At 57.3% G+C, this 57,671-nt stretch carries 45 protein-coding genes and 2 pseudogenes (1 of these 47 running past the window's edge); 31 read left to right on the forward strand and 16 right to left on the reverse strand.

Going from position 1 to position 57,671, the window contains the following annotated elements:
- A pseudogene (locus AC13EY_RS05800) lies at positions 1-138 on the forward strand (IS110 family transposase); the annotation flags it as partial.
- A 396-nt stretch (positions 139-534) separates the two neighbouring features.
- On the opposite strand, the gene AC13EY_RS05805 reads toward AC13EY_RS05800, so the two are convergent.
- Genes AC13EY_RS05805 through AC13EY_RS05825 form a run of 5 tightly spaced genes read right to left on the reverse strand, consistent with a single transcriptional unit; the run spans position 535 to position 4,887 of the window.
- Positions 535-903: a Mov34/MPN/PAD-1 family protein gene (locus tag AC13EY_RS05805; RefSeq protein ID WP_323133565.1), complete on the reverse strand. Its 369-nt coding sequence runs from the start codon at positions 901-903 to the stop codon at positions 535-537.
- The gene (locus AC13EY_RS05810) at positions 891-2,522 is read right to left on the reverse strand and encodes a ThiF family adenylyltransferase (protein ID WP_228246928.1); all 1,632 of its coding nucleotides are present in this window, start codon (positions 2,520-2,522) and stop codon (positions 891-893) included. Before AC13EY_RS05810 ends, AC13EY_RS05805 begins: the two co-directional genes overlap by 13 nt.
- A complete protein-coding gene (locus tag AC13EY_RS05815) occupies positions 2,519-3,661 on the reverse strand; it encodes a CBASS cGAMP synthase (RefSeq protein WP_228246929.1) in 1,143 nt (380 codons plus the stop codon). The genes AC13EY_RS05810 and AC13EY_RS05815 overlap by 4 nt, the downstream gene beginning before the upstream one ends.
- The gene (locus AC13EY_RS05820) at positions 3,655-4,656 is read right to left on the reverse strand and encodes a CBASS cGAMP-activated phospholipase (RefSeq protein WP_228246930.1); all 1,002 of its coding nucleotides are present in this window, start codon (positions 4,654-4,656) and stop codon (positions 3,655-3,657) included. The genes AC13EY_RS05815 and AC13EY_RS05820 overlap by 7 nt, the downstream gene beginning before the upstream one ends.
- Positions 4,657-4,662: 6 nt before the next feature.
- The gene (locus AC13EY_RS05825; protein ID WP_079381570.1) at positions 4,663-4,887 is read right to left on the reverse strand and encodes a DUF2188 domain-containing protein; all 225 of its coding nucleotides are present in this window, start codon (positions 4,885-4,887) and stop codon (positions 4,663-4,665) included.
- Positions 4,888-5,176: 289 nt separating this feature from the next.
- On the opposite strand from AC13EY_RS05825, the gene AC13EY_RS05830 reads away from it, so the two are divergent.
- The 5 genes from AC13EY_RS05830 to AC13EY_RS05850 all read left to right on the forward strand — a co-directional run bounded on the left by AC13EY_RS05830 (position 5,177) and on the right by AC13EY_RS05850 (position 9,795).
- Complete coding sequence (locus AC13EY_RS05830) at positions 5,177-5,563, forward strand: helix-turn-helix domain-containing protein (RefSeq protein WP_022963354.1); 387 nt, start codon at positions 5,177-5,179, stop codon at positions 5,561-5,563.
- 2 nt (positions 5,564-5,565) lie between these two features.
- On the forward strand, positions 5,566-6,435 hold the full coding sequence (locus AC13EY_RS05835; RefSeq protein WP_482875929.1) for an ImmA/IrrE family metallo-endopeptidase: 870 nt from the start codon (positions 5,566-5,568) through the stop codon (positions 6,433-6,435).
- Positions 6,436-7,508: 1,073 nt separating this feature from the next.
- Positions 7,509-8,219, forward strand: a complete 711-nt coding sequence (locus AC13EY_RS05840; RefSeq protein ID WP_228246931.1) for a secretin and TonB N-terminal domain-containing protein — start codon at positions 7,509-7,511, stop codon at positions 8,217-8,219.
- Positions 8,216-8,761, forward strand: a complete 546-nt coding sequence (locus AC13EY_RS05845) for an RNA polymerase sigma factor (protein ID WP_022963349.1) — start codon at positions 8,216-8,218, stop codon at positions 8,759-8,761. The genes AC13EY_RS05840 and AC13EY_RS05845 overlap by 4 nt, the downstream gene beginning before the upstream one ends.
- 65 nt (positions 8,762-8,826) lie before the next feature.
- Complete coding sequence (locus AC13EY_RS05850) at positions 8,827-9,795, forward strand: FecR family protein (RefSeq protein WP_228246932.1); 969 nt, start codon at positions 8,827-8,829, stop codon at positions 9,793-9,795.
- A gap of 36 nt (positions 9,796-9,831) precedes the next feature.
- Here AC13EY_RS05850 and AC13EY_RS05855 read toward each other — a convergent pair whose 3' ends face one another.
- Positions 9,832-10,182: a CHAD domain-containing protein gene (locus AC13EY_RS05855; protein WP_228246933.1), complete on the reverse strand. Its 351-nt coding sequence runs from the start codon at positions 10,180-10,182 to the stop codon at positions 9,832-9,834.
- Between the two features lie 57 nt (positions 10,183-10,239).
- Between AC13EY_RS05855 and AC13EY_RS05860 the strand changes: the two genes are divergently transcribed.
- Both AC13EY_RS05860 and AC13EY_RS05865 read left to right on the forward strand, forming a co-directional pair.
- The gene (locus AC13EY_RS05860; RefSeq protein ID WP_022963346.1) at positions 10,240-10,911 is read left to right on the forward strand and encodes a hypothetical protein; all 672 of its coding nucleotides are present in this window, start codon (positions 10,240-10,242) and stop codon (positions 10,909-10,911) included.
- A 12-nt stretch (positions 10,912-10,923) separates the two neighbouring features.
- Entirely contained in the window at positions 10,924-12,141 is a 1,218-nt protein-coding gene (locus AC13EY_RS05865; protein WP_022963345.1) for a helix-turn-helix domain-containing protein, read from the forward strand.
- 31 nt (positions 12,142-12,172) lie between these two features.
- Here AC13EY_RS05865 and AC13EY_RS05870 read toward each other — a convergent pair whose 3' ends face one another.
- Positions 12,173-12,793, reverse strand: a complete 621-nt coding sequence (locus AC13EY_RS05870; RefSeq protein WP_482875933.1) for a type II secretion system protein GspJ — start codon at positions 12,791-12,793, stop codon at positions 12,173-12,175.
- Entirely contained in the window at positions 12,790-13,236 is a 447-nt protein-coding gene (locus AC13EY_RS05875) for a prepilin-type N-terminal cleavage/methylation domain-containing protein (RefSeq protein ID WP_228246935.1), read from the reverse strand. Before AC13EY_RS05875 ends, AC13EY_RS05870 begins: the two co-directional genes overlap by 4 nt.
- A gap of 106 nt (positions 13,237-13,342) precedes the next feature.
- Between AC13EY_RS05875 and AC13EY_RS05880 the strand changes: the two genes are divergently transcribed.
- The gene (locus tag AC13EY_RS05880; RefSeq protein WP_228246936.1) at positions 13,343-13,783 is read left to right on the forward strand and encodes a type II secretion system protein N; all 441 of its coding nucleotides are present in this window, start codon (positions 13,343-13,345) and stop codon (positions 13,781-13,783) included.
- A gap of 4 nt (positions 13,784-13,787) precedes the next feature.
- Here the strand turns inward: AC13EY_RS05880 and gspI are convergent, their stop codons facing one another.
- Positions 13,788-14,165 carry a type II secretion system minor pseudopilin GspI gene (gspI, locus tag AC13EY_RS05885; protein ID WP_228246937.1) on the reverse strand — a complete coding sequence of 126 codons (378 nt, stop codon included), beginning with the start codon at positions 14,163-14,165 and terminating at the stop codon, positions 13,788-13,790.
- Between the two features lie 241 nt (positions 14,166-14,406).
- Here gspI and gspG point away from each other — a divergent pair, with 241 nt between their 5' ends.
- From gspG to AC13EY_RS05940, 11 genes and pseudogenes are all read left to right on the forward strand, one after another.
- Positions 14,407-14,826 (forward strand): type II secretion system major pseudopilin GspG, encoded by a 420-nt coding sequence (gene gspG / locus AC13EY_RS05890; protein ID WP_228246938.1) that lies wholly within the window; start codon positions 14,407-14,409, stop codon positions 14,824-14,826.
- Between the two features lie 6 nt (positions 14,827-14,832).
- On the forward strand, positions 14,833-15,813 hold the full coding sequence (gene gspK / locus AC13EY_RS05895) for a type II secretion system minor pseudopilin GspK (RefSeq protein WP_228246939.1): 981 nt from the start codon (positions 14,833-14,835) through the stop codon (positions 15,811-15,813).
- Entirely contained in the window at positions 15,810-17,003 is a 1,194-nt protein-coding gene (gene gspL / locus AC13EY_RS05900) for a type II secretion system protein GspL (RefSeq protein WP_482875936.1), read from the forward strand. Before gspK ends, gspL begins: the two co-directional genes overlap by 4 nt.
- Positions 16,996-17,577, forward strand: coding sequence for a type II secretion system protein GspM (gspM, locus tag AC13EY_RS05905; RefSeq protein WP_228246941.1), 582 nt, complete (start codon positions 16,996-16,998; stop codon positions 17,575-17,577). The genes gspL and gspM overlap by 8 nt, the downstream gene beginning before the upstream one ends.
- The gene (gene gspD, locus AC13EY_RS05910) at positions 17,574-19,910 is read left to right on the forward strand and encodes a type II secretion system secretin GspD (protein ID WP_482875938.1); all 2,337 of its coding nucleotides are present in this window, start codon (positions 17,574-17,576) and stop codon (positions 19,908-19,910) included. Before gspM ends, gspD begins: the two co-directional genes overlap by 4 nt.
- On the forward strand, positions 19,907-21,322 hold the full coding sequence (gspE, locus tag AC13EY_RS05915) for a type II secretion system ATPase GspE (protein ID WP_482875939.1): 1,416 nt from the start codon (positions 19,907-19,909) through the stop codon (positions 21,320-21,322). The genes gspD and gspE overlap by 4 nt, the downstream gene beginning before the upstream one ends.
- Positions 21,322-22,530: a type II secretion system inner membrane protein GspF gene (gspF, locus tag AC13EY_RS05920; protein ID WP_482875941.1), complete on the forward strand. Its 1,209-nt coding sequence runs from the start codon at positions 21,322-21,324 to the stop codon at positions 22,528-22,530. Before gspE ends, gspF begins: the two co-directional genes overlap by 1 nt.
- Before the next feature lie 493 nt (positions 22,531-23,023).
- Complete coding sequence (locus AC13EY_RS05925) at positions 23,024-24,139, forward strand: substrate-binding domain-containing protein (protein ID WP_482875943.1); 1,116 nt, start codon at positions 23,024-23,026, stop codon at positions 24,137-24,139.
- A 202-nt stretch (positions 24,140-24,341) separates the two neighbouring features.
- On the forward strand, positions 24,342-36,953 hold the full coding sequence (locus AC13EY_RS05930) for a filamentous haemagglutinin family protein (RefSeq protein WP_482875944.1): 12,612 nt from the start codon (positions 24,342-24,344) through the stop codon (positions 36,951-36,953).
- A 58-nt stretch (positions 36,954-37,011) separates the two neighbouring features.
- Positions 37,012-37,387: pseudogene (locus tag AC13EY_RS05935) on the forward strand (transposase); the annotation flags it as partial.
- Positions 37,388-37,823: 436 nt separating this feature from the next.
- Entirely contained in the window at positions 37,824-38,831 is a 1,008-nt protein-coding gene (locus tag AC13EY_RS05940) for a DUF4917 family protein (RefSeq protein ID WP_482875946.1), read from the forward strand.
- 4 nt (positions 38,832-38,835) lie between these two features.
- On the opposite strand, the gene istB is transcribed toward AC13EY_RS05940, so the two are convergent.
- Both istB and istA read right to left on the reverse strand, forming a co-directional pair.
- Positions 38,836-39,591, reverse strand: coding sequence for an IS21-like element helper ATPase IstB (gene istB, locus AC13EY_RS05945; protein ID WP_065335626.1), 756 nt, complete (start codon positions 39,589-39,591; stop codon positions 38,836-38,838).
- Between the two features lie 14 nt (positions 39,592-39,605).
- Positions 39,606-41,150 (reverse strand): IS21 family transposase, encoded by a 1,545-nt coding sequence (gene istA / locus AC13EY_RS05950; RefSeq protein WP_165771327.1) that lies wholly within the window; start codon positions 41,148-41,150, stop codon positions 39,606-39,608.
- Between the two features lie 511 nt (positions 41,151-41,661).
- Between istA and AC13EY_RS05955 the strand changes: the two genes are divergently transcribed.
- Positions 41,662-42,498, forward strand: coding sequence for an abortive infection family protein (locus tag AC13EY_RS05955; RefSeq protein ID WP_022963329.1), 837 nt, complete (start codon positions 41,662-41,664; stop codon positions 42,496-42,498).
- 14 nt (positions 42,499-42,512) lie between these two features.
- Positions 42,513-43,493 (forward strand): hypothetical protein, encoded by a 981-nt coding sequence (locus tag AC13EY_RS05960; protein ID WP_482876072.1) that lies wholly within the window; start codon positions 42,513-42,515, stop codon positions 43,491-43,493.
- Between the two features lie 321 nt (positions 43,494-43,814).
- On the opposite strand, the gene darG is transcribed toward AC13EY_RS05960, so the two are convergent.
- The 5 genes from darG to AC13EY_RS05985 all read right to left on the reverse strand — a co-directional run bounded on the left by darG (position 43,815) and on the right by AC13EY_RS05985 (position 47,848).
- Positions 43,815-44,882, reverse strand: a complete 1,068-nt coding sequence (gene darG / locus AC13EY_RS05965; RefSeq protein WP_022963327.1) for a type II toxin-antitoxin system antitoxin DNA ADP-ribosyl glycohydrolase DarG — start codon at positions 44,880-44,882, stop codon at positions 43,815-43,817.
- The gene (gene darT / locus AC13EY_RS05970; protein ID WP_022963326.1) at positions 44,879-45,526 is read right to left on the reverse strand and encodes a type II toxin-antitoxin system toxin DNA ADP-ribosyl transferase DarT; all 648 of its coding nucleotides are present in this window, start codon (positions 45,524-45,526) and stop codon (positions 44,879-44,881) included. Before darT ends, darG begins: the two co-directional genes overlap by 4 nt.
- A gap of 4 nt (positions 45,527-45,530) precedes the next feature.
- Entirely contained in the window at positions 45,531-46,121 is a 591-nt protein-coding gene (locus tag AC13EY_RS05975; protein WP_022963325.1) for a DarT ssDNA thymidine ADP-ribosyltransferase family protein, read from the reverse strand.
- Positions 46,122-46,278: 157 nt separating this feature from the next.
- The gene (locus tag AC13EY_RS05980) at positions 46,279-47,541 is read right to left on the reverse strand and encodes a type II toxin-antitoxin system HipA family toxin (protein ID WP_482876070.1); all 1,263 of its coding nucleotides are present in this window, start codon (positions 47,539-47,541) and stop codon (positions 46,279-46,281) included.
- Positions 47,534-47,848, reverse strand: a complete 315-nt coding sequence (locus AC13EY_RS05985; RefSeq protein WP_022963323.1) for a helix-turn-helix domain-containing protein — start codon at positions 47,846-47,848, stop codon at positions 47,534-47,536. Before AC13EY_RS05985 ends, AC13EY_RS05980 begins: the two co-directional genes overlap by 8 nt.
- Before the next feature lie 503 nt (positions 47,849-48,351).
- Here AC13EY_RS05985 and AC13EY_RS05990 point away from each other — a divergent pair.
- The 9 genes from AC13EY_RS05990 to AC13EY_RS06030 form a co-directional block, all read left to right on the forward strand.
- A complete protein-coding gene (locus AC13EY_RS05990; RefSeq protein WP_482876068.1) occupies positions 48,352-50,001 on the forward strand; it encodes a ShlB/FhaC/HecB family hemolysin secretion/activation protein in 1,650 nt (549 codons plus the stop codon).
- A 36-nt stretch (positions 50,002-50,037) separates the two neighbouring features.
- A complete protein-coding gene (locus AC13EY_RS05995; protein WP_228247704.1) occupies positions 50,038-51,927 on the forward strand; it encodes a DUF2341 domain-containing protein in 1,890 nt (629 codons plus the stop codon).
- Positions 51,928-51,939: 12 nt separating this feature from the next.
- A complete protein-coding gene (locus tag AC13EY_RS06000; protein ID WP_022963320.1) occupies positions 51,940-52,362 on the forward strand; it encodes an ExbD/TolR family protein in 423 nt (140 codons plus the stop codon).
- Positions 52,359-53,084: an energy transducer TonB family protein gene (locus AC13EY_RS06005; RefSeq protein ID WP_028614924.1), complete on the forward strand. Its 726-nt coding sequence runs from the start codon at positions 52,359-52,361 to the stop codon at positions 53,082-53,084. Before AC13EY_RS06000 ends, AC13EY_RS06005 begins: the two co-directional genes overlap by 4 nt.
- Before the next feature lie 42 nt (positions 53,085-53,126).
- Positions 53,127-54,821, forward strand: a complete 1,695-nt coding sequence (locus AC13EY_RS06010) for a putative porin (RefSeq protein WP_482876066.1) — start codon at positions 53,127-53,129, stop codon at positions 54,819-54,821.
- 27 nt (positions 54,822-54,848) lie between these two features.
- Positions 54,849-55,499: a DNA repair protein gene (locus AC13EY_RS06015; RefSeq protein WP_482876065.1), complete on the forward strand. Its 651-nt coding sequence runs from the start codon at positions 54,849-54,851 to the stop codon at positions 55,497-55,499.
- A gap of 66 nt (positions 55,500-55,565) precedes the next feature.
- Positions 55,566-56,087 (forward strand): YbjN domain-containing protein, encoded by a 522-nt coding sequence (locus tag AC13EY_RS06020; protein WP_228247706.1) that lies wholly within the window; start codon positions 55,566-55,568, stop codon positions 56,085-56,087.
- Positions 56,088-56,091: 4 nt separating this feature from the next.
- Positions 56,092-57,039, forward strand: a complete 948-nt coding sequence (locus AC13EY_RS06025) for a peptidylprolyl isomerase (RefSeq protein ID WP_228247707.1) — start codon at positions 56,092-56,094, stop codon at positions 57,037-57,039.
- Positions 57,036-57,671, forward strand: the 5' portion of a protein-coding gene (locus AC13EY_RS06030; protein ID WP_482876062.1) for a LysR family transcriptional regulator. 282 nt of this gene lie beyond the right edge of the window; only the first 636 of its 918 coding nucleotides appear in the window; its start codon is at positions 57,036-57,038; its stop codon lies beyond the right edge, outside the window. Before AC13EY_RS06025 ends, AC13EY_RS06030 begins: the two co-directional genes overlap by 4 nt.

A 57,671-nucleotide genomic window follows, 5' to 3' on the forward strand; every position in this document is an offset into this window, starting at 1 on the left:
ATGCGCTTCGGCATGGACTACAAGGATCCTGGCGCTGATCACTATGAACAAAAATATCGGGAGCGCGTGGTGAAAGGGCTGCATCGACGTGCAGCAGAGTTTGGATTCACATTGCAGGCTGTCGAAGGTGTTTCTTAGGAAAGCCCGGCAAGGATGCCGGGCTTTCGACGGGGATGCTGATCCTTCAGCGAGCACTGATCCTTTAGTGGTGGGGAGCATACACCTTTGTGTATGACACTCTGGTGACGTGCTGTTCATGTGGTGGAAAGGGTTGGCGCGGAGACCTGGGCCGGCCTCGTTGCCACAGTCTTTCCTTAGTTCATTGCCCGTGACGACAGGGAGTCCGTGGCTAGGGGGCAAGAAGCGAGCGCCGGGTTGGTGGGGCCCGCGAGTCCGACGACGGAACGGTCTTGGTTTTATTGCCCGCTATTCCACAGAGGTAAATACCGAACCTCGGCCTGATTCTGGGACCAACTCGGCATATAAAGATTTTCTCCCGACGATGACAGCAAGCATTGGCCGCTTGTCTCGACGCTACGCTGATAAGTGGTTCCATTCCGATCTATCGAGACTAGAAGGTTGAGGATGGTCTTCTGGATGTGTGTGCCATTCGCCCAAATAGCGGACGGTTCCTTGACTCGCCCTCCATCGAGCCAGAGCAATGACTTCGTGACCAAATGGCATTCGCTCGAAAAGGTAGTGGAATCGCTTGTCCCATATTGTAGGAACCGTTGCTTGTTCGATAAGCATGTGGGCTCCATGAACCGAACCAAGCAGCAGTCCGCCAGCCTCGCAGTCGGTATCACTGGCTTGGACATGCTGATAGAAAATTTCCAGCGTAGACTCCGAGAAATGCAGCAGCGTCCTCTTGTCGCTGGTTGCCCAGGAACTCATGAGCCGCATAGAGGGCACTCGCGATCCAGCGGTGGATCGCAATCAGGCGTGGCAAGCTGCTGGACGCGGTCGATCAGCCTGGTTCGCAGCGCAGGAGAATAGACGCCGTTGACCCAGTCGAGTGTCATTTCAGCACCCAGGCTGGCAGCATGCACCGACACCGAGGCGGGAAACGGCACGTACAAGCCCTCACATCCATGCCCCGCCAAGATGGTAGGAAGAGGATCAAGGGTGGAGCGTAGTTCACCTCTTTTGTTGCTATGCCAAAGGCATCTGTAGCAAGCACCAGATGCGTTCGTTCTCAAGAGTGCACGGACAGCCGTACCCGGCCCTTCTACCCAGACCGAAAGCATGGGTGTAGGTGGTGGATAGTGGCCGCACAGCCAATGCCCGAGGGACTCTTCCCCAGTGGCATCTATGAGCAAGTCCAGCTCTCCCAATTGGACCTGCCTGACATCCACAGGGAGTGCACGAATCTCGGCCCCTGGCGCCAAGTGCTTGAGTTCTTTCGCCATGGCCTCGGCCTTGTTCGACAGCAAGTCCGGAAATCCCAGGCGATGACGCCCGATGTTTTGCGGGAGAAGGTAGTCGAAATCCACCAACGTGAGCTTTCCGCCGCATGTCCCCGCCCCAGCCTTGACCAGCATGTCCGACAGATATCCGCCGATCGTGCCGCATCCAACAACGGCTAGGTTCTTACCTGCAAGCGTCTTTGACTTAGGTATGTTTCGCTGGGCAAGATATCGATCATCGATTCTGACCACCGAGACGGGTATCGCCTTTAACCCATAGCTCGAATCCCGGCGATCTGCGAGCTTGCCCTTTTGGACTTGGCATTGACGATCATAGAGAACCGCAAAGCCATACGTCATCAACAGAGACTCGATAACGATCAGAACGCCGTTGGCCTTCTTCCTTTCTCCTTCCTTGATGCGCGCGTGAATCTTGCGCCGGCACCGGGGGTCAAGAGTGCTTTGCCACGCCAAGATATCCGCAACTGTTTCGGGAGGCCAATGGCTGGTCAGCGGGCGAGGTTGAGCGCTGGTTTTGATCCGGTAAGTCAGCACCGTTTGATCGGTGATCTGGTAGCCGAGCGACTTCAACTTCTTCGTTGTTCGGTCTTTGTTATCGGTGATGAACCACAAAGAATTACCATTGGCCTGCGCGATTATGCAGCTCTGTCGCCCTAGGTCTTCGCCCTGCATGTCCACAAAGCAAAGCCATCCATCCCAATAGGCGAAAAACTCTTCCGTAAGATCTTCAATCATCCCCCCCTTCAAGATCTGCCCGAGCACGACGGCAGCGCGCTGCAAGCATGCCAGCGACTGTCCGACAGGATCGTAGATATCCAGAACGACCGTTCCCTTGGAGAGGTAGCAAAGTCCACCACCTGCACCCAGATGAGGAACCGCTGCGGGTAGCTCAGGAGGAATATCCAGCAGCCGGATGCGAGGTAAGTCAAAGAACGTAGGATCGAGCTGAACTTCGCACGGACAGCCCTTGTCTGCTTGGGGTGGCGTCAACTGCCCGTGCAGCCTGAACCAGCCGTCATCCGTCTTGCCAACAAACTCGAAGCCTCGCTGCTTGAAAACCTCGATGACGTCTGCGACCGCTGCGGAGCTGCTCATCCTGCCTTCGTTCGCCCGACAAGCTCGCTAGGGCCAGCCGTGGCGGGAGCCGCAGCAATGGTGGCAGCAACGGATACCACCTTGACCCGATCCGGCTCGTTCGGAAAGCGAAGGCCGAATTCACCCTGCATCCAAATGCAGGCCTGTGAAGGGCTGCCGGCATCGGTGGCTCCGCGAAGCACTTTCTCAAATTCTTCAAACGCTTTTGCTGCTTCTTCGACACCCGCTTTGCCAAGCCGCTCCGTGAGAGACTCGGACTCATCCACGGGGTTGTTCACACCTGCCCGCAACTGGGCCGGCAGTGACGTGACGACATCCAGCAACGCGAGGTCATCACGCCGATCACGTTTCTCAAAGAGTGGGGCTGCGGCGGCCATCAGCAGAATCGAAGCGGGCCCGCCGCTAGACCACCTCCAATCGCGGAACGCCTTCAAGTAACGAACCACGCGGCGGAACTGCTCCCCCTTGATCTCCACTTCGCTCAGGAACCATTCCTTCACAGGTCTGGGGTCAGAGGGCATCCAGTTGCATTCACGATGGGCCAGGAGCACCTTGTCAGCGGGCAGTGCTGTCCAAACATCCCGCTCTGCCATGTTCACCGCGTCCGTCAACGAGTCGTAGCCATATCGCTCCATCGAAGCCTTTGCGAGCAAGACAAATTCTTCGTCAGGAATGGCGTACAGAGGAATATCAATGTGGGCATACGCTGAAATGACGATGCGGATGCACGTAGGCTTGTCGGTGACAAGCTTCCAGTGCTTTTCCTCGACCAGCGGCTTCAAGGCTTCTTCCGCAGCGGCAAAGAACACTGTCGTTGCCGTGCTGGGGCGTTTCGTTTGGGAGACGAAGCTCAATGGCAGATAGCATCCATCATCGACATCTGCCTGCTGAGGGCGTTGGGCCGGAGAGTTCAGCGTCTTGTATGCCCACGATCCTTGCGTGAAAAAGCGCGGCTGTGGCACGTTCTCCGTGTATCCGTTTGCCCTCAACACGCGAGGGATGCCTGTACGAAGGCAGGCCCTGACATCAGTACGGGCGCTCGCGATCCAAGCGCGTTGCTCAGGCGTCAGATCCAGCTCGTCATGCATGCAGGATTCGTCGTCAACGGTGGTAAAGAAAAGCGGGCTCAGGTTCAGCATGCAGCCTCCGGAACATTCTTGTTGGGACCGTGGTAGAAGATGGGGGCGCCGGCCTGGTGCGCTCGAAAAGGTTGGAAAAGTGGATCGCCCAGCGCACGCTGCGCCGCATGGCTTCCACGATCCTTGAGCGTATTCGTGGCACCAATTGAAACCCGATCCAGCGCCTTCACGTCCTTGCTCTGATCCGGCGTTGCCTTGTCGTCGATCTGGAAGTAGTTGTTCCCCAACAACTGCCGCAGCATATAGTCCACGGACGATTCCTGAGCGGAGATCACCAGATCGAAGAGTCCACCACGCCACTTTCCGAATCCGCGGTCAAGGCTGGCACCGCCACGAACGGTTGCACCGATCGTCATCGTGCCGATGGATAGAACTCGAATTAGCGGATCCTGTTTCGGCGCGAGGAACGTCTTGACCTCGTGCAACCCGAACAGGCCGGGGGCATTGCCTACCAACCCACCATCCGCGAAGACACCACGGTCGTTGCGCGCCAGCGGGAAGTAGACGGGGGCGGCGGCAGTCGCCAACGCGACATCGACGATCTTCATGCGGTGATCCAGCTCAAAGAAAGGATGGTGAGGCGTCTTGAAGAATTGTCCGCGACCCGTCGAGTAGTTGACTGCGGGCACAAGAACACGATGCTTTAAGTCGCCTATCGTGGTTCCCTGGAAGCGTTCGGTCAGCACATCTCGCAATCCCGTCGAGTCATGCTTTGCAGTCAGCCAGAATCCCAAAAGCCGCCTTGGGAGGCTGCGGCAACCAAAGATGCGGCTACCTTCGTCTTCGAACAATGCCTTGAGTTCGCTAGCTGGAATCTCCGCTGCCAGCCCCAAAGCCAACATCCCTCCTGCCGATGTGCCACAAATCAGGTCAAAGTGGGAAGCGATAGGGCGACCCAGCACTGCTTCAAGTTCGGCGAGAACCGTAGCCGTATAGAGGCCGCGATAACCTCCACCCGACAGGGCGAGCACATGGTAGGCAGGGATGTCAGTCATGACGTCTTAACCTCTCGGAGGAAAGGGGTCGTTGCCGTGGCTATCCTTGTCACGGATACGGCCATCTGGACGATGGATGACGAGTTCGGACTTCTGGTTGCGTGCAATATCCCGCCCCGCATCTATTGCTTGCTGCTGCGTGTCATGCACAGAGGTCGCCCGCTGGTTTCCAGCACCTTTAACGGCCCAACCGTCTTGATGAGGAACAACATGCTGATTTTTGCCGGCCATGATGGCTCTCCTACAATGGAACTATGGTAGTCCCAGCCAGCCGGCTGGGTTGTCAACGGCCGCCCGCTGTAGCACAATGTGTTGCTTGCACAGACAACAGGAAGGCCAAGCCAATCTAACCTGGGGCAAGCTTAAAGCCTGCCCCTGTTGTCTGACTAGACAACAATGTATCAGGGCATGTGTGCCGGTGCAACACCCGCGCAACATGCGCATTTGAACTCGACTGTATGTGGGGTTGATGTAACACAGGGCTGTAGCCTTCTCCCCACAACCGTAAGGATCTTAACTCATGCCGCAAACAGGCTTGGGCGTCGCTATCAAGACGCTACGCGAACGCAGAACCCTTTCACTGCGTGAAATCGGTCAGCTCTCTTCGGTGGATCATGCCTATGTCCATCGCTTGGAATCAGGCGAGAAGACGAATCCGTCGCCGGATCTGGTTGAGAAGCTGTTGAGGGCTCTCAAGCCTGGAGAGAGGGATGCAGCACTCGTTATGTGGCTTGTTGACCATGCGGAGGCCGACCCTCGTCTTGTTGAGTTCGTATTACAAGACCCCTCTATCAGCATCGACATCTTTTCGGCTGCGGCGGGAGTGAGGCATCGCGGAAATACGAGGCCTGACCCTGCAACATTGATCGCTCGGATACAGAGGGCATTCGAGGACGAGGACGATTGAACATGGATGAGGTGGATGTCAGGCAGAGAGCGCGAGCCTTTATTGCGAAAGTCGATACGTCGGACATCCGAACAGACCTGACGCCCTATGTCGTTGCGGCCAACGCCAAGGTCAAGAGGGAAGAACTTGCTGAAGGAGAGTCCGGCTACACAATCACTAAGCCGAACGGGAAGCATGTCATTACGGTGAACTCGCTGGAAACGGAAGAGCGCCAGCGTTTCACCATCTGCCATGAGGTAGCTCACATCGTGCTCGAGCTGGAGTCGAGTCACGAAGAAGTACCGTCTTGGTCTTATGCCAAGCGGCACCCGAACGAGATCGCCTGTGACACGTTCGCCGCTGAGCTGCTGATGCCATATCAGCAATGGCTGTCACTCGTACCCAAGGAAGAGCCATCGCTGGAGCTGATCCAGCACATGGCTGACTTGTTTGGCACCTCATTCCCTGCTGCCGCATCTCGGTTCGCTTGCCTCAGTGACATGCCGTGCGCTTTCGTCACAATGGAGCGTGGCGCAGTACGTTACGCAGCACGCTCCACTAGCTTGCGACAGACTGGAGCTTGGATATCTCCCAAATCCATAATCCCTGTCGGCTCTGTGGCCCACCGTCTCCGCTCTTCGGGCAACAGTGCTACCGACACGGGAGATGTTTCACAGGACATCTGGTTCGACAACTGGGAACAGGGACTCGACCTCTGGGAACTCTCCAGGCACTACGCACGTACCGACACCACCACCTCGCTGTTATGGTTCGACAGCGACGACTTGCCTGGGGTCGAAGTGAACCGCTTCGGTGCGCGCGTCGAGGATGATGGAGGCTTAGCTGAACTTACAGGACAACTGCCGTGGCCAGGACGCAGCAAACGCCGTTAACAACGACCGCTGACTGTATATGTCCCAACAACACGTGGAATCCGTTCGAGTACGCAGGCCTTCAAGGGCTGGAGAGCGTGAAATTCCGAGACACTGTCTGGGATTTCTCGAATGCCTCAAACTGGACTGACTAGGAAAGTTCGCTGACGTCCGAGATAGAGCTTCGCCATCAGGATGCTGTCGTCTGTGTCGCAGCGATCCACCAGCCCCTGTAGCTTGCTCATCGAGTTGATCTTGTGGGTCATACCGCCGTCTATACACTTGGAGCAAATGGTTTTACAAAAACAGAGCAGCGAGATCGTGAGAAGCCCAGCGCAGAACAGTTAGAAAGATTGCTTGGGGCAAAGCCAACAAAAGAGTTGCTGTTGCAGTACGTAAGGGAATAACAGTGGACTCGATCCGACGTAGGAAAAGTGGGTTCCATAACGTATCGCTTTCCTCGCATCGTCAGACACATTTATTTTACTGAACCTTGCTTTGTGATCATCCGAGTGAGGGCTGGTTAGCAGATTGGTTCTGCGCAATAAACCCTTAACGCCCAATAATCAGTGGCGAGCGTGGGCTGCTGGCGGGTGGTCGCTGGGGGAATGCCGACGTGCCGAAGTTGGTACCCATGCGTGTGCGGGTAGCCGCCTGATTATACAAACCCATTCGGGTCGGCGCCTGGCGGGTGATAGGCGATGTCATAGCTTCCAGGTTTTTGCGAGCGGCGGTATTGCCTTGTGGGTTGGTCATTTGTAGGCCAAGGCACTCATACGATAAGGTCTTATAGCCACCGACGGTTACGTCAACACAGGCGGGCCCATCGGTTCTCGACCCCTTCGCGTGTGTCTGTGCTGAAACCATGAGCAGGGCGGTGAGGAGTGGTAAAAGTAAAAACAGAAAACGCATCAGAACCTCCAGAAGCTGGTCAGGCGATTTCGCTTTTGGCCTGAGATGGGAGCTTACACTGTAAGCCAAATAGGCTTGGGTGGGACGTGATTCACTAAAATGTCATGATTTCGATGCAGGATGGTGGCTCTATAACATGCCCCAACATTGCATCAGAGGCAGTAGCCGGGGAGCTCACCTCTATGTTGCCGGGTGTAGTAAAAAAATATCTGGCTGCAGTGCTGTTGTTGATCCTGGCATCATATTGCCCGATCAGCTCACACGCTGCGGGTAGCGACCTGTCAGAAAATGCCACAACGCTGATTGAGTTTGATATCCCGGCGCAATCGCTGGCAGACGCATTGAATCTCTATAGCGAATCAGCCGGAGTGGCGATCCTAGTTGACCGTGAGCTGACCAACGCAAGACGTTCGGCCAGCTTGAAAGGGCAGTTCTCTGTAAGAGAAGCCCTTGGTTTGTTGCTGTCCGGGACGGGTTTGATGGCGATCTACAGCCATGAGGATGCATTTACTCTCAGGCGGGCGGAGGTGAGCAATTCCACGGACGATATCGCACAGCCTATAAAAAGAAGCCAAGGGGGAGGGAGCTATGCCAGCGTTGTTCAGCTTGCTCTGGAAAAAGCGCTCTGCAGCTCAGAAGTGACAAGGCCAGGGAACTATCGGATTGTGTTCCAGCTGTGGATTGGCGTCCATGGAGAGGTGCAGCATAGTCGCCTATTGAGCTCAAGCGGTGACGTACGGCGAGATGATCACCTGATCGATGCGTTGAGGGTTCTCAGGGTGCCGCAGGCACCACCCACGTCTTTGTCGCAACCTCTCACAATTCTAATACTGCCAGAGGCAGAGGACAGTGGCAGTGGTATCAATTGCCAGCGGTTCGAAGGAATTTCATGACTACATTGCAGAGTGAAATGGTTCGGCTGTTCTTGGTTTCTTACGATGAATTCAAGATGCGCCTGCAGCGACGACTAGGGTCAGAGCACCTTGCCAGCGATGTTCTGCAGGAAACCTATCTGCGGGTTTATGGCCTGTCCCAAGGCATCACAGAGGTTAAAAATCCCAAGGCATACCTGTTCCGCATAGCATTAAATATTGCAGCGGACCAACGCAGTGCAGGTGCTCGATTGTTGACCGGTGAGGAAGTAGAAGAGCTTCTGAATCCCGCTGATGAGCGGTTGGACCCTGCGCGTGTCGTTGCAGGCCAGAATGATATCCGCACGTTGATTGAAGCTTTATGCGAGTTGCCGCCTCGACGCCGGCAAATCCTGGTTGCCGCAAGACTTGAACACATCCCCCACGTTGATATTGCCGAGCGGCACAACGTCTCTACTCGTACTGTTGAAAAGGAATTGAAGGTGGCGTTGGCTTATTGCGCCGAACGACTGGAAAAAAAATCACTCCAACAGTTCGGTTTAGGGGCGGTCAAGCCGTCTTAACTAATAGGCGCCCTGGTTATCGGTGTAGCCAACAACCCGTACCATCATCAGATACAAACGAATCCATGACTGAAACTGAAGACCAGCTGCAACGCGAAGCTCAACAATGGCTGATACGCCTGACATCGGGGCAGGCAACGACGTCGGATGCGGCCGAGTTTCGTCGTTGGTGCGCGCTTAGCACCGACCATGCGCAGGCTTTTGCGAACGCCAGGCAGCTGTGGCAAGCCTTGGGCCCGGCTGCCCAACAGATCGAGAAAACGGAATCATCTGAATCACAGGGCGCCGCGCACAGCGCTAGTGAGATAGTTCCGCTTCCACAGCGCCGCATGGGTAGACGTGCGTTTCTCACCGGTGCGGTAGCAGCCTCAGCAGCTTTCGTATTTGTACGCCCCTCTTTTATGGGCGAGATTGCCGGCTTGTTAGCTGACTACCACACTGGCGTGGGTGAGCAGCGGAGCGTAACGCTATCCAACACCACAGCTCTGGAACTGAATACCCAGACCCGTATCAATCAGCAGGTATTCAATGACGGTAGCCAAGGGGTGGAACTCCTCAGTGGTGAGGTTGAGGTGCTGACCCAGGCCCCCTTCAAAATGCGTGCAGGAACGGGATGGGTCGGTAGTGATGACGGCAAATTTGTTGTGCGCTCCACTGGTCCAGAAGTGATGGTTACCTGCGTAGCCGGCCATTTGACGGTTTTTCATCAGGGCAGCAACTTTCAGTTAAGTAGCAATCAGCAGATCAGCTACAGCGAGCAATCGCATAGCGAACCAGTCGAGGTCAATACCCAAGTGGTTACCGCTTGGCGACAGCGTTTGCTGATTTTTGAAAATGAAACACTGGCGCATGTCATCAATGAACTCAACCGCTACCATTCCGGCAGAATTATGTTGATGAATGAAAAGCTGGGCCAGCGCAGAGTACAGGCCCGTTTCAAGCTCGACCAGCTCTCCGACGTCGCCGAGCTGATTCGCGATGCCTATGGCGCAAAAGTCAGACAGCTGCCGGCAGGTGTGGTGTTGGTTGGTTGAGGGCGATTCAGAGCAGATCCAACCCTGGTGCTATGCTTACTCGCTTGGTAGCAAACGAGCCAGCTTTTTCAACGCCGTTTCGGCCACCTCAAGCTCTTGCTCCGCCGCATCGGCCCATTTCTGGGCCAGTGACTCCAGTTCGTCTTCCTGCTGCACTCGAAGGCACCATTGAAAGTGATCATGCCATGCGCCGAGCGCAGCTTGGGCCTTCTTCAGTGACGCAGCTGCATCATTCGGCAGTGGCGATAATGAGGGGAAAGCGTCGGTAAGATAGCGGGTGCGTTTTACCAGTATGCGCAACTGATGTCGGTCGAACTCAGCATCATGCACCCCCGCATGCAGCTTCCTGATTTGCCCGTTCATCGTCATGAGCAGTTTGTGCTTCAAAAGGAAGGATAATCCAGATAAAATCCGCTAAAGGAAGAATATTTTTGGAGACGCTTCATGGCGACCACGCAAGAGCAGGTGCTGAATTATCTGAGGTATCACATCCCTCGTTCTCGTTTCGAGGAGGCTAAAAGTGCTATCTTGGTCGGGTTCAATACCGCATATGAGGAAGCAAACAAGCTTGTTTATGTACCTAAGGATCGCAAGCGTGGGCAGGATAGGTATACCTATGTGCAGGAAAGCCTTGCTGCGCTGCTAAGCAGCTGGAATGCTCAGGTTACGCCGACGGCTCCTATGGGTGAGTTTTATACGCTTCTGTCTTCTGCGAATATAAAAATTACCGCAGCGGTAAAGCCGTGGAATAAAAAAGTCAGGCCAGCTCAGTACAGGAAAAAGAACTCCCAGCTTAATAGTTTTTTATCTTCTCCACAGTTGGATCTATTGGGTGGGGCAGAAAGTCAGATGCTCAGCCCTGGGGAGATGCTGAATGCCATTATAATCCCGCTTGCTCCGCCACGGCATCAGGATCAGTCAAAGCCTTTGGATATCATTCTGGCTGTGCCTTACTTTAACAGCTGCTCTGATTATCATGTCTGGTGCAAGTTTGATGATCTTTTTTATGGGTACGAGTCCATGACTTCGGTTGCTCCTGACTTGGGCTGGCCGACGATCAAGCGAAAAATGCGGGATGATGAAGATGCTTCGTCTTCTGATGAAGCTCCAGAGTGAGGAATTAGAGCAATGAGGACAGGAATTGTTGATTTCCAGTCTGACAGGCTCAGGCAGCTTAGAATAGCGCAGGGGCTGACTCAAGCAGTGCTTGCTGAAAAGCTATCGTGCTCTGCGGGTAATATCTCGAAATGGGAAAATGGTCTCAGCTACCCGGAGATAGCCAGCTTTAAGCGTATTTGTGACTATTTCAAAGTCCCGGAAGATTGGTTGCTGGAGTCGCCTATCAAGGATCAGGGTGACACACCCAGCTTTTTCCGGTCTCAGGTTTCTACTCCAAAGATTGCCTGGGACATTGCCGAGACTCGGCTGGAGTGGCTTGAGGAACTGTCTTTTAAATTGCAGGAAAGCCTGGATTTTCCTGAACTCCGCATCCCTTTCTACAGTGGTGATGAGGTCGGACTTATTGATGATGCAGATATCGAATCCCTTGCTGAGCAGTGTCGGCAGGAGTGGGGTATTGGCACTGGTCCTATAGCGAATGTCATTCAAACAATGGAAAGCTTTGGGGTCGTTGCCTCAAGAACTGAGCTTGGCTATGTGAAAATGGATGGTGTATCGCGCTGGTCGATGCTGGATGACAGGCCTTATGTCTTGCTTGCCGCCGATAAAGCGAGCCCGATACGGAATAGGTTTGATGCTGCACACGAGCTGGGTCATCTGGTTCTTCATAGGAAGATAAGCAAGGAACAGTATCAGCAGCATTACAATCTTATCGAAAATCAGGCCCATCGATTTGCCAGTGCGTTTCTCATGCCTGCAGAGAGCTTTTCATTTGAGGTGAAGTGGCCAACACTTGATGGGCTGCTCTCCCTGAAGCCGCGCTGGAAGGTCTCTGTCGCTGCGATGATAAAACGCTGTCAGGATTTGGAGTTGATCGATAGTGACGCTACAGCAAGACTGTGGAAAGGGCGCTCTGCCAGAGGCTGGGTAAAAAAAGAGCCTTTGGATGACTCATTCGAATTCGAGCAACCAAAACTATTAAAACGAAGCGTCATGATGCTTATAGAGAATAAGATACTGACGAAGGCCTCCCTGCGTAAGCATCTTGGTATGCCAGAGCCGTTATTGGAAGAGCTAGTCAACCTTCCAACCGGCTACTTCTCCGACGAGCAGAGAAACACCGTAATTGATATCAGACTGAAACCAAGGCCGAGCAAAGCAAGACCTGCAGATCTATACGGCACGGGTTCCGTTGTGAGTTTTCACCAGAAACATATGAGTGAATAGAGGTTTTCGGCAGGCCGCGAGGCCTGCCGAATTATCGCTCACCATCCACTCCAACCACCACCCGATAATGCTCCACCCCCTGCACCCCACGCCGCGATAGCCTGATCTCCAGCCCGACCGGATTATCCTGCCCTGCTGACGTCACATCCCGCCAGCCCTTGCCTGGCTGCCAAGTGCGGATGTTGAAGTCGGTCACCTGTTCCAGCACGGCCACGGCGTTGCGGGGGGCGGGGAGGGGGTATTGGTTGCTGGGTGATGCGGTGGCGCGGTAGAGGGTGTTGCTTGCCACCCACCAGCGCACCCGTTGCAGGCTGCCGGGCTGGTTGGCTGGATTGCGGATGATCTCCAGTTGCAGTGCCCCCGGTTTGCCACCTTTGACCTGCACAGCAGCGGGTAGGGCAAGACGCTTGTTGGATGGGGCCGCTTGATTCTCGACCGGGTCCCATAGTTCGGTTGTGGCGCGCATGTCGAGGTCGCGTTTGAGTTGATTCACGGCACGTAGCAGTTGCGCTGTGTGTTCGGTACTTTCTTCCAGATGGGACTGGGCTCGGCTTACGCTGTCCAGGCCGCGCCAGGAGATCATGCTGACGATGGCCATCAACATGATTGCGATCATCACTTCCAGCAGGGTGAAGCCGGCCTGGCTCTTCATGGCAGGAATATCCGCCCGGCTGCGTTGCGTTCGACGAGCAGACGGTTAGCGCCATCGGAAAGTTGAATACGCATGGGCTCTTCGATCCACTCGGCATTGAAAACCAACCGATCCATGGGCGAGAGGTGGACGGTGACGGGCGCAGCGCGCCACTCGCGGGGCTTCAATAGATCGTCCTCGATAACCCTGCCGCTCCGCCAGTGGACGAAGCGATAGCCCTGTTCATCGGCTTGCCACAGGATCGGCTGGCCGATGATCTGCGCCTCGCTTTGTGCTGCCGCCAGCACCAGTTGCAACCGTGCGGCATCCTCGCGGAGTAACTGCGCAGGGTCGCTACGCATGCTCAGGCTGAGCGCGGCACTGGCGATGCCGACAATCACTATGACCACCATCAGCTCAATCAAGGTGAATCCTGACGTATTACAGCGCTTGCGCGGCGTCATTGCGGCACCCCCCCGGGCAGGAAAGGGAAATATAACTCCCAGTGAAATAAAAGTGTGTGAATTGGCTCGTAGGATGGTGAGAAGGTAACAGGGGAGGATCGAACCTATGCCACATCTGAATTGGATGAATTGGACATACCTACCGCGCATTCTCCAGTGGCTTGCACTGGTGGGGGCACTGATCGGGGCGGTTTTCTGGACCAGGCTGCTTGCTATGCCGGCCGCGCCCGTCACACTTGAAGCGCCGATAGCGCAGGCCGCACCTGTGGAAACAAGCGCCGCAGCCGCATGGTTTGACAGCCTTGCACCCCGGCTGGATATCGCGATATCGGGGTTGATGGCGACGGATGAAGGTGCTGTCGCTATTTTGTCGGTCAACGACGGGCCAGCCAAAGCATATCTGGTTGGCGAACAGCTTGGGCGGGAAGCCAGGCTGACAGCGATCGAGCAGAATGCTGTAGTAGTGGAGCAGGCCGGAGAGTCGCAGCGGGTGGTTATTGCGGCGCTGCCGAACAGCCTGCACATGCCTGACCTCACGCGCCGTTGAGCATTCATTGACCGACCTGACTCAGCAGGCTGTCCAGTCGTGCCAGCGCTGGACCACTGCCTGAGCGGTCATGCACGCGAATCATGATGCGAAACACCGCCGGTGTTTCCGTCGGCGTGATGACTTCCTCGCACACCATCTCGACCCGTCCCTGACTGCATCGTGCCGTATTGGCCCCGCCCCGCCTGACCCCTTCCAGCTTGATCTCTGCCATCCGGCTTTCTGCTGCCAACAGCGCGATGGACTTGTCCCGTAGCACCCCGTTGCTGGTGGTCATCAGGCTGACCGCGCGTACTGCTGCCGCCATCGCAACGGCCACGATGGCAAGCGCAACCAGCACTTCGATGAGGGTGAAGCCTGACTGCCGAGTTCGTGCATTCATGAGTATTATCACCGTCCACATGGAGGGAAAAGCCTGTCTTCCAAGGGTATCCAGCGACTCTGACTATACGCTGACAAATCCTCCATAGGATGCTCATCACTCGATTGGTTTTTGCGTTTTTTTAGTGCTTTTGGCGCCCATTTTCAGCCTTGTTTGCTTACATCCTATAGAGGATTTTCCACATCGGTGACATATCTTCTTGCCACAATCCCCTCAGACCCAACAGCCAAGGAGAGTAGAGATGGTGCGTACAGCACAACGGGGTTTCACCCTTATCGAAATCATGGTGGTAGTCGTTATCCTCGGCATTCTTGCTGCTGTGGTTGCCCCCAAGGTACTGGATCGCCCGGATCAGGCGCGGGCCACAGCTGCCCGGCAGGATATAGGCGGGTTGATGCAGGCACTGGGGCTGTACCGTCTTGATCATGGCCAGTACCCGAGCATGAATCAGGGCCTCAACGCGCTGGTTGAGCGACCGGCCGATGTTTCGGCGGACAACTGGCGTTCCTATGTCGAACGCGTACCGGATGACCCTTGGGGCAGGAAGTATCAATACCTCAACCCTGGTGTTAACGGCGAAATTGATGTGTTTACCTTGGGTGCCGATGGCGTGCCCAATGGTGAAGGTGTCAATGCCGATATTGGTTCCTGGCAGCTGTAGCCGACCATGAACACGCCGATAAGCCGATCATGTCAGTCCGGTATGGCCGTCATCAGCGCCTTACTGATCGTCACCGTAGTCGCCGTGATTGCCGCGCAGATTATCGCCAGCCAGACACAGTTCACACGAACGGTGCAGGCTGACCAGAACCGAGTACAGGGTACCTGGTTGTTGCGCGGCGCCCTGGAACAGGCGGAGCAGTTACTGTGGCACAGCCGACTGCAAGATCCACTGACACGGCTTGATCAGCAGTGGGCGCATGGCATCCTGGTTGCTGGAGCCAGTGAAAGCCAACCCGCCATCGAACTCAGAATCGAAGACGAACAGGGCAAATTCAACCTGCGTAACCTGGTGCGTGACGGTCAGGTGGATATGACCGAGTACGCCAGTTTCGAGCGGCTGTGTCTGTCGCTCGGGCTGAACCTCTCCATCGCCCAGCGCATCAGCCAGCGGGTCATCGAAAGCTACCCCCGGCGAACGGAACCGGTTGCCGAGGAGCCCACAACAGCCAACACCTTCGACAGTGGCAGACTCACCTCGCCCAATACCAAGCGCGAACCGGAACCGGCCAAGCGGCCCATGTTGCGAGTGATCGATGATCTGTACGACATCAAAGGCGTTGATCGCCACATCATTGAACTACTGCGCACCCACGTCACCATCTTACCGGTCAACACCTGGATCAACGGCAATACCGCCCGGCCCGAAGCCATCGCAGCCCACATACCAGACCTGTCATTACGCCAGGCGCAAAGCCTGCTCGCCGAGCGTGACCAGGGCCGCTGGTTCATCAACCGGGGTGACTTCGTCAACCGCTTGCAGCGGCCGGATCTTGACGTCTCCAGTGTAAAGGTCGGCATCACCAGCAACTGGTTCCGAGTGCATGGCCAGACCCGCATAGGTGAACGACTGATCACCATGCAAGCGCTGTTGCTGCGCAACGAACAGCAGAAGCCCGAAGTGATCTGGACGAGGGTAGGGGCATGAGTCGATTGCTGCGTATTGCCCTGGCCCCCCTTGCCGAGCTGCAACCTGACAGCCAACTGCACTACGCCTGGCTGAATCAGGACGGCAGCGTCGCGCAGACGGCGCAGGCGACCTTGCAAGAACTGGCTGAACAGGTGAACAGCACCCCGGTTGAAGTCACCCTGCATCCCAGCGACAGCTTGCTGGCCGAGCTGCCCTTTCCCCCCTTGCCAGTCGCCCGTTTGGCGGCGGCAGTGCAGTGTGCGGCGGAACCACTAATGCTGGGTAGCAGTGCAGAACAACACATCGTCCACAGTCAGCGCTCGAACGCCGGATTGACATCTATCGGATGGCTGGCGCAGCAAGCGCTGGATGACCTGTTTCAATTACTGGCGCGGCACAACATTAAAATCAAAGCCCTTTACGCTGCGCCTTTTTTTCTTCCGGCCAATGAACACAGTTGGTCTGCATGTCTGGTCGACGGCTATCTGGTCGTACGTAAGGATCGTGACGCCGGTTGGGTGCATCCATTACCCGAAGTTGGGCAGATGCAACTGCAGGCCGCTACCGTCGAGGGTGTTGAGCTGAATTGGGTAGGAGACGTACCTGATCAGACCGGCCTGGTCATTGACCAGTTGCTTCCCGATGCCGAGCGCTGGACTGGCCCCGGGCCGTCCTGGGGTTGGAAAGCCAAGCGCTCACCGAGCGGGGACACCCGCCCCCAATGGACCAAACCACTGGTTTGCTGCGCCCTTGCAGTATTGGTCTGGGTAACCGGCCTCAATCTGTATGCGAACCAACTGGCGGAGGAGGGCAGGCAACTGCAGACTGCAATGAGCGAACGGGTCAAGCAGGCCTTCCCGGAGATCCCGATCATTCTCAACCCGGTACAGCAAGCCAGACAGCAGAGCGCGGCGCGGCTGGCGGGGACAGCCGACAGCACAGCCGACATGGGCTTCAGCCAACTGGTCCAGCAGGCAGCCAGCGCCATGCCGTTCATGGTTGGCGGAGTCGATGAGCTGACCTTCACCGACACCTCCCTGCAACTGACGCTGCTGGCAGATGCAGGCCAGCCCCCCGCCGATCCGGATTGGCAAACAGCACTGGCCGAGGCAGGTCTGCAAGCCGAGGCCACCGCGAGTGGTTGGCACCTGCAACCCCACGGCGATCCCTCCGTGACCAGCAAGCCACAGGCAGGCAGCGATGATTGACCGCCTCAAGCAATCCGGCTTTCTGCACGTGCAAACCGCCCAGCTGCGCAGCAAGCGCCAACAGTACTTGAGCCACTGGCGAGGGCTGGCCGACCGTGAACGGCTGGCAGTGACAGTCGCCGCGCTGGCTTTGTTGGCAACGGTCTTGTGGTTCGGCTTCATCAAACCGCCGCTGCAACGCATAGGGCATTGGCAGGCCGAGTTGCCGCGCCTGCATAACGAATCGCTGGCCCTGGACGAAATACTGCAGGGCATATCACCAGCCCACTCATCAACCGGTATAACAGAGGCTGCCTCAACACAGCAGATCAGCCAGAGCCTGGATGCCCAGTCTCTGACAGGCCACTACCAGTTGCACCAGCAACAGGGGCAAGCAGTCTTTGAGCTTGAACTCAGCGCTGCCCCGGCAGGACCGCTCATGGCCTGGCTGCAGTACACGGCGCCCAGACTGTCATTGCACATCAGCGAAGCGCGCTTACAGCGCACACCCACGTCAGACCCCGCCGCATCCGGCGTCACCCTATCCGGCGGAGTCCGTCTGGAGCCAACGTCCAATTCAGGGGATTCCCGATGAGGTGTATGGATACTCAGCCCGGCCTCGCTCACTTACCCAACGCCGGCGCACTCATGCTGGTGCTGTTGCTCGTCGGTTGCAGCACCACCGGGCCAGAGGCACCTGAGATCAGCGAGATAGGGCGCCCGATGGCGACCATTATCCCCAGCAGCAACCTCGAACGCCCACGCCAGGATACCCAGCGCCCCCGGCAACGCCCGGCACTGCGTTCACCGGCATCGGCAGCAAGCCCTGACACAGCCAGCATCGCATCAGACCTGGGCGATCAGCCGGTACAACTCAACTTTGTAGATGCCGACCTGCAAGCCGTAGTGCGCGCCCTGTCCCGTGCCACCGGACGCCAGTTTCTGATCGACCCGCGGGTCACGGGGCAATTGACACTGGTGTCTGAAGGCGAAGTGCCGGCATACCAGGCCTTCAACATGCTGCTCGGCGCGCTGCGCATGCAAGGCTTCAGCATCGTCGATGTGAATGGCGTCAGCCATGTGGTACCGGAAGCCGACGCCAAACTGCTCGGCGGATCGGTCTACAGCCCCGATCAACCCGCCGCAGACGGCATGGTCACCCGTACCTTCCGCCTGCGCTACGAAAATGCCGTCAACCTGATCCCGGTGTTGCGCCCACTGGTAGCCACCAACAACCCAATCAACGCCTACCCTGGCAACAACACCATCGTCGTCACCGACTACGCCGACAACCTCGAACGTATCGCCCAGGTCATCGCCGGCATAGACAACCCCAGCGCCATCGACACCGATGTCGTCCCGGTTCACAACGGCATTGCCGTGGACATCGCCGCCATCGTCTCTGAACTGCTGGATGCCCAGGGCAACGACCCAACACAGAAAATCACCGTATTGGGTGAACCGCGCTCCAACAGCGTCATCATTCGCGCTGGCAGCCCCGAACGCACCCAGATTGCCCGCGAGCTGATCCACAAACTTGACCGCGCCCAGGACAGCGCCGGCAACCTGCATGTGGTCCACCTGCGCAACGCCCAGGCCATCACCCTGGCACAGGCATTGCGCGGGCTGCTCACCGGCGAAACCGACAACGCCTACTTGGAAGGGGACGGCGCTCGAGCACTGCTCAGCGGCAGTGGCAGTGGCATGCAGGGCACAGGCAGCACAGCCAGCACCAGCAGCAGTACCTCCAACAGCCAGACCGGCAGCGCCGGGGCAGGAGCAGGAGCCGCCACCGCCAGCCCGCTGCGCGGCGGCCTGCTCGACGACCAGGGCGCAGCCTTTTCCGCAGGTGGCGTCACCGTGCAGGCCGACGCCACTACCAACACCCTGCTTATCTCCGCACCTGATCCGCTCTACCGCAGCCTGCGTGAAGTCATCGATCAACTGGACCAGCGCCGTGCCCAGGTCGTGATTGAAAGCCTGATAGTTGAAGTCAGCGAAGACGATGCCAGCGAATTCGGCATCCAGTGGCAGGCTGGCAACCTCGGCGGTGACGGTTGGGTCGGCGGCGCCAACCTCGGCGGCAGCGCCCTTGGTCGTGGCGCCACCAGTGTCGATGTACTACCAGCGGGGCTCAGCGTCGGCCTGGTGGATGGCACCGTCAGCATTCCCGGCATAGGCGAGATTCTTGACCTCAAGGTGCTCGCCCGCGCCCTGAAGAGTAAAGGTGGCACCAACGTCCTGTCCACGCCCAACCTGCTGACCCTGGATAACGAGTTGGCCAGCATCTTCGTTGGCCAGACTATCCCCTTCGTCAGCGGCCAATATGTCACCGATGGCGGCGGTAATAGCAACAACCCATTCCAGACCATCCAGCGTGAAGAGGTCGGTCTCAAACTCAACGTCCGACCACAGATATCCGAAGGCGGCACCGTCAAGCTGGATATCTACCAGGAAGTCAGCAGCGTCGATGAGCGCGCCTCCAGCGCCGCCGGCACCGTCACCAGCAAACGCGCCATCGACACCAGCATACTGCTCGACGACGGCCAGATCATGGTGCTCGGCGGCCTGTTACAAGACGGCTTCACCCAAGGCACCGAATCCGTTCCCGGGCTGTCGAGCATCCCCGGCATCGGCGCACTGTTTCGCCACGAGCGCCGCCAGCGCAACAAGACCAACCTCATGGTATTCCTGCGCCCTTACATCATTCGCGACCGCGGCGTCGGGCGAGACATCACTCTCAACCGCTACGACTTTATGCGCCGCGCACAAGACAGCCTGCACCCCGAGTCCAGCTGGGCGCTGCCGGACATGAGCGCCCCGCGGCTGCCACCCGCGGCCCAGGCCATCCCTGACGTTCCCGCGGCCGACAGCGTGCGTGCGCCCATCCGCGCTGTTCCGGTGCAACCGGACGAGCCGCAGCCATGACGCCGCTGCCATACAACTGGGCCAAGAGCCAGCGGCTGCTCCTGCGAACAGAAGAACAGGGGAGCGCGCTGGTAGTCAGCCCTACAACGCCGGGCTGGGCCATCCTCGAAGCCATGCGCCGCACTGGTCAGCTAGCACTGGAACAGGTCACAGACGAAGAACTCGACTTGCTGCTGGCCACCAGTTACTCCGACACCGGCAGCGCCGCCGCCGTGGTAGGCGAAGTGCAGAACGAAGTCGATCTCGACCGTCTCATGCAGGACATTCCCGAAGTCACCGACCTGCTCGACGCTCAGGACGGCGCGCCGGTCATCCGCATGATCAACGCCCTGCTGACCCAGGCCGCCCGGGATAACGCCAGTGATATCCACATCGAACCCTTTGAAACGCACTCCGTCGTGCGTTACCGCGTCGATGGTGCCCTGCGTGATGTTGTCTCACCCCGTAAGGCCCTGCACGCCGCGCTGGTCTCGCGGATCAAGATCATGGCCCAGCTCGACATCGCCGAAAAACGCCTGCCCCAGGATGGGCGCATCGCCCTGCGGGTCGCCGGGCGGCCCATCGACATCCGCGTCTCCACCATCCCCACCGGGCATGGCGAACGCATCGTCATGCGCCTGCTCGACAAACAGGCTGGGCGCCTGCAACTGGAAACCCTCGGCATGGATACCGAGATACTCCGCCAACTGGATCAATTGATCCGCCAGCCCCACGGCATCGTCCTGGTCACCGGGCCGACCGGCAGCGGCAAGACCACCACCTTGTACGCCGCCCTGGCCCGGCTGGATGCCAGCACCAGCAACATCCTCACCGTCGAAGACCCGGTCGAGTACGACTTGCCTGGCATCGGCCAGGTTCAGGTCAATGCCAGGATCAACATGAGCTTTGCGACCGCCCTGCGCGCCATCCTCCGGCAAGACCCGGACATCATCATGATTGGTGAAATCCGCGACCTGGAAACCGCCCAGATCGCCGTGCAAGCCTCGCTCACCGGCCATCTGGTACTCGCCACCTTACATACCAACGACTCGGTTTCCGCCATCACCCGGCTGGTGGACATGGGTGTCGAACCCTTCCTGCTGGCATCCTCCATGCTCGGCGTACTCGCCCAGCGCCTCGTGCGTCGACTGTGCAAGGACTGTCGCCAATGGGATGACAGCATTGGTAGCTGGCGCCCGCAGGGCTGCGCCGCCTGTAACCACACCGGCTACAGTGGCCGTACCGGTATCCATGAACTGTTCTGCATCGATGACGATACCCGCCGCCTGATCCACCAGGGTGAAGCCGAACAGGCCATCCGCCTGGCCGCCCGCACCGCCGGCATGCGCAACATGCGTGAGGACGGAGACCGCTGGGTAACCAGCGGCACCAGTTCGGTGGAAGAAATCCTGCGCGTCACCCGGGACGCCTGATGAACAGCTTCCGTTACCAGGCCGCCGACAGCACCGGCAAGATCGTCACCGGCCAGCTCGAAGCCGACAGCAGCCAAGCGGCCATGGCCCAACTGCGTGGTAATGGTCTCACCCCACTGGAAATCAAGGCCCAGGCCAGCACCAACAGCACATCCGGCGGCCTGTTCGCCGCCAAGCTGTCCAGCAGCGATCTGGCATGGGCCACCCGCCAACTGGCCAGCATGCTCGGCGCCAGCCTGCCATTGGAAGAGGCGCTCAGCGCCACCGTCGACCAAGCCGAACGCCCGCATATTGCTCGCACCCTCAGCGCCGTGCGTACCGACGTGCGCAGCGGTATGCGCCTGGCCGACGCACTGGCCCAGCGCCCGAAAGACTTCCCCGAAATCTACCGCGCACTTATCGCCGCCGGCGAAGAGTCCGGCGACCTCGCGCAGATCATGGACCGGCTGGCGGATTACATAGAAGAACGCAATACCCTGCAGGGCAAGATACTCACCGCCTTCATCTACCCTGGGGTGGTTGGTCTGGTCTCGGTCGCCATCGTCATCTTCCTGCTCAGCTATGTCGTGCCCCAGGTGGTCAACGCCTTCTCCCAGGCCCGCCAGGATCTGCCCGGCCTGACCCTGGTGATGATCGCCGCCAGCGAATTTGTGCGCGCCTGGGGCGGGCTGTGTTTTATCGGCATCGTCGGCCTGTTCACTGGCTGGCGCCTGTATCTGCGCGACCCCGCCGCACGCCTGACCTGGCATAGCCGCATCCTGCGCATGCCGCTGGTGGGGCGTTTTGTGCTGGGCGTCAACACCGCCCGTTTTGCTTCCACGCTGGCAATTCTCGGCAGCGCCGGCGTGCCCCTGTTGCGCGGGCTGGATGCCGCCCGCCAAACCCTGGCCAACGACCGGCTCGACCTCAGCGTCGCCAACGCCACTGCCCAGGTGCGCGAAGGCATCTCTCTGGCAACGGCACTCAAGGCCGAAAAGCAATTTCCCCCGGTGCTCATTCACCTGATCGCCAGCGGCGAAAAGACCGGCTCACTGCCCCCACTGCTGGAACGCGCCGCACAGACCCTCTCCCGCGATATCGAGCGCCGTGCCCTGAGCATGACAGCCCTGCTCGAGCCCCTGATGATCGTCGTCATGGGCGGCGTAGTGCTGCTGATTGTCATGGCCGTACTGCTGCCCATCATCGAAATCAACCAGCTGGTGCAATGAGTTCCCTGCGAAACACGACCGTTCGTCGGGCTTTTCATCCCGCGCCCTCCACAAAACAGCTCTATTGCGCCGATGTACCAGTGCTTTTCTCAGGAAGCTCCCGCGCATTTGTAATCAATGGTTCGCCATTTTGTAAGCAAAGCCGGTTGGTGAACGCAGCAGGACACCAACAGAACGGCGCGGAACCCGGCAAACCATCACTCCGCAGTCGCCATCAATCGTGGCCTGGCAACCAGAGAGGTGCAGACTGCCATCATGCTCTCAATAGCAAATATCAACTGCCGTATATTGCAGCGATTGTTCAGGAAAATGACAAAAGCACCATGGAATATGCTGCGAATGACGGAAAATGTTACGTAGGATTTTTAGCCTGATTGTCATCCCCGCTTGCGAGTCTGAATACGTGGCCTCACCCAACTCAGCGCCCCGATGCGTCAAGTCGAGAGTCACAAATACACGCAGTTCAAATTCGGTTGATAACGAGGGATGTAGAATGTTCAAGCGCAATCTGATAGCTGTATCACTGGCCTTCGCCGCTCTGGCCTCGGCTCAAGTTTCTGCTGATGTTGTTGGTGGCGGTGCTACTCTGCCGCAGGGCGTTTACCAGACTTCGGGCGTATTCCCGGCTGGCTTCGCTCCTTATGTGGGTACTGGCAGCGGTACTGGCAAGTCTGCTTTCTTCTCCAACAACGGCGCGCCATTTGGTCAGCCTGTAGGCAGCACTGTCCATTACGCTGGTAGTGACTCGGTAGTGAGTGACAGCGAGCTGGATGGTTACAATGCCGCTCTGTACGGTCCGCTGGTTCAGACCCCTTCGGCTGCCACTTCAGTGACTGTACCGTTCAACGTGCCTGGCTTGTCGTCGCTGGATCTGACCAGCCAGCAGTTGGCAGCTGTTTTTGCTGGAGAGTACACCAACTGGAATCAGATTCCTGGTCTTAATGGTCCCAATCTGCCGATTCGTGTGGTCTATCGTGCGGATGGCAGTGGCACTACCGAAATCTTCCTGCGTCACCTGAAGGCAGCGGCCCCCACTGTTATTACTAAGGCTCTCGATAACGACTTTGTCGACGTCATTACACCGATCAGTGGTCTTCATATTCCCGCTAGCGGTAGCGGTGGGGTAGTTGCTGAAGTTTATGGCGCTGGCAATGAAGGCTCTATCGGCTATGTCAGCCCTGACTATACCGAGTTTGGTGATGCAGCCAAGGTTGCCAGAATCAATGGTAAGTTGCCTACTGAAGCCGAAGTTCAAGCTGCGCTGGCCACTACTCCTCCTCCGAGTGGATCAGCTACAGAGGATCCGCGTAACTGGGCACCGACCTTCGCCAATCCTTCCGCTGGTTATCCCATTGTTGGTCTGACCAACCTGATCTTCAGTCAGTGCTATCAGGACTCGAATGATCTCAGCAGTATCCAAACCTTCTTGGCCAAGCATTACAACGCTGTGCCTGCAAACAGCAATGATGCGGTTATTTCAGCCCATAAGCTGATCCCACTGCCTCCTGTTTGGAAAGCCGCTGTTCGTAACAACTTTGTTTCCAATGTGAGCGGTAATGGCTTGGATATTGGCAACACCAGCGTTTGTAACGCTGGCGTTGGTCGGTAATACCCTTAGGGTATATAGAAAAACCGGCAACAGCTCAGGCTGTTGTCGGTTTTTTCATTTCTGACTTTTGATCTGCTTTATGAAGATTTCGTGACAAAAGTTCGGTCTAGGCCTCCTGTAATCGACTTATAAATATAAAGCAGGGCAGGCGGGGAATTCCCGGTAGGCCCCACCGCGAATCAGGAAAAGGAACTCAGCACCAATGCGCCTCCGTCACCCCAAGTTCTCTCCCCAGACCAGCACTCGGCTACGTTTGAAGCCCCTGGCCAGCGCCATTGCTCTGTTGATGGTCGCCGGCAGTGCGCAAGCTGCTCCCGCTGCCTTCAGTGCCGGCTGGATGGCAGCCAAGGGTGCCGCACAGCAGCAGGGCGGCACCATGCCCGGGGCCGGTGGTGGTATGCAACTGCCCGGCACCCCTCCGCCACTGGCTCAACAGGCCAAGGTCAACCAGCAACTGCAACACTCGCTGACAAACATGAACAACACCGTCGCCGCCATCGCCGCCCAGCAGGCCGCCCAGGCCGCCGGTCGCTCCGCCGCCCTGGCCCGCCCACAAACCATCCCTGACGGTCTGGGTGAAGGTGGTTTGCAGATCGACGGCAGTATCCCTTTCGAGCAAGCCTGGCACAACGCCAAGGGCCCGGTGCAGACCGAACAGGGCGGCAAGGTACACGTTGGTATCGAGCAGACGGCGGACAAGGCCATTCTTAACTGGGAAACCTTCAACGTCGGCCGTAACACCACTGTCGAGTTCCAGCAGCAGGCTGATTGGGCAGTACTCAACCGCGTCAATGACCCCAACGCCCGCCCCAGCCAGATCCAGGGCCAGATCAAGGCTGATGGCACGGTGATGATCGCCAACGCCAATGGCGTGATCTTTACCGGCAGCAGCCAGGTCAACGTGCGTAACCTGGCCACCGCCGCCGCCAATATCACCGATCAGCAGTTCACCGATAATGGCCTGTACGGCACCAACAACGCGGCCACCTTCACGGCTGCCGGTGGCAACGTGGTGGTAGAGCAGGGCGCTCAGATCACTACTGCCCAACCGGAAAGCTCCACCACCGGTGGCGGTTATGTGCTGCTGTTGGGCAAAGGCGTGGACAATGCCGGCAGCATCACCACCGCCAACGGCCAGACCCTGCTGGCGGGAGGTGATAGTTTTATCATCAGGAAGGGCCAGGGCACTGACGGCAACCAGGCCTCCACCACCCGAGGTAATGAAGTTACTGCCACCGGTACTGGCACAGTCACTAACAGCGGCCTGATCCAGGCTGCTACCGGTGACATCACCCTCACCGGCAACATTGTTACCCAGGCCGGCGTCGTCTTGGCCAGCACCTCGGTCCATAACCGTGGCACTGTGCATCTGAACGCGACTGGTGTCGATGCCAACGTGACGTTGGCCGAAGGTGCGGCTACCGCCATCCTGCTGGAAGACACTGACGCCACCGCCCTCGACGGCCAGCGTGATGGCTTGCAGGCACCGGCAGTCGATAACCTGCCTGACCAGAATATTGTCCCCGGTGATAAATACCGCCGCGACCAGTCGCTGGTCGAGATCAACAGCGCCGGCACCGTGGACTTCCAGGCCGACTCCATTACCCTCGCCACTGGCGGCCAGGTGGCCGTTGAGGCGGCTGGCCGCACCCTGGTACGCGACGGCGCGACTATCGATGTCTCCGGAGCCACCGGCGTCAAGGTGGCCATGGAAAACAACACCGTCAAGGTCAATATTCAGGGCAACGAGCAACGCGACTCCTCGGTGAACCGCGACAGCGGCAACCTCAACAGCACCGATGTGTGGATCGACACCCGCGAGCTGGTATTCGTACCCGCCGGCACCAATGGTTACGAGAGTGACCGCTGGTATACCGCCGGTGGCCTGCTGGAAGTCGGCGGCTACCTCGGCACCGCTGGCCACAGCGTCGGCGAGTGGATGGCTCAGGGTGGCACCGTCAGCTTTACTGGTAATGACCTGGTTACTCAGCAAAACTCACAGATCAACCTGTCCGGTGGCACCCTGGATGTGCAGAGCGGCACCATCAAGCAGACCTGGCTCAAGGGTGCCGATGGCCGCCTCTATGAGCTCTCCAGAGCCCCCGGCGACTTGTTGTATACCGGGGTTTACCAAGGCTATGAAGACCGCAGCGAACGCTGGGGGCAGACCGATTACTACTACAACCCGTTGCTCGCCCCCCGTGAGCGTGCCGAGCTGGGATACACCGTGGGCCGCGATGCCGGTAAGTTGATTATCGGCACTGCCAACGCCGTATTGGAAGGTCAACTGGTGGGTGACACCTATCAGGGCGAGCGCCAGACCGAGGCTGCACAAGCAGGACTGGACGGCTACCACCAGTCACAGAACGCCGTGGCCCGTGGCGCCCAACTGATTGTCGGTACCTACACTCCCTATTACGTGAAAGACAGTGGCACCCTGCAATATGCCTTGGGTGCCAACGCCAATACTGTCAAGAATGTGATCCTCGGCACCGCGCACGAAAGTATCGCCAACGCCCTGGAGCTGGACACTGCCCTGCCCGAAGACCGCCAGGGTACGTTGTATCTGGACAACGACCAGCTCAATGGCTTTGAGTTGGGTGCGCTCAAGGTCGCCGCTACAGAGGGCATTTCTGTTGATAGTGCACTGCAGGTAGCCCCCGCCGGGGATATTACCCTGTACGGTACTGATGTGGCAGTTAATGCTGATCTGACCGCGCATGCTGGCAATATCCATGTAGGTAACGCGTTGACTCAGGTAACTACCAATGGCATGCAGTCTGTTGTACTGAACGGCAATCAATCGGTAGGTAGCGTGCAGGTGGCCGAAGGCGTCACCCTGGATGCGAGTGGCCTGTGGAGCAATCTGTCACTTGATCCGGCCAGCACCAGCAACCTGCCGTATCTGGACGGTGGCAATATTGCAGTACAGGCCACAGGTGATATTACCCTGACGCAGGGCAGCCTGATGGATGTGTCCTCCGGTGCTGCTTTGCATGCCGATGACAATGTGCAGGGCGGGCAGGGTGGTGACCTGCTGCTGGCTTCACTGTCCAGCCTGAATACCAGCGCTCCCACCGGTTCCCTGATGCTGGACGGCGAGCTGCGCGGCCAGGGTGTTGAAGGGGGCGGCAGCCTGAGCTTGCAGGTCAACAAGGTACTGATCAGTGACACCGCCACCCAGAGTCCTGAAGTAGGCACCTTGCTGCTTGACGGGGGCTTCTTCGACAAGGGCTTCAGCAACTATGAGGTGGTTGGTAAACAGGGTGTTGCCGTGGCTGAAGGCACCGAGGTCAACGTCAGCATGCCGGTTCTGCATCTGACGGAGCAGGCCCGGGGCTTGGCCACTGGTGGCAGCTCGACCACCGCACTGCAATCCTGGATGCCACCGTTGCATCTGGATGATCCGGCCAATAACCGCATCACTCAGCGCGCCGGTGCCAGCCTGGCGCTGCAAGCTGGTACGACTCAATCGTCGGCCAGCGATATGGCCGCGGTGGGAGTCTATATCGGCAAGGACGCGGTGCTTAATGTCGACAGCGGCCAATCCATCGATCTGCGCAGTATCGGCCAGTTGACCGTGGACGGTACCCTCAATGCTTGGGCCGGTCGCATCGAGTTGAGCAGTGTAAATGTGCCGGGTACGGTTAGTGAGGCGGTGGAAGGGGCAGGCCATGGCCGTTCCATCTGGATTGGCGAAGATGCTGTGCTGGATGTGGCGGGCCGTGCTATTACTGGGCTGGGCGCAGGGGGGCAGCGTTATGGCCAGGCACACAATGGCGGTAGCATCACAATTGGTGGGGAGTTTGACCATGCCACCGGCGAGGCCACGGCCTCCAACTTGTTTGTGGTGGTGCGCGAAGGTGCGCTGCTGGATGCCTCGGGGGCTAGTGCGGTACTGGATCTGCCGGGTCAGGGCACCACACCAGTGGCCAGCCATGCTGGTAGTATCTCGTTGGCCTCCAGTAGTGGCCTCTATCTGGATGGCACTTTGCAGGCCAATGCCGGTGGAGAAGGCGCCGCTGGCGGCAGCCTGACCGTAGCACTGGATACGCCTTTCTACCGCACCAATAGTGCCGGTGAGCGAGTACGCCAAGTACGTGAATTGGTATTGAACCAGACAAAGGGCGAGAGTGAACTGGCTGCGGGCAGTACTGCCGCTGAGGTAGCAGATGGACTGATCTACGGTCATGCTCGCGTTGGCGTGGACCAGATCGAAGCCGGTGGTTTCGATAGTCTGACTCTGGCCAGTGATGGTTTGCTCAGTTTTGATGGTGATACCTCCCTGTCCATCGGTCAGTCGCTGAATCTCTATGCCCGCGTACTGGCCTTGACCGATAACGCACCGGAAACCAGCAAAGTTGAACTGGCCGCCCCTTATATGCGTCTGGCCGGCTACGGTGGCTCTACTGGTCGGGACTTCTATATTCATCCCACGGTGCAAGGAGGCTCGCTTGGGAATGTTTCCAGCCAGGAGTTGGCCGGTAGTCTCCGGATGAACGCCAGCCAATTGCTGGAAATCCGTGATGTTCTGAGTGTTGGTGTGGGCGGTGTAAGCGAGGGCCTGTCGGCACCGTTGGATCGGCGTGGGTTTGATGAGATTGAGCTTCTCAGCGGCGGTGACATGCGCTTCCTCTTAGAAACGGGGTCCGCTGGCACTCAAATTTACGTTCCAGGTGATCTCACCCTGGCAGCAGCGCAAATATATCCCGGTACGGGTGCCGTTGCGGCGATACATGCTGGCTGGCAAGGGCAAGCCAATAGCTATGACCCCGACCGCCGTCTGGTTATTAGTCGTACCACCGACAATCTGCCAACCATGCCTTATTCGGTATTTGGCAGCTTGACCCTGGGGGCGTCCGTCATTGATCAAGGAGGTGTTCTACGTGCGCCCTTGGGGGCGATAAATATCGGGTACACGGCAGCCAATCAGCTCACCCATGCTATCAATCTGCTGCCTGGTAGCAACACTTCGGTCAGCGCTGGCGGGTTGGTCATGCCCTACGGTGGCACTGTCGATGGTCAGACTTGGCAGTACGATGGCGAGACGGTCGCTCTCTACGCTGCAGGTGGTACTCAGGGCGATAATGTAAACGCTGCTCGGGAGCTTCAGGTGGGTATGACCCTGCTTGGCGAGGCGGTGGATATCCAGCAGGATGCAGTAGTGGATCTGTCCGGCGGTGGCGAGTTGCTTGGCGCATCCTTTATCTCCGGTCGTGGTGGTTCCACCGATGCCCGCTTCCATCCGCTGGTGCAGAACGACGCGAATGGCTTCAGCTTGCCTGGTCTGGCGACCAACCCGGTCTATGCCATCGTACCCGGTGTACAGTCGCTGGGCGCAAGCGGTGGCGAGGCAGGAGCCAGCGACCCTATACTGGGCCAGCAGGTGACTATTGGTGCTGGGGTGCCTGGTCTGGCGGCGGGTACCTATACCTTGATGCCTTCCACTTATGCGCTGCTGCCCGGCGCCTTCCGGGTCGAGGTCAATGGCCTGGCCGGGCAGGGTGCGGTTACCCCGGCCCAAGCCATGCGGAATGGCTCCTGGACTGCTTCGGGTACCCTGTCCGTCGCTGGTGCCGGCATTCGTGACAGCCTGGCCAGTCAGTTGATTCTGACCCCCGCCGATGTGCTGCGCAGCTACTCGCAATATAACGAAATGAGCTATGCCGATTTTGTGCATGCTGATGCGGCGCGCCGGGGCATTCCACGGGGCATGCTGGAGGCCGATGCCAAGACGCTGGAACTGTCGTTGCGGCAGAACGCGGAGGGGGCAAGTTTCAACTTTGATGGAACCGTGTCGGGTGAAGCCGCCGAAGGCGGCTTCGGCAGCACCCTGTCCGTCGTTGTGCCCAATAACAATAGAATCGAGTTGCTGGCTGATGATGGCCAGGCAGCTGAAGGTTATATCTCTCTTTATGCCTCGGACCTGAGCGCCATGGATGTCAATCGCCTTGTGATTGGTGGTCGACCGGTGGTTCTTTATGGCCAAGGGGGGAACTATGTTGACTTCGGCACTGCTATCAACTCTCCGGCTGCTGCAATTGTATTGCGTTCCGGGGCTGAGCTGACTGCTCCCGAAGTAATGTTGGTCAGCCAGCAAAGCCACTCCAATCCAAGCGCTATCGAGATCGAGCAGGGGGCCTCCATTAACACCTTAGACCAGGGCGCTGCGGCCTACGACTCGGACGACGGTTTTATCTACCAGGCTGGTAACAAGAGCGTGCTGGCCGTTTCCAACGGTCGCCTGCAATGGTTAGCACCGGAAAGAGACCAGTACGTAGGCCCCGGCTCTATCTTAGTCGGCACCTGTACGGTGGGCGGTTGCACAGGTGAAACCCAACTGTACTCCGAGGGTAGTATTGCCTTTGCCACCGACAACACCTTCGAGCTGGATGATGCCGTGCGTTATGGCACCCGCCACCTGACTCTGGCGGTGGGCAGCTTCAATATCGGCAGTGCCGAGGCGCTGGCCGCTGCCAGCACCCGTGATGCGCTGACGCCCGGCCTGACCCTTAACCAGCAACTGATCGAGCGCCTGTTGCAGGGCGATACCAGCACCGGTGCCCCGGCGCTGGAAACCCTGGAACTGGTGGCCGGCGATGCGCTGAACTTCTTTGATTCGGTCACTCTTTCCACCCTGGACGACCAAGGCCAGTCGCTGCTGGATAACCTGCTGCTGACCACCCCGGCAATTTATGGCTACGGCGACGCCAGCGACGTGGCGCTGATCCAGACCAGCAATCTGATTTGGAACGGTTCCGCCGAGCGCCCCGGTGCGGTGGCTGCCAATGGTGCCGGTACTGGCAGCGGCAGCCTGACCATTGATGCCGAGCGCATCGAGTTCGGCTATGGCCCCTTTAGCCAGCCCAGTGGTGTGGATGACCTGGGTCGGTTGGCGCTGGGCTTTGCCAACGTCAACCTGAATGCCAGCGAGCGCATAACTGCCAATAACAAGGGCAGCTTGGCGGTGTACCAGAGCCAGGGGGCCTATGTGCCGGGTGAAGGTGTCAGCTATAGCGGTGGCAATCTGAATATTCTTACCCCGTTGCTGACTGGCACTGCTGGCTCGGTCAATCATATTACTGCCGGTGGTGCCGTCACCGTGACCGCACCCGAGGGCGCAACCGTTGCGGCCGTTGATAGCGAGGCTCTGGGCGCCAAGCTGGCCATTACGGGCCATAGCCTGTTGCTGGATACCGCCGTGGTACTGCCCAGCGGCAAGCTGGTATTGACTGCCGAGAATGATCTGACCCTCGCCGCTGGCGCACAGATCGATATGGCCGGGCGCAGTATTGAATTCCATGATGACGAAGATGCCACCCAATACAGCTGGGGTGGCGATGTAACCCTGCAGAGCCACACCGGTGATATTCACCAGGCGGCGGGCTCCAGCATTGACCTCTCTGCCGAGTACAACCAGGGTGGCCGCTTGTCGGCCATTGCCCTGAATGACAACGCCGGTCTGGTTGACTTGCAGGGGCAGATTCTTGGTAGCGCCAGCGGTTACTACGAAGCTGGCGGTACCTGGGTACCCTATGCAGCGGGCGGCGTGGATATCCGTGCCCAGCAGTTGGGCGGCAGTGGCAGCCTGAGCGATCAGTTTGCCGCACTCAACCAGCGCCTGAATGACGGCGAGGTGCTGGGCATGCGCCACTTCCAGCTCAAACAGGGCGACCTGGCCATTGGTGATGAACTTAAAGCCAGTGATGTCAGTGTCTCGGTGGACGGCGGCCACCTGACCGTGGCCGGCACCATTGATGCCAGTGGCGAACGGGTCGGCAGTATCCGCCTGGCCGGTAAGCAGGGACTGACCCTCGCCGGCAATGCGCTGCTGGATGCCCACGGCGAGATGCTGCGCCTGGACAGCTACGGCAAAATTATAGATTCCCCCAACCGGGCTGTGGTTGAACTGAGTTCCGGCGATGGCCAATTGCTGCTGGCCGATGGTGCCCGTATTGACCTGCGCCACGGCACCGCTGATGCGCGGGTGCAGACCAACCCGAGCCTGCATGACAACCGTGATCGTGGCACGCTGGAGCTGAATGCACCGCGCCTGGGTGGCGCTACCGCAGGTGATATTGATATCGACGCCAGTGGCAGTCTGAACATTCAAGGTGCCCGCTCGATTGCGGTGAATGCCGTGCAGCGCTATGACGATGCCGCCTACGGCAGCGACGAGGCCGCGAGTGGCCGGCCCTACCAGATCATCGACCAGGCTTATCTGGACGCCAAGCATGCGGACAGCGAGGCCTTTATCAATGCTGCGCTGAGCAATGACCAACTGCTGAGCAATAAGCTGGCAGGGCTGAATAACACCACCTACGCCGATGCCTTCCGCCTGCGCCCCGGCGTTGAAATCGTCAGCGCCACGGCCGATGGCGATATGATCGTCAGTGGTGATCTGGACCTGTCCGGTCATCGCTACGCCAGCCTCAACCCGCATACCCCGCACACCAGTGTGATTGGCTCCGGTGAGGTGGGTAACCTGGTGATTCGCGCCGGTGGCGACCTGGATATCTACGGCAGCATCAACGATGGCTTTGCCCCGCCGCCGGAGACCCCGGACGATAATGGCTGGGTGCTGACCCCAGGCTATATCGCCTATGGCGGTGATGTGGTGGTACCTGGCCCCGGCGTGACCCTGGCCGCCGGCACCGAGTTTGCTGCGGGCAAGACCCTGAACTATGACCTGCCGATTGGCGCTACCCAGTTTGCTGCGGGCACCCAGCTGCCGGTGGACGGTGTGCTGGATGCTCCTCTGACCCTGCCGGCCGATACCGTGCTGCATGCGCCGATCTTTGATGCCGCCGGCGAGCTGCTGTATGCCGCCGGTACTATTCTGGACAGCGCCGTTACCCTACCGGCCAATACCCGGCTGGGCGCTGGTACCCTGTTGACCGGCAATACCCGCCTGCAAACCATGCTCTGGCCCAAAGGGGCAGCACTACCGAGCACCCTGATTCTTGCCAGCAACCTTGCGTTGCCACGCGGCGCTCTGATTCCCTCGGAAACCCTGGTCATGCTGCCGGAGGGTGCCATCTCCATGCCCCTGCGCCCGGCCAATGGCGACCGTCAAGGGAAAAACTGGGCGGTGGCGGCCATGCTGCCGGAAGGCTCGCAATCCTGGTCCATGCGGGCAGTGGCGGGGGCGGATACCGAGGCGGCGGATAGTCGTTTGACACGCAAAGAAGCGGCGGGATCGATGATCCTGGCAGATACGCATTACTCCCATCTCAGGGAGACTGGCGGCGGAGGAGTCTGGTATTGGGCAACAGGTAACTGGTATATGCCCGCTGGTACGCCAGTTGAAGACTGGGCTCTGGACCCTGGCTATAACATTTGTGAGCAAGAACCAGGCCAATGTGTGCAAGTATCCTGGTTGTGGGCAGAAGGCAACTGGTATATGCCCCCCAACACACCGGTAGATGATTGGGCTCTGGACCCTGGCTATAACATTTGTGAGCAGGAGCCTGGCCAGTGCATCAATATTGGTGGCAGTGGTGAGGTGATTGCCCTTCATCCTGTAACCCAAGCTTTCAGCGTACTGCGTACCGGCACAGGTGATCTTGATCTGATTGCTGGTGGTGATCTGAATATGCAGTCGTTATATGGAGTTTATACGGCGGGCACGTCCACTGCCGCACTGGCGGATGGTCAGGCTGCGGACTTCAACCAGCCGCGGGCTAAGGCCAGCGATGGCTCTTACCTGGGAACCAGTGGGGGCAGTGATGAAGATATCAATGCTGGTTACGAGAAGCTGGTCGAGGGTGGAGTAAACAGCACCTATGCCGCCTGGTATCCGGCTGGTGGTGGCAACCTGCTGTTGCGCACTGGCGGTGATTTGACCGGCGATATATTGGCCGACCATCGGTTGTCGGGCGCAGACCGGCACCTGCGTGGCCAATCGACCAGCGCCAATTTGAGCAACTGGTTGTGGCGTCAGGGCACCGGCGATACTCACAGGGTAGAGCCTCTTTCGACCAGTTGGTGGGTCAACTTTGGTACCTATATTCCGGGCGGCGCCAAAGTCAATGGATCGCACTCGATGGGTGGTGTGCAGTCTGTACCTGAGCTGGTCGGTTTTACCGGGTTCGGTACCCTCGGTGGGGGCAACCTGAGTGTGGAAGTTGCCGGGGATGCTGGCTTGTTGGTCAAGCGCGGTGGGGCTACTGCCCTCGATCCCAATGCGGCACCGCGCAGCCAAGGGCTGGTGTTGGCGGTGGGCAGCACTGGCCGAGTTACGGCTGATGGGGAGCTGTTGCTGACCGGTGGTGGCGATATGGACGTGAGGATTGGTGGTGACCTTAACCCCGGCCTGGCAGCACGTGCGGATGTTTTTAATCTGGACCTGAACGGTGTGTTGGCGAACCTGCGTGGCAATCTGCAGATGCAAACCGGCAACCTGGGCGGTATTGCTTTGACCTATGGCAGCACGGGTGTCTACAACGATGCGAAGGAAACCCGCGCCTATGATCCGTTCAGAACCACTCTGGGCAGTGCCAGTGGCGGTCCAGTATTGTTGCTCGGTGATGCGGTGGCCAATCTGCAGACTCGTGGCGATCTGGTCATGTCTGGCACAGGTGACCCAGGGCGCGTCGCTACTCCAGCCAGCTCGGCTTTTACCCTGTCCAATGGCACTTCATACACCTCTGGAGGTTACAGCTGGTTCTCGCTGTGGACGGACAATACGGCCATCAACCTGCTGTCCGCCGGTGGTAACCTGACCCCGAGTACCCAGCTCGGGGATATTGGCACCACATCCGCCCGTACACCCAATGCTGAGCATAACTATTCCACTACCGATGGGCGCTTTGTCTATCCTTCGCAGTTGGGTGCGGTTGCCGCTAATGGCAGTGTCTATATGGGCACCTCCGCGATATTCGGCGATGGTAGCTATAACGATACTTTCTCGCTGTTGCTGGCGCCGTCCGCTAACGGCAGCCTGCAGATACTGGCGGGCGACTCCATCTATGCTGGTGGCTATGCAGTGAACCAATCCGGGGCCAGCCTCGCGGCTATCCCCACGCCGTTCAATCCCGGTTTTACCGGCATGAATGCGAATGAGCAGATTATCGTCAGTAATCACCATGCTGAAAGTCTGCGCCCCACCTTCACCATGTTCCCGCTGTTTGCCTTCGGTTCCAATACCACTGTCGGCACCGAGTGGGGCAGTTCCACACCGGCGCGTTTCTATGCCGGTCAGGATATCGTCGGCCTGCGTACCGGGGAGATATTGCAGTTCACCGGCGGCACACGCTTGGGTCAGACCTGGTACGAGTCGGCTGGCCCGGTGTGGATGATGGCTGGGCAGGATATTGTCAGTTCGGGTACTGCACTGGGGCAGCCAACCGCGATACATTCGGTTATCGGCACCGGTAACAGCACCGGCAACCTGTTCGTCCACAACGATCCCAACGATGTCTCCATCGTTTCCGCTGGCCGCGACATTCTCTACAGCAGCTTCAATGTGGCAGGCCCCGGCACCCTGGAAATCACTGCCGGGCGCAATATCCTGATGGAAGACCGCGCGGCGGTCACCAGTCTGGGGCCGTTGGTGCCGGGTGATTCGCGTTCCGGTGCGGGCATTGTCATGCAGGCCGGTTATGGTGCTCAGGGTGCGGATTATCTGGGCTTTGCCAAGCGCTACCTTGATCCGGCCAATCTGGCCGATCCGGAGCTGGCGCTGGCCGAGCAGGAAGGCAAGGTGGCCCGGACCTATGAGGCGGAGCTGGCCGAGTGGCTGGGCGAGCGTTACGGTTTTGAGGGCGATGCTGAGCAAGCGCTGGCGGTGTACGCCGGTTTGTCGGCCGAGCAGCAGCGCATCTTTGCTCGCGATGTCTACTTTGCTGAACTGCGCGCTGCTGGTCGTGAGTACAACGAGGTGGATGGTCTGCGCCAGGGCAGTTACCTGCGCGGCCGTAACGCTATCGCGGCGCTGTTCCCGACCCATGATGTGGCCGGTAACGAGATTGCCTACGGCGGCGATATTCTGATGTACGGCGGGGCAGGGGTGCATACCAACGTTGGCGGTGATATCCAGATGCTGACGCCGGGTGGGCAGCAGGTGTTCGGTGTCGAGGGTGAGGCACCTCCGGGTACGGCGGGTGTGATTACCCGTGGCCAGGGCGATATTCAACTCTATTCGCTGGACAACATTCTGCTCGGCCAGAGCCGGATCATGACCACCTTTGGTGGCGATATCCTGGCCTGGTCGGCGGAGGGCGATATCAACGCCGGTCGGGGTTCCAAGACCACCGTGATCTATACCCCGCCGCGCCGTGAATACGATAACTGGGGCAACGTCAGCCTGGCACCGGTGGTGCCCAGCAGTGGCGCCGGTATCGCGACCCTCAACCCGATTGCCGAGGTGCCGCCAGGCGATATCGACCTGCTGGCGCCGCTGGGTACCATCGATGCCGGTGAGGCAGGGATTCGGGTATCGGGCAACGTGAATATCGCTGCGTTGCAAGTAATCAACGCAGCCAATATTCAGGTGCAGGGCGAGTCCAGCGGTATTCCGGTGGTGGCTTCGGTCAATACCGGTGCGCTGACAGCTGCCAGTGCCGCTGCTTCCAGCGCGGTGCAGGCGGTGGACGATGTGGTACGGCAGAGCACCACCCAGCGCAGAGCATCTGTATTCAGCGCCCGGGTACTCAGCTTCGGTGAGGAGCGTATGGAGCGGGGCAATGACGAAGCGAGCCTGAGTCCTGCACAGCAACCTGACGAACTGGTGCGGGTGTTGGGGGCCGGTGAGCTGGATGAACAGGCTCTTAATATGCTTACCGCAGAAGAGCGCGCCAGATTGCTTATGTAACCGTGATTGCACAGGAGGGTGAAGCATGTGTCGCAAGGGGCGTTGTGATAGCGTGGGAATGCAGGAACTGGGGCAGAACCTGGCTAAGGTGATTGAGGCGGCACAGAAGCGACCGGTTGCTGTATGCCGCTACGGTCGGCCCTGGGCTTATATCGTCTCCCAGGATGAATGGCTGCTCGCACTGAAGGATATATGCAGCTATCTGCAACCCAACCACATCCTGGTGCAGACCAGGCCGGAAGTGGATGCCATCCTCTCGGATCAGGCCGAGATGCTTGCAACGCTGGCCACGGAACGGGGACTGAAGCTCCCCACCGATCGCCTGATACGCGCGCTCCTGCTGCAACTGCTGTATTCGATTCCTAATGAATTTCAGTTGCATGAACAGCTGAACTACAACCTGTTGTTTCGTTGGTTTACAGGGCTCTCTCTACAAGACCCGATTTGCTCTCTTGAGCTTTTTCGGCGGGAAGTGTCGGCTCTGCTTGCCTGTCGGGAAGCCCCTTTGTTGATCAAGCGAATCATCAGTGAGGCCTTCTCTGACCAACTGCTTCAGGTGCCGGCATTCGCCATGAACTACTCCATGTTGCATCGCTGGTTGGATGGAGATATCGGCCACCTCCTCGAACAACCTGATCTGAATCCAGATGCTGTCGGACAGTAAAGGGATCGTTATGAAATGGTATGCATGGCGCTGCTGGCGCCTGGCCAATGCCCCCAGGAAGGCGGGCTACGCAGAGATTACCGACCGGTCTGGGCGCTGGATACGGGTGTTTGCAGGTTTTTTCGTGTTGGTTGAACGGAGGCGTGTGGGGGGAGAAGTGGTGCGGTGAAGGGAGCAATACAGTCATGCTACAAGGAGTGCAGGTTATGCCGTTTCTAATTTTACCTTGGGGGGATATTGCACCCCAATATCATCAAGGTACGATTCTGCTGGGCAATGGTGCGAGTATGGCTGTTTCATCCAGCCTCGATTACGGCTCTCTGTTGCAACACGCTAATAGAGCAGGCTTGCTGGCGGATGACGCGAATCAGCTGTTCGATTTCTTCCATACCTGTGATTTCGAGCTGATTCTCAGGCTGGTCTGGCAGGCATCCAACATCAACAGATCTCTTCAGGTGGCAGATACGCGTACCTATGACGCATACGTGAATGTGCGTGAGTGTCTGATTCAGGCTGTACGCGATGTTCACCCTGAATATGATGAAATTCGCGATCAGCTGCCTGGCATGTATCAGTTCCTCAAGGGGTTCGATACGGTTTTATCGTTGAACTACGACCTGTTGGTCTACTGGACGATGACCTATGGGCTTGATGTTCGAGACGAGCATCTTTTCAAAGATTGTTTCCTCAGGAATGCCTCCTTTGACGATAACTGGTGGCGCTTCCGGGAAACCTACCGCGAGCGGACCAACACGCTTGTTTTCTACCCTCATGGCAGCCTGGCCCTGTGTCGAAATGCAGTGGAGCAGGAACTCAAGATTCACAGTGAGGGCGAGGCGCTGTTGGATGCCATTCTGGCGGAATGGCGCAGGGAACGAGTGGTACCGCTGTTCGTCAGCGAGGGGACGATGCCGCAGAAGGTAGCGTCCATTCAGAACAGCTACTATCTGTCGACTGTTTACCGTGAAGTGCTTGCATCACAGCGAACCACATTGACGATATTCGGCTGGGGCATGGGTGAGCATGACACGCATCTACTGAAGCGGATGTGTAATAGCGGGATTCGTCGAGTAGCTGTGTCTGTTTATCGTAATGATCAGGCCTACTGCCACCATGCCCTGCAGATGCGTATTCCGGCGAACGTGACCGGTCATTCCGGGGATCGTGACCGATTTGCGCACGGCCTTCACGCTGGAACGGGTTTTGTACTCTGAGCGGTCACGATGGGTCAACCAGCACCGTGTTTTGAGCGTTGGCCTTTCTCAGTGATTCCCCCTTCAGATTGAGTCGATGGGCTCCGTGCAGCAGTCGGTCCAAGATGGCGTCGGCGAGCGTGGCGGAGCCGATGTAGTCGTGCCAGTGTTCGGTGGGTAGCTGGCTAGCAATGAGGGTTGAGCCTCGTCCGTGGCGATCCTCAATCACTTCCATCAGATCCTGTCGTTGCTGGGCATTGATCTTCTGCATACCCCAGTCATCAAGGATCAGCAGGTCGGTTTTCAACAACTGCGTCATCAGGCGAGCGTAGCTGCCATCACCGTGGGCGATCCTTACTTGCTCGAACAGCCGCGGCACCCGCAGGTAACGGACGGACAGCCCTTGGCGACAGGCTTGATTGCCGAGGGCGCAGGCCAGCCAGGTCTTGCCGCAGCCGGTGGGGCCGGTGATGCACAGGTTCAGCGATTGCCTGATCCAGTCACAGCTAGCCAGGCCCGCCATGCGCGAGCGCTCCAGACCGCGCGGGTGCCGGTAGTCGATGTCTTCGATGCAGGCTGGCACGCGCAAGCGGGCAGCCTTGAGCAGGCGGTCCAGCCGACGGTTTTCCCGGTGCAGCACTTCCCGGTCCACCAGCAGAGCCAAGCGCTCCTCGAACGCCAGATCGTGGGTCTCGGGCTGAGCCCGCTGTTGTTCCAGGGCGTCACACATGCCCGTCAGCTTGAGTTGGCGCAGCGTGTTGAGTGTGGTTTGGGTCAGCATAGATCTCTCCGGTATCAGTGGTAGTAATGCGGGCCGCGAACGTTGGTATGCGCAGGCAGGTCGGTCAGATCACGCTCTTCCTCAGCCAGTGGCAGGGGGAGCTGATCAAGTCCTTGTTTCAGGATTGAGGTGATGCTCTGGTAGCTGGCCGAGTTGATCGACAGCGCCCGAGCGCAGGCCTGCTCAAGGCGTTCACGGCTGTAACGCCGACTGAGGTTCAGCAACCCCAGACAGGCGCGATAGCCATGCTCAGGATGGGGGCGATCCTTGAGCTGGCCCTGCACCACCTGCAGGGATGCGGGACCGATGTCTTTGGCCCAATTGAGGAAGCGCTCCGGAGACCAGTCCTTGTGGGCCTGGTGCGCTTTGGGCATATGCTCGGTCAGAGTGACGAAGCGGCTCTTCCCGTGACGGGGATGCAAGGCAACACGCTGGCCCTTGTGCATAACCTCCAGGGCGGTATCCGTTAACCGCACGTCCAGAACCAACCCCACCAAGGCATGGGGTACGCTGTACAGTCGCTTGTCTATCTCAATGTGATAATCAATGCCCGGTCGAGCCTTGCGCCACTCGGCGTAGGTATAGGGCGTTGCTGGGAGCGGTCGCAGGGCTGGACGGTCAAGCGCGTCGTACAGGCTTTGACGGCTCTCGACCCGGCCTTGGAACGGGCGCTGGTTCAGTGCTGGTAGCAGCGCGGCAATGGCGGTATTCAGTTCGGCTAGGGAGAAGAATGTCTGATGCCGTAAGCGGGCCAGGATCCAGCGCTCGACCAACAGCACCGACGTCTCGGCCTTCGCCTTGTCCTTGGGCTTGTAGGGCCGCGCAGGCAACACCGCTGTCTGGTAATGGCAGGCCAGCTCAGCGTAGGTCTCGTTGATCGTCGGGCTGTAGCGGTCCGCCTTGGTCACTGCTGCCTTGAGGTTGTCCGGAACCAGCAGTTCCGGTACCCCGCCGAAGAAGTTGAGCATCCTCTGGTGGGAGGCGACCCAGTCTGGAAGGCTCTGGCTCCAAGTGGCCTCGGCGAAGGTGTAACTGGAGGCGCCCAACACTGCCACAAAGACTTGTGCCTTGCGCACTTCACCGGTAGAGCGATCCACCACAGGCACGGTCGGGCCGCAGTAGTCGATAAAGATCTTCTCACCGGCACGGTGGACCTGACGCATGCTACGGCGCTGCCGGCCACGCCAGAGCCGGTAGTGATGGCAGTACTGGCTGTAGCGGTAGGCCTTGTCTCCGTGGCGCTCCACGTACTCGGCCCAGAGTAGTTGCAGGGTCACGCCTTTGGTCTTGAGCTCCTGGTGGACCTGGAAGCAATCAGGCTCGGCAAAGCGTGACGGGGGCGTCTTGGCCGGGAACAACAACGCGTGCAGCCGGGCCTCGTCTAGGTTCTTCGGTAGTGGCCAAGTAACACCCTGGACTTGGGCCAGGCTGACGTATTTGCCGACCACGCCCTTGGAGAGGCCGCAGGCACGGGCAATGCGCTCGTGACTCAGACCGGCTTCGTACTTGAGGCGTAATATCTCGATGATCTGTCGCATGGAAATCCTCGCAGCCGGCATCCGCTCTTCCTCGAAAAAAAGAAAGGGGTATGCTGGATAAAGTTCAAGAATTCCAGTGCGTTGGCTGTGATTCCGGGGGAACGTGACCGATGATTCCGGCATCGTGACCGACGATTCCGGGCAAGCACCCAAAATCGGTCACGATGAAACGGAATAAGCGGTCACGATAGCCCAGAACAGGCGGTCACGTTCAAACGGAATGGGCGGTCACGATGGGCCGGAATATGCAGCAGACCCTTCAGCAGGAGTTAGGGGATATCCAGGTGGATTTCTTTGATGCGGAAAGCGAGGGGTGTTGGGTGAATGCTGTGCCGGTTGTGGTTTAAATATGGGTGTCACCCCAGCAGTAGTTTCAACTAGGCGGGTGAGCAGGCAACGGTCGTGTTGTGTGCCGACGGCGCAAGCAAGGCACGCATTTTCTTATTATCTATTTGAGTTGTCGGTGTCTTTAGACCAGTATCGGGTGAACCACATCGCATACGAGCGCTTGATTCCCTGATTGAAAGATAATATGCCGCACATTCTTGTTACAGACATGGTCGTACACGCATTTGCCCAGTTGGTAGACGACTCGGGTAATAACGGAATCTATCGAGAGCCATCACATTCGGACATCGAATTTCAGATCAATGCGTCTGGACTGAGGACCTTTGATCCCAAGCAACAGGGGCAGGTAATCGGGAAGTCCAAGCGGGTCAGAGCTGTGCTGTACGAGGCAATGACGGCCAACCCCACCGCCGCATCGCAGTTTGCGATGGGGCTCTTGGGGAAGATTCGTGCGTGCGGCGGCTTCCGTACGGCGGCGCCAAACTTCGTTGGCACCGAGGCGATTGTGAACGCCAAGTCTGCCTGCGACAGCGTCGGCTTTCTCCTTGCAGACGACGGGACACTTATCCCGAAAGTGCTTACAGCGCTTCGTGGTCCAGAGTTGACCGATGCATTGTTGGCCTACGCGCAGCGCGCCCAGCAAGGGGCCGAGGATGCAGCTCTTGTGGCTGGAACCGGCAAGGATCTGCTTGAGGCCACTGCTGCCCATGTGCTTATGACAATAAGAGGAGACTATCCCGCAGGTGCCAACTTTCAGGCTTTATTGGGCATGGCTTTCATTGCGCTGGATCTTGCGGTGCCTGAGATACCCGAAGTTAAGGGCGAGTCGCCTGTCCGCGCGATGGAGCGGGGGTTGTTCGCTACTGCGCTCGGTGTGAACCGCGTTCGGAACAAGCAGGGGACTGGTCACGGGCGGCCATGGCTTCCTACGCTGACAAATGCTGAGGCCAAGGCAGCAATTGAGTCTATTGGCACCGTCGCCAGCTACTTGCTAGCAAAGTTGGCGACCCATGAAAGGTAGTCTTGTCTTAGGCTATGATTGATCTGCTTCCCATCCTGGTTCAAGCCACTGCGACAACGCGATTGCAGTTGAAACAGTGGTTTTCTCGTTATCCAGCTGGCATGCCATGGTCAGTGGTCTCGGACTACTGCATTGGCGACGTCCACAAAGGAAACGACGTCTTCAGCTTTGTAATTGTCGCTCCACACGACACGACTGAGAACATCTGCGAGTACATAGCCGGTGCGGCGCCCAAAGACTTGAAGAACACAAACAAGGTTCCGCTCGGCCTGGTCCAGTACCTGGCCTGCGAGGTGCCTGTGACGTTCAGCGTCTCGTTCGTCATGAGGCGGGATGCTGCATTGCTGCGCAACTATCTGAGCGTCGAGGCTATGAGCGCTCTGGTCGCCGGAGCTATATCCTTTCTGGATGACCGTCTTTCTCTTTATCAGGATGCGCGTGACATTGACTATCACCAGAGCGCTATCAAAAGGCTGAGTGCCTTCAAGCGAGATCTGAGCCACAAGAATCTAAATGCGAAATTAGCCAGGCAAATTCATCTGGTGGCTGCGATGGTGGCGACCCTTTGCAACATGCTCAACCAAGCGGTGAGTGCTAGGGCAATCCGTTGGATTTCTGACCGAGATGCGCTTTTTGAGCGGCATGATGCAGTGGTGTCCGATTTAGCATACGTGTACTACCTGACCCAAGCGATCGAACTCACCACACCTGAGCAGAGGGAGACCCAAAACATTGGATCATCTTTAGCCACTCTTCGCTTTGAGATTCCTGAGAAAACCGGCAAACACCGCTTCGATGAGCTGATCAGGCTCCCGGACTACCTCGCCGGCACGCTGGCCGACCTGGACAGCGAGACCATGGCAGTATCCAAGGAAAAGTTCGACGTCGTTTTGCACAGCGTTTTCGTCAACTCAGAAAACAACTGGCTGATACAGTTACAGTCAACAGACGAACGCATTACTGCGCGCTCGGCCCTGTTCCGAGGCTGGAACTAGCAGTAACAACAGAAAGCCTCAAAAGGATCTTGATGTCATGGACGTCTACTTCTTCCTCAAACAGCGCACCGACCTTATTAGTCACTTCTACGACGCTGCCTCTTTTTAAGTTAGCCGGCATCCTAGGGTACCATCATCAGAACTGTAGACAAGCAGGGTCATCTGCTTGTTCATTTTAAATTTAAATGCGCCATAATTATGGTTATTTGCCGCAGCGCTTTCCTGCGGCGGCGGTTTGGTTTGAGATGCTCGAGACATTAGCGGTTGGCGTCCCTATCTCCAAGCACATAGGCAATGGCATGATGGAGCAAGCCGAGGCGTTTACAATGCGATCGTTTTCAGGCGTTCTATCGCAATTTGTAGACTCTTATCATCGAACAAGGTGAGTTTTCGATCGGCCCACTGTTTTCCTGCTGGCCAGCGTGTCATGCCTGCTCTAATAGACTCTACGGTAAATTCACAGCCGCCATTTACTAACAGCCAGTCGACCGTAGACAGCAGTTCCAAGCCGTAGGGTGACTCAAAACCATTGATGATCTCGCTTGCCTTTTCCATCGCTGGCAAATAGTCCTTCCCTTCACTGTTAAGAAAGGCTTCCACATATTCTTTTTTGGAGTCATCAAATGCGATAACGTCCAGCGGGTTGCAGTCTGGAATCCGCTTTTCAGCTTTTAGGTAGCTACCATCCAGCGCGTTCAGCAGGTGGTCAAGATTGTTCGCGTATGGGCCATAATAATTGGCTTCGAAGTGGAGCTTCAATTCATTTCTAAGCCCTTTCGACTCAATAACGCGCTGTAAAAACCAAGCCAGCTTCTGGATTTCCAGCATGCTGCATTCCATCCCCATGACCCAATAGCGCTGAACGAGCCCCGCTATCATCGCTCGAGCAGGCGTCAGTTTTTTTACGCCACTTTTCTTTTGAACGTTCTGATAGGTAGACGTGGGCTCATAAACTAGAATTTCAACGTCATCCAAGCCAGCCAGGGCTTGCTCTATTACTGGTTTTACGTCTTGCCAGTTCAGGCCGCCATTTCCAGATCCAAGTGGCGGTATGGCGATTGATCTTATCTGCTTTTTTATAATGATATTGCGCAAATCTATTAGACCGCTTTCAATCCATTCTATCCTTGATGGGGAACGCCAATGCTGCTTGGTTGGGAAGTTAATAATCCACTTTGGCCCCATTAACTCGCCAGTGTCCGTTACAAACATCTTTCCCGTTACTACCTCGCCTCGCTTACATGCAGAGGCATAGGCGGCCATATTTTCAGGAAAACGCTCCTTGAACATGAGGGCAATGCCTTTTCCCATGACGCCAACGGTATTCACGGTATTCACCAGGGCGTCGGTTTCAGCTTCCAACAAGTTGCCTTTCGTAAAGTGAATCATGAGAAATACCATGTTGGTCGGGCATGCACTGGTATGGCAATCTGACGTGCTACCAGCCATTGGTTCAGTAGATTTCGCGTCTGCTCATTGTAGCAAATCATCCCATCCAGTGCAGCTACGGGACAATGCTGGTAAATCAAGGCTTCTGCTTGATAGCGCTCAAATTTGCCTGGATCATTCGGATCACGCTTGAAATCCCTAGCCTGGATGATAGGCCAATCAATTTTGTCCAGATCGCGAAGATCCGTATAAAATTTTGACCAAGCGTAGTAGGCATGGCCATCGGTAAACACGTAGTGAAGCCCCATTTCATTCAGTTTGGGCAGGTTAGACACCAGGATGACGATTTCATCATTGGCCCGTTGTCGGATTCCGCCCCAGCCAGTATGAATATTCCTCATCATCGGTGAGAATGGAGTGAAGTAGAAGGGAACGTAATCATTGAGGTAGCCTGCCTGTCCAGCGGGCACAGGGCAAAAACCCCGTTTATCCGTGAGGTCGGGGTTGCCGATATGAACCCAGGCAGGCGACTGCATCGGGCTGTTGCCGCAGTGCAAGCCATTATCCAGAATCCACGGGATGTTATCACGGTGGACAATGCGCCAGATCAGCGCTTTCTGTGGGTTCAGGCTTGAATAATGCATGTAATCATCCTACAAACATATGCGGTTGTATATTTAGATGCATTTTGAGTCCAAAATTATTAAGCATTGCTCTTACCCTTATCGCATCATCTTCTCTTCTGACCAAGATAGAGTGAAAGTTTTTTGCATCTATAGTACTTTCCGATAGACACTCTGCCATGCAGGTTTGCTTGTATTCTGGATTTGTATCGTAGCGATGCTGATCGCTTTCCATTAGATCCCAGTTTATGGCGTCAAATCCTGATTTATAATCCATGATATTCGGTGCTTGGCCACTTAACGGGTGGCTTGGGATAATTCTCCAATTATTTTCGGATGCATAATTCCTTTTGACTGTTATGAACACAAAAGGCTGTTCGCGATGATTGTGTTGAGCAGCGTAGTCAAAAGGCGTTTTTGAAAAGAAATGGAAGGGTACGAGCTCTTCCAGCCCATTTTTTCTTCTTGAAGTTATTATTTCTTGATCGGCTATATCTTCGAAGTTGGCGCTGGGTAAGGTGGAGCGGGATTTGAGACCATGCTCAAGAATAGATGGAAGATTTCCCAGCGCTGTCAAATGGTAAACAAGCAGTCCTTTCTTTATTTTTTTGGGCATGGCTTTCTCCTTGTGCGCCATAGACAGATTTTGAGACTCATTCTGTTATCACCAAGCCTGTGCGGTCAAGCTGGTAACCCCACTAGGGGGAATATGTTCTTTCTGTCCGAGCGAACAACCTGCTGAGGGATCACAGCTAGCCAGAACCAAAGTGAGATCAACGCAGCAAGCGGATATTATCGTCGATGCGCTGTTGAACCGTGCGCAATGTGTCTGGGGTTATTCGGCCAGGCAGCAGGTGCTCGGCACTGGCCGTGAAACTGCTCGCTACATGGCACATGTTATCGATCATATAGGCTGCGGTTTGCGCCGACAGCTCCGCTTCTTCCATCCCCAGGGAGAGGAGGCGCTTGCGGTCGATGTGCAATGCCTCACCCATCACATCCATTTGGTGGTATCCAGCCGGCCCCTCACAGAATGTAACGTCATAAGCTGGTGCCAGCTTCCAGTGTCCGGTGGCTGACATGGTGTATGCGAAGTTTTTAGGGTGGTCGTCCCGGTTGTTGAATACGATGTTGAAGACCGCACGTTCAAATGCCCGTGCTTTTTCTCGCACGTCATTGGTGCAAAATCCGGTTGCACGCAAAAAACTGACATAGTCCAACGCACCGGGATTGCGGAAATCTGCCTGGGTAAAGGCCGCGAGGCTTTGCATGGGCACCCGCATTCTTTGCTGACGGTCAAAGCGTTTGCTGGCAAAGGCTGCTTGGCCGTTGGGAAGGTCGAAGTACTCAGTATCTGGGGTGCTGATCCCGCATTCTCGCAGGCATTGGGCGTAGACAGTTTCAATGGCACATACTTCTGGGTGCTCGTTTTGCGCGGGGAATTTGACCAGCCAGGCTTCCAGGCCGGGTGCATCCGCAGTAGTGAAGGTTCCTTGCCCTGCATTGCGATACAGCAACGCCTTTGGCCTGGCACCATGCGGAGAGCCCCCGATAAGCAATAGCCGTTGCAGAAACTCTCCCCCTTCGCCACTGAGTACATCTTGAATTTCCACTGCCAGTTGGGTGAGCGGTATCTCCTCGGCTGGCTCAGAAATCCCGGTGGTTGCGGGCTCGAATGACATTGCACCCATGGCGTGGGGGCCGATATGCGTCAACCGCTCTAATGGGCCAATACGCGCAGGGTTGAGGCCGCGACGCTTGAATAAGCGATCCATCAGCAGCATTCCCCAGCCATCAGGAAGCGAGTCATAGACTGGGCCTGGCAGCCCCATCTGGTGTTCGGGGAAGTCCTTGCGTAGCTTGGGGCCAGCCAAGGGGAGGGTGAGGGCTGACAGTTCCAGCCCCCGCTTCCGGGCCTCGTCACTGTATTCGAAAGCAATCAGAGGACGGCCGGTGATCGCGGTCGAAAGCACCAAAGAGCCCCACCGCCAGTGCTCGCCCCAACCATCGTAGTAAACATCCACTTGTTTAAGCATTGTTGCTCTTCTTTTTGATGCGTTGACGCTGGGCGCTGTTTTCATAGCGATGAATGTCGTCGAGGCTGTCCAGCTTTGGCTTGAACAGGTTCTCCAGCTCATCGAGGCGGCCTAGCACCATGGCTACACGTACGAGACTGTCAAACCCGATGTTGCGACCAGCTTCCAGATTGGACAGGGTATTGACGCCAATGCCGGCGCGTGCGGCCACTTCGGCTTGTGTCATCTGTTGAGATAGCCGTTCTGTACGCAAACGCATACAAAGGAGCTTAATGATCTCGTCAGGCTTTCTGATATTTAAATACATTATATTGTGTTTTATCTTGATTAACTCTATATAACACCCTGAATTATAGAGTTACATCTGGGTTGTGGCAAGGTGCTGGAGCATACGTTTGGCTAGCTGGCCACCCAATGTCCTCTTGGTTGATTCTCTGACTCCATTTTTTGCCATCAAGTCGTCATAGCACCAAGCCACGATAGATTTGCCAGATTTTAAGTCGCTGACCGCCACATTGTTCACCTCGTTATCACCCCCCTCGATTTCTTTCATGAAGCTTTGGTTACAAAAGTTCGGGTGGGGATACCGAGCCCGGTCTTATAGGCGAACGGATCAACCGGCACGACAAACCAGCAAGCAAGGCACGGTGACATTCCGGCAGCGCTGGTGTGTGGGATATCTGGTGAGGCGAGGCAGCAACGTAAGCGTTGGCGTCGCGGTAATGCTTGTCAGCGCTGTGCTTTGGCAGAGCTGTTTTCCAGAAGGTGGCTCCTGACGGAGTGGAGTCATTGAGACCTCAAGGGGGTTGTGTGGAGTATCTGTTTAGGGTTTGTCGGCCGGGTGGGACTGCAAAGTTGTCACTGGCTGCGGGTTGCCTGGCTTCTGTGCTGTGGGGCACGCAGGTGTTTGCCGAGACGCCGGAATCCGTGGGTAATACAGCGACCGCGGACGTTCCGCTCGAGGCACAACGGGTTGATATCAATGAATATATAGTGCGCGGTAATACCGTACTGGACGCCCAGGATATAGAAGAGGCGGTTTATCCGTTTCTTGGGCCGGGACGCTCTCTTGCTGATATCGAGTCCGCTCGTGATGCTCTGCAGGAGAAGTACCAGGGCAAGGGCTATCAGTCGGTTTATATCGAACTGCCTGAACAGCAAGTGCAGGGCGGCATCGTGTTTTTGCAGGTGATGGAAACCAAGGTCGGCCGGGTGCGAGTGGTAGGTGCTGAGCATTATTCGCCAAAGTCGATCCGCGATGGAGTGCCTGCTCTGGAGGAAGGTGGTGTTCCTGACTTTGCTCAGGTGCAGGAAGAGCTTGGCCAGGTTAACCGTACGGCAGGTCGTCAGGTCATGCCGTTGGTGCGTGAAGGGCAACGGCCAGGAACTATGGATATCGACCTTCAGGTGGACGACGAAAAGCCCTGGTTCGTCAATCTGGGTATGAACAACGATTACAGCGCTGATACCGAGGAGCTGCGTAGTTTCGTCTCGGTGGGTCATAACAACCTATGGCAGCTGGGCCACTCGATTGCCCTAACTTATTTCGTTGCTCCCGAGGATCGTGATAGTGCGGAAGTCTGGTCCGGCTCTTACACGATGCCGCTGGGCGAGCGCTGGAGTTTACGCTTTGCCGGCTTCAAGTCGGATAGCAACGTAGCCACTGTCGGTGGCACCAACGTGTTGGGTAAAGGCCATTCATACGGTGTGACCGCGACCTATGCGTTGCCGATCGCGGGTGATTGGGCGCATGCGTTTTCGGCGGGGGTTGATTTCAAGGACTTTGATGAGGAGGTCACCTTCGCTGGTGAAACCGACTCGGTCCCTATCAAGTATGCGCCGCTTACCTTTGGCTACAGCGGTTTTCGCTATACCGAGTACTCCGAGTTCAGCCTGGGGCTGAGCTTGGTAGCCAACCCGCGGTCACTGCTGGGTTATGGCAGTGAGCCCGAGGATTTCCGTTTCCGGAAGCGCTGGGATTCCAGCCCCAGTTTCGGTGTGTTCAAGGGTGATACCTCCTATCTGGTCACGTTGCCGAGCGCTTGGCAGCTGAGTACCACTTTCGGTTTCCAGCTGGCTTCCGGGCCGCTGATTTCCAGTGAGCAGCTATCGGCGGGTGGGGGCAGTTCGGTGCGGGGATATCTGGCTACGGAAGCTTCTGGCGACGATGGCTACGTTGTTTCCCAGGAACTGATTACGCCTTCGTTGGGCAAGTACGTCAGTAATTACCTGAGTGACTGGCGTTTCTATGCCTTTGCCGATGCTGCGCAGGTGTTCCTGCAGGATACGTTGCCGGAGCAGGAAGATGATTTCTCCCTGGCCAGCGTAGGGGTGGGCACACGGGCAGTTTTCAATGATTGGCTTTCCGGCAGTGTGGATTGGGCTTTGCCCCTGCAGGACGGCCCCAACACCTCAAAACACGATTCGCGCGTTCACTTCAGTGTGCAGGCGAACTTCTGACAACACGGGCACTGACAGACTTCGGAGTATCTTTTCATGCAACGGTTAATGCTATCCATGATCATCTGCCTGGGGCTTTTGCTCCCGGGCACCGCCAGCGCCTGGTGGCAGGAGGACTGGAGTTATCGTAAGCAGATTACGATCGACACCACCCCAGAGGGGGCGCCGATCAGTGAGACACTGGGACGTACCCCGATGCTGGTACGTCTTCACACTGGCAACTTTACCTTTGACGGTGTGGACGAGCAGGGCGCGGACATCCGTTTCGTTGCTTCCGATGACCAGACTGTCCTGAGCCATCAGATCGAGAGCTTTGATCCATTGATGGGGATGGCTCAGATATGGGTGGATGTGCCGCTGGTGGAGCAGGGGCAGGCTCAGGATATCTGGATGTATTACGGTAACCCTGAGGCGCCGGCTACCAGTAATGGGCAGCTCACCTTCGATGCCGACTACACCTTGGTCTATCACTTTGATAGGGCGGCTTCGGCTCCTCCGCGTGACACAACGGCTTATGGCAACCACGCACAGACAGTTGCCGGTACGGCCATGGACGGGGTTATTGGCAAGTCACTGTTGTTGGCCGGTCAGCCGTTGATGCTGCCAGCCAGCCCGTCGCTGGCTACCGAGGCGGGCGGTAACTTCACTGCCAGTGCCTGGGTACGGGCGGATCAGGTGGATGGTGAGCGCTTGATATTGTCGCGCCGCGAAGGGGGTAACTCCTTGCTGTTGGGCTTGAGTCAGGGCGCTCCCTTCGTCGAGGTCAATGGGCAGCGCAGTCAACCGGCGGCGCAGCTATCTCCGGGGCAGTGGCAGCATCTGACGATCATTGCCGATGGCACTCAACTGAGGCTGTTGGTCAATGGCCGTGAGTCAGCCAGTCTGGCTGTGGCTTTGCCTGCGTTCAGCTCGTTCATGGCCATTGGTGGTGATGTCCCCGGTGCACAGGCTCCCGTGGCGGTAGCGCAGGCTGCCGAGGGTGACGTAGTAGAAGATGCCGAAGGCAGCGCTGTTCCGGCGGTTACCAGCACCTACCAACCTTTTATCGGCGGTATTGATGAGCTTCGCATATCCAAGACAGCCCGGCCCATTGCACTGATCACGGCAGATGCAATGGCGCAAGGGTCTGAGTCGCGGTTGGTGGTATACGGTGTCGATGAGGAGCAATCTGGCTTTGGTTTCGGCGGTCTGGGCTTTCTGCTGAGCGCTGTGCCATTCGACGCCTGGATCGTACTCGCGGTGTTAGCGGCGATGATGCTCCAGTCCTGGTGGATCATGTATCACAAGAACCGCACTGTGACGCGCCTGGCCCGCAGCAATGACATCTTTCGTACCGAATTTACCAAGGTGGGCACTCGCCTTGAACTGCTGGCTGATGATCCGGCGCTGGCACAACGCCTGGAAAATTCCTCACTGTGGCGGCTGTATGCGGTAGGGGTGAACGAGATTCGCACCCGCCGGGAGCAAGGCGCGGATGTGAATGCGATCTCCGGTGCCACTATTGAAGCCATTCGCGCTTCGATGGACGGGGTCCGCACCCGGGAGCTGCAGGCGCTGGGTTCGAAGCTGTCCACGTTGTCCAATGCCATCGCTGGTGGCCCTTACATCGGTCTGTTGGGTACGGTGATGGGCATCATGGTGGTGTTCCTCGGTACGGCTATGGCTGGTGATGTGAATATCAATGCGATTGCACCAGGTATGGCCGCTGCGTTGCTGGCGACTGCCATGGGGTTGTTCGTCGCGATACCGGCACTGTTCGGCTACAACCGCCTGACCACGCGTAACAAGGAAGTCAGTGCGGACATGCGGATCTTTGTCGATGAGTTCGTTACTCGCCTGGCTGAGATTCATGGCAGGGGCCGGGCCTCGACCAGGATCACCTCGCCGGGCACCGATTCGCACGCAAACACGCCTGCCACTGCCTAAGGGAGAGTCATCATGGCTTCGAGAATTACTCCAGATGACGAAGATGATGCCGCCGTTGACAGCATCAACATCACGCCTCTGGTTGATGTGCTCATGGTGGTGCTGGTGATGTTCATCCTCACTGCGACGGCACAGGTTGCCGGTATTCAGGTGGATTTGCCGAAGGCCAGTTCATCGGTGTCACTGTCGCAACCCAAGACCAAGGCGATTTCCATCAACGATTCGGGCCAGGTGTTTCTGGATGCTTATCCGGTAACCATCACTGAACTGGAGGATCGCCTGCGTACCGAGAAGGCACTCAACCCGGACTTTCCCCTGATCGTGCGCGGCGATGCCGCTGTGCAGTATCAGAAAGTTGTCGAGGTGCTTGATCTGCTACGTCAGCTGGAGCTGTCGAAAGTGGGGCTGGTAACCGGGAAACCAGGTCAGGGATGAATATGAACACCAATAACCCCAGACCCGAATCACCTCAGGATTCCGCCAGACCGTGGTTACGGTGGGCCAAGTGGGGAGGTGGTTTGTTGGTGGCTGCCGGGCTGTTGTTCATGCTCTGGCAGTGGGCCAACGATATGAGCGGGGTGCGTCGTGAGGCACCGAAGGTGCCGATGATAGTGCCTTTGCCACCACCGCCTCCGCCACCACCGGAGCCGGAGCAACCGCCCGAGCCGGAAGAGCCCATCGAAGAAGAGGTGGTTGAGCCGGAACCTCTGGAGCCTGAACCGGAGCCAGAGCCGATGCCCGAGCAGGAAGCACCGTCGCCCGCTGACGATATGGCTGAGCCCATGCAAATGGATGCGGATGCGCAGGCTGGGTCGGACGCTTTCAACATCGGTGCAGGGCAGAGCGGTGGCATGTCCGGCTCGGGAGGCGGGGGACTGGGCACCGGTACCTATGAACAGTACCTCTCATATGCCTTCCAGAAGCTGATGGCTGATGCCACGGAATTGCGTAATGAGGTGTTCCGGGTGCAGGCCGATATCTGGCTGGACACTGACGGCAACATTACCCGAGCTGAATTGTTTCGCGGCAGTGGTGATGAGGAGTTGGATGCGAAGTTGCTGAAAGCGCTGCGGGCTGCCCCTGGTTTTGCAGAGCGGCCACCGGCTTCACTGACCATGCCCACGCGTGTTGAGTTGCAGGGCCGAAGAGCCAACTGAGCCTATCGCTGAACATAACGTCATATCAGGAGTATTGCGAAAATGAATTCTAGAGTGAACCGGTTAGCGATGGCTGTTGGCGTCGTGGTTACGGTCATGGCGGGGCACGCTGCAGCGCAAGCGCCGGCACCGTCGGAGAACGCGACCATCAATCTGATTCGCCTGTTGGTGTCTTCGGGCGTGTTGCAACAGGATCAGGCACAGGCGTTGATCCAGCAGGCCGAGGCGGAAGCGCTGCAAGCACGACAGACTGCCAGCAGTGCACCTGCCGCCCATCCGGCTGAGCCGGGTGATGTGCGGGTGCCTTATATACCGGCGGTGGTGCGAAATCAGATCCGTGACGAGGTTAAGCAGGAGGTCATGGCCCAGGCTAAGGAAGAGAACTGGGCACAGCCCAACACCTTCCCGGATTGGGCTTCACGTATCAGTTTCGAGGGCGACATGCGCTTGCGCAATGAGTCGCGTCTGTACTCGAATACCAATAGCAATGAGTTCTTCGACTTTGCGCAGTTGAACGAGGACGGCCCCTACGACGTCAATCAGTTCACCAACTCGACGTGGCCGCCGATACTTAATAGCCGTGAGGATCGCGAGAATATGCTGCGGCTGCGGGCACGCTTCGGCCTGAACGCGCAGCTGTCGGATACCTGGAAAGCCGGCATTCGCATTGGTACCGGGTCGGATTCCAGCCCGGTCTCGACCACTCAGACGCTGGGTGCGGGCTTCGGCAAGAAGGATATCTGGCTGGATCGCGGCTATATCACCTGGACGCCATCTGATCGTCTCAGCATCACCGGCGGCCGGATTGCCAATCCGTTCATGTCCACCGATCTGTTGTATTCGAATGATCTGAACTTCGATGGTATGGCGGCGATTTTCAATCATCCGTTCAGTAATGACCTGTCGCTGTTCGGTACCCTCGGTGCCTTCCCGGTGGAGTATACCTCTGACGCTTCCACTCCCAGTTTCGACAAGCAGGACAGTGAGAACAAATGGCTTTACGGCCTGCAGGTGGGAGCGGATTGGCGGATCAATAACAGTAACCGCCTCAAGGGGGCGTTGGCCTATTACCAGTTCGATGATATCGAGGGGCAGCGTTCCAGTCCGTGCGAACCTTGGAGTGGTGACGCAGAGTGTGACAGCGATGGCTCGCGTGCTTCCTTCATGCAGAAGGGTAATACCCTGTTCTTGCTGCGCGATATCACGCTGAACCCGAGCGTACCTTCAACTGACACACCGAATCCGCAATATGTGGGGCTGGCCTCGGAATTCAATCTGTTGGATCTGAACCTGACCTGGGAGACTGATCTGTTCAACAACATGAAGCTCGGTACCCACCTGAATTATGTGCATAACCTGGGGTATGACGAGTCGGAGATGCGCAAGCGTTCCGCCGGCTTCTTCGCCAATAACCTGGATGAGAACGGCGAGATCGAAAGCGGCGCCAATGCGTGGATGTTGAGTGCGGCTTTGGGTAACTCGATGGATATGCTCAAGCAGGGCGATTGGAACGTGTTCGCTGGCTACAAGTACATCCAGCCTGATGCACTGCCAGATGGTTTCAACGATTCGACCTTCCACCTTGGTGGCACCAATGCTAAGGGCTATTTCGTGGGTGGCCATTATGGTCTGGCCGACCGGGTTTACGGCAGTGCGCGTTGGTTGAGTTCAGAAGAGGTCTACGGCGCGCCGTTTGAGATCGACGTTCTGCAATTAGAGCTGAACACGCGCTTTTAAGTGCGTGGACTTCACGGGAGGAACACTATGAACAGTCCATTGCGTACCTTTTGCATTCCCGGCCTGGCGCTCCTGTTCGGTATGTTTGCTGCCGCCAGTGTCTCGGCTGAGAGCATGGAGGAACGCCTTCGTACGCAACTGCGCAGCACTACCCAGCAGTTGCAGTCTCTGCAAAGTGAACAGGCGCAAACCAATGCTGCACGTCTGGCGGCGGAAAACCAGTTGGCTATCGCCAGAGCGCAGATCGAAGAACTGACCGGCAATCTGGAAAAAAGCAGTTCTCAAGCTGAGCAGCTTGCCGCGCAGAAACAGGATCTGCAAAAACGGGCCAATGACTATGCCGAAAAGAGTACACAGTTGCTTGATCAGCATCAGCAGGCGTATCAGGAACTGTTGACCATGGCTCGGGCGACCGAGACTCAGCGGGCGACTCTGGAAGCAAGCCTGAATGAGCGTGATGAGCAGGTGCGCCAATGCGCTGCCATGAATGAGCAGATGTACGGTGTCGCCAAGGAGATCCTGGCTGCGCATGAAGCGATGGATATGGGGGATGTGATGAAAATCCGCCAGCCTTTCGCCGGTGGAGCGCGAGTGAAGTTCGAGGAGTTGGCACAGATGTATGGTGATGAGTTGTACCAGACCATTTTTGATGCGCCGCTGCAGAGTTCAGTCAAGTAACTGTCTTAATTGTATTGCCACGCTGCCAAGCGGCAGTCATTGATTATTGCGATAGGAATTATAGAAATGAATGAAGTCAGTCTCATCGAATCCATTACTATCGAGCAACTTAGCAAGCTCCTTCAGGACGCCGGATACCGGGTGAATCGCACCGAGCAGAATGGCGTGGTGCAGTTACTCAGCGCCAGTCAGGGTATTGGCTATGCGGTGCGCTTCGGCAACGCGGCGGCGGAGCAGGGCGCCTATTTCGATTACACCTTCAGTTGCGCGCTGCGTGTGCAGGGTGAACTGCCCGCTGGTCTGGTGGCGCAATGGAATATTTCCCGGCGCTTTGCCCGTATGTCGCAGCAAGGCGAGTTTCTGGTGCTGGAGGTGGACGTAATCGTCGCTGGTGGCGTGACCCCGGCGTACATGCGTAATGCACTCGAGTTGTGGGATCGTTTGTTGGTTGAGTTTGTCGGCTATCTGCGTGAGTACAGCCGCACTGCGGTTGGCGATGAACAAGACCGAGCGTCGACTGCCGATCAGGCTGATGCCACGTCAACACAGGTTGAAACAGCCGACGAATTCTTGGGTGAGGAGGTCTGATCTGGTGAAGAAAGGTACGGTTTTTGTCGGTCTCGGCGCGGGGTTGTTGCTCGTAACAGTAGTGTCCATGGCTATGGGAGACAAGAACCCGCAAACGAAGAAGGTGGAAGTCGATGGTGCTCAACTGTCGGGGTCGGTCGCGACGATAGCCCAGCTGGGCGACCAGTATATTGAGGCTGATGAGCTACAGGCATTGCTGGCTGGTCTGCCTCAGGGTTCGGCTGATCGGCTGGGGCAGAACCGTACCGCGATTGATGACTGGCTGCGTTCTCGCTTGGCGGAGAAAAAGCTGCTGAGTGAGGCTGTTGCGCAGGGCTGGGATCAGCGGGAAGAAATTCAGCAGATGGCCCGCTCGGCAACCGAGCAGATTGTGTTGCGCACTTATCTGGATTCGGTCAGCCAGGTACCGGAGGACTATCCGAGCGAGGCAGAGCTGAATGCTGCTTATGAGATCAATAAGGGGCAGTGGGCGACTCCTGCAATGTATCAGGTCAGTCAGATATTTCTGGCAGTGAATGATCAGGGCTCTCTTGAGGATGTGCGCAAACGCGCGGTAGAGCTGACCAACGCGGCGCGAGAAGGCCAGACCGACTTCGCTGAGTTGGCCAGGAAGAACTCCGAAGATCCGCAGAGTGCCCAGCAAGGCGGTGATATAGGTATGCGACCGCTGGAGCTTCTGATACCAGAGATTCGCCCGGTGCTTGCACAGCTCGAGGTCGGCGCTGTATCGGACCCGGTGCAAACTCCAACGGGGTTGCACGTTCTCAAGTTGACGGACATGCAGCCTGCCCGGGTGGCAGCCCTGGATCAGGTACGCGAGCAATTGCGTAATAGCCTTCGCAGCCAACGTAAAGAGCTGGTTGCAAAAGCCTATATGGAAGGACTGGTCAACGCCGGCACATTGAGTATCGATGGTGCGGCGTTGAATGTGGTGCTGGAACAGACCGAGTGACTGTTGGGTGTTCTACCGTTCCATCTGAGCGGGTCAAAGCTGAACTGCTCAATGATTGGAATGCAGTGCGGTATTTTGTGATCGTAGTGCGCCGGGGCGGTTTTACCATGGCGGCGCGAAGCTTGGGAATGAAGCACGAGGCGTTGCGCAAAAAAATCAGGTTGCTTGAAAGACGCTTGGATATGCAGCTGTTCCGCTCAACAGGCGGTCGGACAAATCTGACCGATGACGGTAACCAGTTGTATCAGTTTAGTGAGCAACATCTGGCTGGAGTCTCTGCGGCGGATATTTATGGAGAGCACAGCGATTTGGTGCTGTCTCTCCCAAAGCTGGTGCTGGAAAGTTTCTTGTATCGAGAGGTGATTTCAGTCTTGCGAGAGAATTCCGGATTAAAGATCACATTGGTAGATGACACGCCTGAGCTACAGAAAAATGCCGATCTGGTTGTCTGGATGCAAGAACCGCGCAGGTACAGCGAGCTTAGCAGTCAGTTGGTACAGCCACGGTGTTTATCGACACAGAGTTTCTCGCTCTATGCTACGGAACGCCTTATACGCGGGCGCATGGTACCTGAGTCGTTAGATGATCTGGATCACTATATGGCAGCCCAATATCAAGGATATGAGCACTTT

Source organism: Halopseudomonas sp. L-58 (genome assembly GCF_056859475.1).

What these genes read in the sequence shown, in the direction of transcription:
- AC13EY_RS05805 (WP_323133565.1), bottom strand. Translation starts at nt 903, where the DNA reads ATGCGGCTCATGAGTTCCTGGGCAACCAGCGACAAGAGGACGCTGCTG.
- AC13EY_RS05810 (WP_228246928.1), bottom strand. Translation starts at nt 2,522, where the DNA reads ATGAGCAGCTCCGCAGCGGTCGCAGACGTCATCGAGGTTTTCAAGCAG.
- AC13EY_RS05815 (WP_228246929.1), bottom strand. Translation starts at nt 3,661, where the DNA reads ATGCTGAACCTGAGCCCGCTTTTCTTTACCACCGTTGACGACGAATCC.
- AC13EY_RS05820 (WP_228246930.1), bottom strand. Translation starts at nt 4,656, where the DNA reads ATGACTGACATCCCTGCCTACCATGTGCTCGCCCTGTCGGGTGGAGGT.
- AC13EY_RS05825 (WP_079381570.1), bottom strand. Translation starts at nt 4,887, where the DNA reads ATGGCCGGCAAAAATCAGCATGTTGTTCCTCATCAAGACGGTTGGGCC.
- AC13EY_RS05830 (WP_022963354.1), top strand. Translation starts at nt 5,177, where the DNA reads ATGCCGCAAACAGGCTTGGGCGTCGCTATCAAGACGCTACGCGAACGC.
- AC13EY_RS05835 (WP_482875929.1), top strand. Translation starts at nt 5,566, where the DNA reads ATGGATGAGGTGGATGTCAGGCAGAGAGCGCGAGCCTTTATTGCGAAA.
- AC13EY_RS05840 (WP_228246931.1), top strand. Translation starts at nt 7,509, where the DNA reads ATGTTGCCGGGTGTAGTAAAAAAATATCTGGCTGCAGTGCTGTTGTTG.
- AC13EY_RS05845 (WP_022963349.1), top strand. Translation starts at nt 8,216, where the DNA reads ATGACTACATTGCAGAGTGAAATGGTTCGGCTGTTCTTGGTTTCTTAC.
- AC13EY_RS05850 (WP_228246932.1), top strand. Translation starts at nt 8,827, where the DNA reads ATGACTGAAACTGAAGACCAGCTGCAACGCGAAGCTCAACAATGGCTG.
- AC13EY_RS05860 (WP_022963346.1), top strand. Translation starts at nt 10,240, where the DNA reads ATGGCGACCACGCAAGAGCAGGTGCTGAATTATCTGAGGTATCACATC.
- AC13EY_RS05865 (WP_022963345.1), top strand. Translation starts at nt 10,924, where the DNA reads ATGAGGACAGGAATTGTTGATTTCCAGTCTGACAGGCTCAGGCAGCTT.
- AC13EY_RS05870 (WP_482875933.1), bottom strand. Translation starts at nt 12,793, where the DNA reads ATGAAGAGCCAGGCCGGCTTCACCCTGCTGGAAGTGATGATCGCAATC.
- AC13EY_RS05875 (WP_228246935.1), bottom strand. Translation starts at nt 13,236, where the DNA reads ATGACGCCGCGCAAGCGCTGTAATACGTCAGGATTCACCTTGATTGAG.
- AC13EY_RS05880 (WP_228246936.1), top strand. Translation starts at nt 13,343, where the DNA reads ATGCCACATCTGAATTGGATGAATTGGACATACCTACCGCGCATTCTC.
- gspI (WP_228246937.1), bottom strand. Translation starts at nt 14,165, where the DNA reads ATGAATGCACGAACTCGGCAGTCAGGCTTCACCCTCATCGAAGTGCTG.
- gspG (WP_228246938.1), top strand. Translation starts at nt 14,407, where the DNA reads ATGGTGCGTACAGCACAACGGGGTTTCACCCTTATCGAAATCATGGTG.
- gspK (WP_228246939.1), top strand. Translation starts at nt 14,833, where the DNA reads ATGAACACGCCGATAAGCCGATCATGTCAGTCCGGTATGGCCGTCATC.
- gspL (WP_482875936.1), top strand. Translation starts at nt 15,810, where the DNA reads ATGAGTCGATTGCTGCGTATTGCCCTGGCCCCCCTTGCCGAGCTGCAA.
- gspM (WP_228246941.1), top strand. Translation starts at nt 16,996, where the DNA reads ATGATTGACCGCCTCAAGCAATCCGGCTTTCTGCACGTGCAAACCGCC.
- gspD (WP_482875938.1), top strand. Translation starts at nt 17,574, where the DNA reads ATGAGGTGTATGGATACTCAGCCCGGCCTCGCTCACTTACCCAACGCC.
- gspE (WP_482875939.1), top strand. Translation starts at nt 19,907, where the DNA reads ATGACGCCGCTGCCATACAACTGGGCCAAGAGCCAGCGGCTGCTCCTG.
- gspF (WP_482875941.1), top strand. Translation starts at nt 21,322, where the DNA reads ATGAACAGCTTCCGTTACCAGGCCGCCGACAGCACCGGCAAGATCGTC.
- AC13EY_RS05925 (WP_482875943.1), top strand. Translation starts at nt 23,024, where the DNA reads ATGTTCAAGCGCAATCTGATAGCTGTATCACTGGCCTTCGCCGCTCTG.
- AC13EY_RS05930 (WP_482875944.1), top strand. Translation starts at nt 24,342, where the DNA reads ATGCGCCTCCGTCACCCCAAGTTCTCTCCCCAGACCAGCACTCGGCTA.
- AC13EY_RS05940 (WP_482875946.1), top strand. Translation starts at nt 37,824, where the DNA reads ATGCCGTTTCTAATTTTACCTTGGGGGGATATTGCACCCCAATATCAT.
- istB (WP_065335626.1), bottom strand. Translation starts at nt 39,591, where the DNA reads ATGCTGACCCAAACCACACTCAACACGCTGCGCCAACTCAAGCTGACG.
- istA (WP_165771327.1), bottom strand. Translation starts at nt 41,150, where the DNA reads ATGCCGGCTGCGAGGATTTCCATGCGACAGATCATCGAGATATTACGC.
- AC13EY_RS05955 (WP_022963329.1), top strand. Translation starts at nt 41,662, where the DNA reads ATGCCGCACATTCTTGTTACAGACATGGTCGTACACGCATTTGCCCAG.
- AC13EY_RS05960 (WP_482876072.1), top strand. Translation starts at nt 42,513, where the DNA reads ATGATTGATCTGCTTCCCATCCTGGTTCAAGCCACTGCGACAACGCGA.
- darG (WP_022963327.1), bottom strand. Translation starts at nt 44,882, where the DNA reads ATGATTCACTTTACGAAAGGCAACTTGTTGGAAGCTGAAACCGACGCC.
- darT (WP_022963326.1), bottom strand. Translation starts at nt 45,526, where the DNA reads ATGCATTATTCAAGCCTGAACCCACAGAAAGCGCTGATCTGGCGCATT.
- AC13EY_RS05975 (WP_022963325.1), bottom strand. Translation starts at nt 46,121, where the DNA reads ATGCCCAAAAAAATAAAGAAAGGACTGCTTGTTTACCATTTGACAGCG.
- AC13EY_RS05980 (WP_482876070.1), bottom strand. Translation starts at nt 47,541, where the DNA reads ATGCTTAAACAAGTGGATGTTTACTACGATGGTTGGGGCGAGCACTGG.
- AC13EY_RS05985 (WP_022963323.1), bottom strand. Translation starts at nt 47,848, where the DNA reads ATGTATTTAAATATCAGAAAGCCTGACGAGATCATTAAGCTCCTTTGT.
- AC13EY_RS05995 (WP_228247704.1), top strand. Translation starts at nt 50,038, where the DNA reads ATGCAACGGTTAATGCTATCCATGATCATCTGCCTGGGGCTTTTGCTC.
- AC13EY_RS06000 (WP_022963320.1), top strand. Translation starts at nt 51,940, where the DNA reads ATGGCTTCGAGAATTACTCCAGATGACGAAGATGATGCCGCCGTTGAC.
- AC13EY_RS06005 (WP_028614924.1), top strand. Translation starts at nt 52,359, where the DNA reads ATGAATATGAACACCAATAACCCCAGACCCGAATCACCTCAGGATTCC.
- AC13EY_RS06010 (WP_482876066.1), top strand. Translation starts at nt 53,127, where the DNA reads ATGAATTCTAGAGTGAACCGGTTAGCGATGGCTGTTGGCGTCGTGGTT.
- AC13EY_RS06015 (WP_482876065.1), top strand. Translation starts at nt 54,849, where the DNA reads ATGAACAGTCCATTGCGTACCTTTTGCATTCCCGGCCTGGCGCTCCTG.
- AC13EY_RS06020 (WP_228247706.1), top strand. Translation starts at nt 55,566, where the DNA reads ATGAATGAAGTCAGTCTCATCGAATCCATTACTATCGAGCAACTTAGC.